This is a genomic window from Polynucleobacter parvulilacunae (genome assembly GCF_018881715.1).
Classification (GTDB): Bacteria; Pseudomonadota; Gammaproteobacteria; order Burkholderiales; family Burkholderiaceae; genus Polynucleobacter; species Polynucleobacter parvulilacunae.
In genome coordinates this window covers 346028-401835 of the sequence record NZ_JACVPW010000002.1, presented here as the reverse complement: position 1 = coordinate 401835, position 55808 = coordinate 346028, and the positions used below count along the sequence as shown (strand labels likewise).

Annotated in this window: 61 protein-coding genes, 1 other RNA gene and 1 pseudogene (2 of these 63 running past the window's edge); 44 read left to right on the top strand and 19 right to left on the bottom strand. The window is 46.0% G+C overall.

What is annotated here, in order from left to right:
* The 4 genes from ssrA to ompA all read right to left on the bottom strand — a co-directional run.
* Nucleotides 1–352, bottom strand: a transfer-messenger RNA (tmRNA) gene (ssrA, locus tag ICN18_RS07310) (it extends 7 nt beyond the left edge of the window).
* 62 nt (nt 353–414) lie between these two features.
* Nucleotides 415–1095: an HAD family hydrolase gene (locus ICN18_RS07305; protein ID WP_216189841.1), complete on the bottom strand. Its 681-nt coding sequence runs from the start codon at nt 1093–1095 to the stop codon at nt 415–417.
* A gap of 8 nt (nt 1096–1103) precedes the next feature.
* On the bottom strand, nt 1104–1793 hold the full coding sequence (ubiG, locus tag ICN18_RS07300) for a bifunctional 2-polyprenyl-6-hydroxyphenol methylase/3-demethylubiquinol 3-O-methyltransferase UbiG (protein WP_216189840.1): 690 nt from the start codon (nt 1791–1793) through the stop codon (nt 1104–1106).
* 101 nt (nt 1794–1894) lie between these two features.
* Entirely contained in the window at nt 1895–2461 is a 567-nt protein-coding gene (ompA, locus tag ICN18_RS07295) for an outer membrane protein OmpA (RefSeq protein WP_216189839.1), read from the bottom strand.
* A 159-nt stretch (nt 2462–2620) separates the two neighbouring features.
* On the opposite strand from ompA, the gene gyrA reads away from it, so the two are divergent.
* The 15 genes and pseudogenes from gyrA to cysM all read left to right on the top strand — a co-directional run bounded on the left by gyrA (nt 2621) and on the right by cysM (nt 19879).
* Nucleotides 2621–5329: a DNA gyrase subunit A gene (gene gyrA, locus ICN18_RS07290; protein WP_216189838.1), complete on the top strand. Its 2709-nt coding sequence runs from the start codon at nt 2621–2623 to the stop codon at nt 5327–5329.
* A 26-nt stretch (nt 5330–5355) separates the two neighbouring features.
* Nucleotides 5356–6453 carry a 3-phosphoserine/phosphohydroxythreonine transaminase gene (gene serC, locus ICN18_RS07285; protein ID WP_216189837.1) on the top strand — a complete coding sequence of 366 codons (1098 nt, stop codon included), beginning with the start codon at nt 5356–5358 and terminating at the stop codon, nt 6451–6453.
* Nucleotides 6453–7532, top strand: coding sequence for a prephenate dehydratase (gene pheA / locus ICN18_RS07280; RefSeq protein ID WP_216189836.1), 1080 nt, complete (start codon nt 6453–6455; stop codon nt 7530–7532). The genes serC and pheA overlap by 1 nt, the downstream gene beginning before the upstream one ends.
* Nucleotides 7533–7581: 49 nt before the next feature.
* Complete coding sequence (gene hisC, locus ICN18_RS07275; RefSeq protein ID WP_216189835.1) at nt 7582–8700, top strand: histidinol-phosphate transaminase; 1119 nt, start codon at nt 7582–7584, stop codon at nt 8698–8700.
* Nucleotides 8697–9578 (top strand): prephenate dehydrogenase, encoded by an 882-nt coding sequence (locus ICN18_RS07270; protein ID WP_216189834.1) that lies wholly within the window; start codon nt 8697–8699, stop codon nt 9576–9578. The genes hisC and ICN18_RS07270 overlap by 4 nt, the downstream gene beginning before the upstream one ends.
* 8 nt (nt 9579–9586) lie before the next feature.
* The gene (aroA, locus tag ICN18_RS07265) at nt 9587–10906 is read left to right on the top strand and encodes a 3-phosphoshikimate 1-carboxyvinyltransferase (protein WP_216189880.1); all 1320 of its coding nucleotides are present in this window, start codon (nt 9587–9589) and stop codon (nt 10904–10906) included.
* A gap of 16 nt (nt 10907–10922) precedes the next feature.
* Nucleotides 10923–11585, top strand: coding sequence for a (d)CMP kinase (cmk, locus tag ICN18_RS07260; protein ID WP_216189833.1), 663 nt, complete (start codon nt 10923–10925; stop codon nt 11583–11585).
* 143 nt (nt 11586–11728) lie between these two features.
* Nucleotides 11729–13402 carry a 30S ribosomal protein S1 gene (gene rpsA / locus ICN18_RS07255; protein WP_068324328.1) on the top strand — a complete coding sequence of 558 codons (1674 nt, stop codon included), beginning with the start codon at nt 11729–11731 and terminating at the stop codon, nt 13400–13402.
* Nucleotides 13403–13454: 52 nt separating this feature from the next.
* A pseudogene (locus ICN18_RS07250) lies at nt 13455–13793 on the top strand (integration host factor subunit beta); the annotation flags it as partial.
* Nucleotides 13794–13859: 66 nt separating this feature from the next.
* Nucleotides 13860–15071 (top strand): lipopolysaccharide assembly protein LapB, encoded by a 1212-nt coding sequence (lapB, locus tag ICN18_RS07245; protein ID WP_216189831.1) that lies wholly within the window; start codon nt 13860–13862, stop codon nt 15069–15071.
* 17 nt (nt 15072–15088) lie between these two features.
* Nucleotides 15089–16453, top strand: a complete 1365-nt coding sequence (locus tag ICN18_RS07240) for a UDP-glucose dehydrogenase family protein (protein ID WP_216189830.1) — start codon at nt 15089–15091, stop codon at nt 16451–16453.
* A gap of 11 nt (nt 16454–16464) precedes the next feature.
* Entirely contained in the window at nt 16465–17394 is a 930-nt protein-coding gene (rfaE1, locus tag ICN18_RS07235; RefSeq protein WP_216189829.1) for a D-glycero-beta-D-manno-heptose-7-phosphate kinase, read from the top strand.
* A complete protein-coding gene (rfaD, locus tag ICN18_RS07230) occupies nt 17391–18410 on the top strand; it encodes an ADP-glyceromanno-heptose 6-epimerase (protein WP_216189828.1) in 1020 nt (339 codons plus the stop codon). Before rfaE1 ends, rfaD begins: the two co-directional genes overlap by 4 nt.
* A gap of 87 nt (nt 18411–18497) precedes the next feature.
* Nucleotides 18498–18926: a ComEA family DNA-binding protein gene (locus ICN18_RS07225; protein WP_216189827.1), complete on the top strand. Its 429-nt coding sequence runs from the start codon at nt 18498–18500 to the stop codon at nt 18924–18926.
* 41 nt (nt 18927–18967) lie between these two features.
* A complete protein-coding gene (cysM, locus tag ICN18_RS07220; RefSeq protein WP_216189826.1) occupies nt 18968–19879 on the top strand; it encodes a cysteine synthase CysM in 912 nt (303 codons plus the stop codon).
* A gap of 13 nt (nt 19880–19892) precedes the next feature.
* On the opposite strand, the gene ICN18_RS07215 is transcribed toward cysM, so the two are convergent.
* Nucleotides 19893–21146 (bottom strand): lytic murein transglycosylase, encoded by a 1254-nt coding sequence (locus tag ICN18_RS07215; RefSeq protein WP_216189825.1) that lies wholly within the window; start codon nt 21144–21146, stop codon nt 19893–19895.
* A gap of 83 nt (nt 21147–21229) precedes the next feature.
* Here ICN18_RS07215 and ICN18_RS07210 point away from each other — a divergent pair, with 83 nt between their 5' ends.
* From ICN18_RS07210 to ICN18_RS07190, 5 genes are all read left to right on the top strand, one after another.
* Nucleotides 21230–22150 carry a histone deacetylase family protein gene (locus tag ICN18_RS07210; RefSeq protein ID WP_216189824.1) on the top strand — a complete coding sequence of 307 codons (921 nt, stop codon included), beginning with the start codon at nt 21230–21232 and terminating at the stop codon, nt 22148–22150.
* Between the two features lie 64 nt (nt 22151–22214).
* On the top strand, nt 22215–23867 hold the full coding sequence (locus ICN18_RS07205; RefSeq protein ID WP_216189823.1) for an acyl-CoA synthetase: 1653 nt from the start codon (nt 22215–22217) through the stop codon (nt 23865–23867).
* Nucleotides 23868–23954: 87 nt separating this feature from the next.
* Entirely contained in the window at nt 23955–24704 is a 750-nt protein-coding gene (locus tag ICN18_RS07200; RefSeq protein ID WP_216189822.1) for an electron transfer flavoprotein subunit beta/FixA family protein, read from the top strand.
* Complete coding sequence (locus ICN18_RS07195) at nt 24705–25640, top strand: electron transfer flavoprotein subunit alpha/FixB family protein (protein ID WP_216189821.1); 936 nt, start codon at nt 24705–24707, stop codon at nt 25638–25640.
* A 56-nt stretch (nt 25641–25696) separates the two neighbouring features.
* Complete coding sequence (locus tag ICN18_RS07190) at nt 25697–27484, top strand: acyl-CoA dehydrogenase (protein ID WP_216189820.1); 1788 nt, start codon at nt 25697–25699, stop codon at nt 27482–27484.
* Nucleotides 27485–27552: 68 nt separating this feature from the next.
* Here the strand turns inward: ICN18_RS07190 and ICN18_RS07185 are convergent, their stop codons facing one another.
* Together ICN18_RS07185 and ICN18_RS07180 are read right to left on the bottom strand one after the other, a co-directional pair.
* Entirely contained in the window at nt 27553–27999 is a 447-nt protein-coding gene (locus ICN18_RS07185) for a hypothetical protein (RefSeq protein WP_216189819.1), read from the bottom strand.
* Between the two features lie 46 nt (nt 28000–28045).
* Nucleotides 28046–28570: an META domain-containing protein gene (locus ICN18_RS07180; protein ID WP_216189818.1), complete on the bottom strand. Its 525-nt coding sequence runs from the start codon at nt 28568–28570 to the stop codon at nt 28046–28048.
* A 224-nt stretch (nt 28571–28794) separates the two neighbouring features.
* On the opposite strand from ICN18_RS07180, the gene rpsP reads away from it, so the two are divergent.
* The 6 genes from rpsP (at nt 28795) to ICN18_RS07150 (ending at nt 32778) form a co-directional block, all read left to right on the top strand.
* Nucleotides 28795–29040 (top strand): 30S ribosomal protein S16, encoded by a 246-nt coding sequence (rpsP, locus tag ICN18_RS07175; protein ID WP_011902362.1) that lies wholly within the window; start codon nt 28795–28797, stop codon nt 29038–29040.
* A gap of 92 nt (nt 29041–29132) precedes the next feature.
* Nucleotides 29133–29699: a ribosome maturation factor RimM gene (rimM, locus tag ICN18_RS07170; RefSeq protein ID WP_216189817.1), complete on the top strand. Its 567-nt coding sequence runs from the start codon at nt 29133–29135 to the stop codon at nt 29697–29699.
* Between the two features lie 44 nt (nt 29700–29743).
* A complete protein-coding gene (trmD, locus tag ICN18_RS07165) occupies nt 29744–30490 on the top strand; it encodes a tRNA (guanosine(37)-N1)-methyltransferase TrmD (protein ID WP_216189816.1) in 747 nt (248 codons plus the stop codon).
* 136 nt (nt 30491–30626) lie between these two features.
* Nucleotides 30627–31022, top strand: a complete 396-nt coding sequence (gene rplS / locus ICN18_RS07160) for a 50S ribosomal protein L19 (RefSeq protein ID WP_216189815.1) — start codon at nt 30627–30629, stop codon at nt 31020–31022.
* A 62-nt stretch (nt 31023–31084) separates the two neighbouring features.
* Nucleotides 31085–31822, top strand: a complete 738-nt coding sequence (locus ICN18_RS07155; RefSeq protein ID WP_216189814.1) for a CoA pyrophosphatase — start codon at nt 31085–31087, stop codon at nt 31820–31822.
* A complete protein-coding gene (locus tag ICN18_RS07150) occupies nt 31819–32778 on the top strand; it encodes a CobD/CbiB family protein (RefSeq protein ID WP_216189813.1) in 960 nt (319 codons plus the stop codon). Before ICN18_RS07155 ends, ICN18_RS07150 begins: the two co-directional genes overlap by 4 nt.
* On the opposite strand, the gene rsgA is transcribed toward ICN18_RS07150, so the two are convergent.
* Both rsgA and ICN18_RS07140 read right to left on the bottom strand, forming a co-directional pair.
* Nucleotides 32723–33736 carry a ribosome small subunit-dependent GTPase A gene (gene rsgA, locus ICN18_RS07145; protein WP_216189812.1) on the bottom strand — a complete coding sequence of 338 codons (1014 nt, stop codon included), beginning with the start codon at nt 33734–33736 and terminating at the stop codon, nt 32723–32725. The two genes, ICN18_RS07150 and rsgA, sit on opposite strands and share 56 nt — an antisense overlap.
* A gap of 2 nt (nt 33737–33738) precedes the next feature.
* A complete protein-coding gene (locus ICN18_RS07140) occupies nt 33739–34992 on the bottom strand; it encodes a M48 family metallopeptidase (RefSeq protein ID WP_216189811.1) in 1254 nt (417 codons plus the stop codon).
* Nucleotides 34993–35007: 15 nt separating this feature from the next.
* On the opposite strand from ICN18_RS07140, the gene orn reads away from it, so the two are divergent.
* Nucleotides 35008–35619 carry an oligoribonuclease gene (gene orn, locus ICN18_RS07135; RefSeq protein ID WP_216189810.1) on the top strand — a complete coding sequence of 204 codons (612 nt, stop codon included), beginning with the start codon at nt 35008–35010 and terminating at the stop codon, nt 35617–35619.
* Nucleotides 35620–35699: 80 nt separating this feature from the next.
* Here the strand turns inward: orn and mog are convergent, their stop codons facing one another.
* A complete protein-coding gene (gene mog, locus ICN18_RS07130) occupies nt 35700–36323 on the bottom strand; it encodes a molybdopterin adenylyltransferase (RefSeq protein ID WP_216189809.1) in 624 nt (207 codons plus the stop codon).
* Nucleotides 36324–36349: 26 nt separating this feature from the next.
* On the opposite strand from mog, the gene pmbA reads away from it, so the two are divergent.
* The 4 genes from pmbA (at nt 36350) to ICN18_RS07110 (ending at nt 40968) form a co-directional block, all read left to right on the top strand.
* Nucleotides 36350–37696: a metalloprotease PmbA gene (gene pmbA / locus ICN18_RS07125; protein WP_216189808.1), complete on the top strand. Its 1347-nt coding sequence runs from the start codon at nt 36350–36352 to the stop codon at nt 37694–37696.
* Between the two features lie 48 nt (nt 37697–37744).
* Nucleotides 37745–38827 carry a TRAP transporter substrate-binding protein gene (locus tag ICN18_RS07120; RefSeq protein ID WP_216189807.1) on the top strand — a complete coding sequence of 361 codons (1083 nt, stop codon included), beginning with the start codon at nt 37745–37747 and terminating at the stop codon, nt 38825–38827.
* 68 nt (nt 38828–38895) lie between these two features.
* Nucleotides 38896–40173 (top strand): NRAMP family divalent metal transporter, encoded by a 1278-nt coding sequence (locus tag ICN18_RS07115; RefSeq protein WP_216189806.1) that lies wholly within the window; start codon nt 38896–38898, stop codon nt 40171–40173.
* Nucleotides 40174–40182: 9 nt separating this feature from the next.
* On the top strand, nt 40183–40968 hold the full coding sequence (locus ICN18_RS07110; RefSeq protein ID WP_216189805.1) for a sulfite exporter TauE/SafE family protein: 786 nt from the start codon (nt 40183–40185) through the stop codon (nt 40966–40968).
* Here the strand turns inward: ICN18_RS07110 and ICN18_RS07105 are convergent.
* The gene (locus tag ICN18_RS07105; protein WP_216189879.1) at nt 40961–41626 is read right to left on the bottom strand and encodes an alpha/beta hydrolase; all 666 of its coding nucleotides are present in this window, start codon (nt 41624–41626) and stop codon (nt 40961–40963) included. The genes ICN18_RS07110 and ICN18_RS07105 overlap by 8 nt on opposite strands.
* Nucleotides 41627–41756: 130 nt before the next feature.
* Here ICN18_RS07105 and ICN18_RS07100 point away from each other — a divergent pair, with 130 nt between their 5' ends.
* The 3 genes from ICN18_RS07100 (at nt 41757) to ICN18_RS07090 (ending at nt 43688) form a co-directional block, all read left to right on the top strand.
* Nucleotides 41757–42986, top strand: a complete 1230-nt coding sequence (locus ICN18_RS07100; protein WP_216189804.1) for a dicarboxylate/amino acid:cation symporter — start codon at nt 41757–41759, stop codon at nt 42984–42986.
* Nucleotides 42987–43083: 97 nt separating this feature from the next.
* Nucleotides 43084–43311, top strand: coding sequence for a hypothetical protein (locus ICN18_RS07095; protein WP_216189803.1), 228 nt, complete (start codon nt 43084–43086; stop codon nt 43309–43311).
* Nucleotides 43311–43688: a hypothetical protein gene (locus ICN18_RS07090; protein WP_216189802.1), complete on the top strand. Its 378-nt coding sequence runs from the start codon at nt 43311–43313 to the stop codon at nt 43686–43688. Before ICN18_RS07095 ends, ICN18_RS07090 begins: the two co-directional genes overlap by 1 nt.
* Before the next feature lie 8 nt (nt 43689–43696).
* On the opposite strand, the gene ICN18_RS07085 is transcribed toward ICN18_RS07090, so the two are convergent.
* Together ICN18_RS07085 and ICN18_RS07080 are read right to left on the bottom strand one after the other, a co-directional pair.
* Nucleotides 43697–43915 carry a hypothetical protein gene (locus ICN18_RS07085; protein ID WP_216189801.1) on the bottom strand — a complete coding sequence of 73 codons (219 nt, stop codon included), beginning with the start codon at nt 43913–43915 and terminating at the stop codon, nt 43697–43699.
* Between the two features lie 94 nt (nt 43916–44009).
* The gene (locus ICN18_RS07080) at nt 44010–44351 is read right to left on the bottom strand and encodes an HNH endonuclease (RefSeq protein WP_216189800.1); all 342 of its coding nucleotides are present in this window, start codon (nt 44349–44351) and stop codon (nt 44010–44012) included.
* A 41-nt stretch (nt 44352–44392) separates the two neighbouring features.
* On the opposite strand from ICN18_RS07080, the gene ICN18_RS07075 reads away from it, so the two are divergent.
* The 4 genes from ICN18_RS07075 (at nt 44393) to ICN18_RS07060 (ending at nt 46799) form a co-directional block, all read left to right on the top strand.
* Nucleotides 44393–44662 (top strand): TIGR03643 family protein, encoded by a 270-nt coding sequence (locus tag ICN18_RS07075; RefSeq protein ID WP_216189799.1) that lies wholly within the window; start codon nt 44393–44395, stop codon nt 44660–44662.
* Nucleotides 44659–46218, top strand: a complete 1560-nt coding sequence (locus ICN18_RS07070) for a cryptochrome/photolyase family protein (RefSeq protein WP_216189798.1) — start codon at nt 44659–44661, stop codon at nt 46216–46218. The genes ICN18_RS07075 and ICN18_RS07070 overlap by 4 nt, the downstream gene beginning before the upstream one ends.
* A gap of 6 nt (nt 46219–46224) precedes the next feature.
* Entirely contained in the window at nt 46225–46380 is a 156-nt protein-coding gene (locus ICN18_RS07065) for a DUF2256 domain-containing protein (RefSeq protein ID WP_216189797.1), read from the top strand.
* 98 nt (nt 46381–46478) lie between these two features.
* Nucleotides 46479–46799: a hypothetical protein gene (locus ICN18_RS07060; RefSeq protein WP_216189796.1), complete on the top strand. Its 321-nt coding sequence runs from the start codon at nt 46479–46481 to the stop codon at nt 46797–46799.
* Between the two features lie 80 nt (nt 46800–46879).
* Here ICN18_RS07060 and ICN18_RS07055 read toward each other — a convergent pair whose 3' ends face one another.
* Both ICN18_RS07055 and ICN18_RS07050 read right to left on the bottom strand, forming a co-directional pair.
* A complete protein-coding gene (locus ICN18_RS07055; RefSeq protein WP_216189795.1) occupies nt 46880–47233 on the bottom strand; it encodes a Rap1a/Tai family immunity protein in 354 nt (117 codons plus the stop codon).
* A 48-nt stretch (nt 47234–47281) separates the two neighbouring features.
* Entirely contained in the window at nt 47282–48496 is a 1215-nt protein-coding gene (locus ICN18_RS07050) for a DUF3300 domain-containing protein (protein WP_216189794.1), read from the bottom strand.
* A gap of 137 nt (nt 48497–48633) precedes the next feature.
* Between ICN18_RS07050 and ICN18_RS07045 the strand changes: the two genes are divergently transcribed.
* A complete protein-coding gene (locus ICN18_RS07045; protein ID WP_216859997.1) occupies nt 48634–49236 on the top strand; it encodes a glutathione S-transferase in 603 nt (200 codons plus the stop codon).
* Nucleotides 49237–49240: 4 nt separating this feature from the next.
* Here the strand turns inward: ICN18_RS07045 and ICN18_RS07040 are convergent, their stop codons facing one another.
* The gene (locus ICN18_RS07040) at nt 49241–50209 is read right to left on the bottom strand and encodes a sodium-dependent bicarbonate transport family permease (protein WP_216189793.1); all 969 of its coding nucleotides are present in this window, start codon (nt 50207–50209) and stop codon (nt 49241–49243) included.
* Nucleotides 50210–50346: 137 nt separating this feature from the next.
* Between ICN18_RS07040 and ICN18_RS07035 the strand changes: the two genes are divergently transcribed.
* From ICN18_RS07035 to ICN18_RS07020, 4 genes are all read left to right on the top strand, one after another.
* Entirely contained in the window at nt 50347–51582 is a 1236-nt protein-coding gene (locus tag ICN18_RS07035; protein WP_255532136.1) for a CaiB/BaiF CoA transferase family protein, read from the top strand.
* A gap of 78 nt (nt 51583–51660) precedes the next feature.
* On the top strand, nt 51661–52596 hold the full coding sequence (locus ICN18_RS07030) for a hydroxymethylglutaryl-CoA lyase (protein WP_216189792.1): 936 nt from the start codon (nt 51661–51663) through the stop codon (nt 52594–52596).
* Between the two features lie 14 nt (nt 52597–52610).
* Nucleotides 52611–53003: a VOC family protein gene (locus tag ICN18_RS07025; RefSeq protein WP_216189791.1), complete on the top strand. Its 393-nt coding sequence runs from the start codon at nt 52611–52613 to the stop codon at nt 53001–53003.
* A gap of 28 nt (nt 53004–53031) precedes the next feature.
* Nucleotides 53032–53214: a hypothetical protein gene (locus ICN18_RS07020; RefSeq protein WP_216189790.1), complete on the top strand. Its 183-nt coding sequence runs from the start codon at nt 53032–53034 to the stop codon at nt 53212–53214.
* Nucleotides 53215–53292: 78 nt separating this feature from the next.
* Here the strand turns inward: ICN18_RS07020 and ICN18_RS07015 are convergent, their stop codons facing one another.
* Complete coding sequence (locus tag ICN18_RS07015) at nt 53293–53637, bottom strand: hypothetical protein (protein ID WP_216189789.1); 345 nt, start codon at nt 53635–53637, stop codon at nt 53293–53295.
* A 214-nt stretch (nt 53638–53851) separates the two neighbouring features.
* Here ICN18_RS07015 and ICN18_RS07010 point away from each other — a divergent pair, with 214 nt between their 5' ends.
* Complete coding sequence (locus tag ICN18_RS07010; RefSeq protein ID WP_216189788.1) at nt 53852–54013, top strand: hypothetical protein; 162 nt, start codon at nt 53852–53854, stop codon at nt 54011–54013.
* Nucleotides 54014–54177: 164 nt separating this feature from the next.
* On the opposite strand, the gene ICN18_RS07005 is transcribed toward ICN18_RS07010, so the two are convergent.
* Both ICN18_RS07005 and ICN18_RS07000 read right to left on the bottom strand, forming a co-directional pair.
* Nucleotides 54178–54885, bottom strand: a complete 708-nt coding sequence (locus ICN18_RS07005; protein WP_216189787.1) for an outer membrane protein — start codon at nt 54883–54885, stop codon at nt 54178–54180.
* A gap of 20 nt (nt 54886–54905) precedes the next feature.
* A protein-coding gene (locus ICN18_RS07000) for an ATP-binding protein (RefSeq protein ID WP_216189786.1) crosses the window boundary here: on the bottom strand, nt 54906–55808 show its 3' portion. It continues 855 nt past the right edge of the window; the window shows 903 of its 1758 coding nt (coding positions 856–1758); the start codon falls outside the window, past its right edge; the stop codon is at nt 54906–54908.

The window sequence follows — 55808 nt, the reverse complement described above, 5'->3', positions numbered from 1 at the left end:
GTCGGCGGGAATCGAACCCGCGTCCGCAAATCCTCCACAACAAGTTCTACATACTTAGTCATATCATTTGATTTAATCAGTTAAGCACGGACTGACACGTTCTTTGCTGACGATTCACTAAGTTTTCGAATCATTCCTCGTGACATGAAATGATCTTATCTCTTGTAAATGACCCTGATCTAGCTTGCGCTAGCTGACCCAAGAGAGAATCAGTTCAGGGGCAACCGCAATTAAGCGGCTAGTGCGAAACGTTCGTCGTTTGCAGTTAAAACATTCCCATTGATTTACGAGATAACGGGTCCTCGGTATGCCCTTGATGCTTTGTAATCCACGTCGAAACCATGTCGACCCCGGAGTTCATGCATAGGAAGTCTCTATTTTAAGGCTGCCGACCTTAAATTGCTGAATATCTTTTTAATCCCTTTTGGGAAAAATGATTTCCAAGAGGTCGATAGGATTGTGGATGATGTAATCCGCTCCCCAGGCCTCAGGAGGCTCTTTGCAGCCACAGTAGCCATAAGCAGCCGCCACGGTCTTCATTCCTGCTGCTTTACCCGCTAAAACGTCTCTAATGTCGTCCCCAACATAAATTGATTTTGTAGGATCGATATTAGTAGATCTGGCGGCATGCAAAATGGGCTCGGGATGTGGCTTTGAATAAGGGGTGGTATCGCCAGAAACTGTAGAAACAGCTCTCTGGCGCAGACCCATGAGCTCGGTTAATGGGTTGGTAAAGCGCTCACTTTTATTGGTAATGATCCCCCAGGGGAGTCTTGCTGCATCCATTTGATCGAGTAAATGATCAATTCCATCAAATAATTTGCTCTCAACAAGGAGTGCTTTTTCGTAATTGCTGAAAAATTCATCGCGTAATGGGATGAAATCGGCATGATCCGAGCTAATCCCAAAGGCGCCTTCTAGTAATCCACGAGCTCCGGCTGATGCATAGGGGCGTAGAAATTTATAAGGCTTAGGTGTGAGATTACGCGCAACCAGTAATTTATTGGTTGCTGCCACTAAATCTGGCGCGGTATCGGCTAATGTGCCATCTAAATCAAAAAAGATTCCGGCATAAGGACTGGAAAGATTGCTCATACCTTTCATTATTTACGTACGGCAATCATGTAATTCACATCAACATCATCACTCAAGCTATATACCTGAGTGAGTGGGTTGTAACTCAAACCTTTCATACCGAGCATTTCTAAGCCTGCGTGGCGAGTAAATGCAACGAGCTCGGATGGTTTAATGAATTTAGCGTACTCGTGAGTGCCCTTGGGGAGTAACTTGAGAATGTATTCAGCGCCAATGATGGCAAATAAGTAAGACTTTGGACTGCGATTGAGTGTGCTGAAAAATAAAGTGCCGCCCGGTTTACATAACTTGGCACAGGCGCGAACCACTGATGCGGGATCGGGAACGTGTTCCAGCATTTCCATGCAAGTCACTACATCGTATTGTTCTGGTTGTTCATCAGCCAGCGCTTCTGCGGAGACAGAGCGATAGGTGAGGTTTGCGCCCACCTCTAAGGCATGCAACTCGGCAACCTTGAGTGCCTTTTCAGATAAATCAATGCCGGTGGTATCCGCACCCGATTGAGAAATTGATTCAGCCAGGATGCCACCACCACAACCGATATCAACCACCTTTTTGCCATCCAAATTTACGAATGACTTGATCCAGCCTAGACGCAGAGGATTGATGGCATGCAAAGGCTTGAACTCGCTATTAGGATCCCACCAGCGATGGGCTAGGGCGCTAAATTTGGCGATTTCTGACTGGTCTACGTTCATATGAAGGAGGTGGTTGGATTGCTTAAAAGTAACAGGATAAGACGAATATAGCGGAAATAAAAAAGCCCGCTAGAAGCGGGCTTTTTTACAAGTAAAGTGAATTACTTAGCTGCTGTACCAACAACTTCGATGTCAGTACGGCGGTTCTTAGCGCGGCCTTCAGCAGTTGCGTTTGATGCAACTGGATTGCTCTTGCCTTTAGATTCTGTGTAGATACGGCTACCGTCAACACCCTTGCTTACCAAGTATGTCTTAACAGATTGCGCACGACGCTGACCGAGGGCCATGTTGTATGCATCTGTACCAACGCTGTCAGTGTTGCCTACAGCAATGATTACTTCTAACTTGATCTTGCTTAAGTCAGCAGCGATCTTGTCCAAAGTAGCTTTACCTTCTGGTTTCAAGTCAGACTTGTTGAAGTCATAAAGTGTGTCAGCTTGCAAAGTGATTTTGCTTTGGCTAACGCCAGCAGCAGCACCAGTCAACGCACCATCGCAACCTTTAGCTGCAGTAGCAGGTGTCCAGTTGCTATCGCGCCAGCACAATGTGCCATCGCCGTTTTTCCAGTTTAGGGCGCCATCGCCGTTTTGCCAGTTATCAGAAGCCATTGCTGCAGTAGCAGAAACAGTAATAACAGAAGCGAGCAACACTCTTAGGGTTTTGTTCATTTTTAGTCCTCAAAAATCTCTTTTTTAATTAAAGTCAAACTTAAATGTAATTCGCCCTACCTTGATGCAAAAACTGCAAAGCGACACATCTCAATTTCGTACAAACTGACAGAATCTTAGCATAGGGCCTACCTGTCATCAAAATGATATTATTTCTAGATGGAACAAGCCGCTAAAGAAACACTACCAATATCCCTCGAAGACGAAATGCGGCGGTCCTATTTGGACTACGCAATGAGCGTCATCGTCGGCAGAGCCCTGCCAGACGTACGTGATGGCCTTAAACCGGTTCACCGCCGTGTCTTATTCGCTATGTATGAATTAAACAACGATTGGAACCGAGCTTACAAAAAATCTGCCCGTATAGTTGGCGATGTAATCGGTAAATACCATCCGCACGGTGATTCTGCGGTGTATGACACGATCGTTCGGATGGCCCAGGACTTCTCCCTGCGCTATATGCTGGTTGACGGGCAGGGTAACTTTGGCTCCGTAGACGGCGATAACGCTGCTGCGATGCGGTATACCGAGATCCGCCTCCGCAAGATAGCTCATGAGCTTTTGGCCGATTTGGACAAAGAAACGGTCGATTTTGGGCCAAATTACGACGGTAGCGAGAAAGAACCCCTGATTCTGCCTGCCAAAGTGCCTAATTTGCTGATAAATGGCAGTTCTGGCATTGCTGTAGGTATGGCGACCAATATCCCTCCCCATAACCTGGATGAGGTGGTTACAGCCTGTTTACATGTACTTCACAACCCAGAATGCACGATTGATGAGCTGATTGAGATCATTCCAGCCCCTGATTTCCCGACTGCCGGCATTATTTACGGCGTTCAAGGCGTTCGTGAGGGTTATCGCACTGGTCGTGGCCGTGTAGTGATGCGTGCCAAGACTCACTTTGAAGATTTGGATAAGGGCGCACGTCAGGCGATCATCGTGGATGAGTTGCCATACCAAGTAAACAAAAAGAACTTGCTCGAGCGTATTGCTGAGTTGGTGAATGAGAAAAAAGTTGAAGGCATTTCTGATTTGCGTGATGAGTCAGATAAATCCGGTATGCGCGTTGTTATTGAATTGAAGCGCGGTGAAGTGCCTGAAGTTGTTCTCAATAATTTGTATAAGAGCACTCAGTTACAAGATAACTTCGGCATGAACATGGTGGCATTGGTGGATAACCAACCACGCTTGTTGAACTTGAAGCAAATGCTTGAGTACTTCTTGCAGCATCGTCGTGAAGTTGTCACACGTCGTACGATTTTTGAATTGCGTAAAGCGCGCGATCGTGGTCACGTCTTAGAAGGTTTGGCTGTTGCATTAGCAAATATTGATGAGTTCATTGCAATTATTAAAGCTGCAGCGAACCCAGTGATTGCTAAACAAGGGTTGATGGGCAAAGCTTGGGATTCATCGATGGTGCGTGAGATGTTGGCACGTGCTGAGACCGATACGCCAGGCGGCCGCAATGCTTATCGTCCAGAAGGATTGTTGCCCGAGTACGGCATGCAAACTACTGGCTTGTATCGTTTGTCAGACAGTCAAGCGCAAGAAATTTTGCAGATGCGTTTGCAACGCTTGACTGGTTTAGAGCAAGACAAGATCGTTAACGAATACAAAGAAGTAATGGCAGAGATTTCTGACTTACTGGATTTGTTGGCGAAGCCAGAGCGCGTGACTCAAGTGATCGAGTCTGAATTAAAAGAAGTGCAATCTGAATTTGGTGTTGCTGGTGGTGATACCGGTCGTCGTTCATTTATTGAAATGAATGCGACTGAACTGTTCACGGAAGACTTGATTACGCCGCAAGATTTAGTGGTGACACTTTCAAATACTGGTTATATGAAGAGTCAGCCGCTGAGCGAGTACCGCGCACAAAAACGCGGTGGTCGAGGAAAGCAAGCTGCCGCAACTAAGAATGAAGATTGGATTGAAACGCTCTTCGTAGCGAATACGCACGATACGATCTTGTGCTTCTCTGACCGAGGTCGTATGTATTGGCTCAAGGTCTGGGAAGTTCCGCAGGGAAGCCGTACTTCTCGCGGCAAGCCAATCGTTAATATGTTCCCGCTGATTGAAGGTGAGAAGATCACTGTGATTCTGCCAATCAAGGGCTACCAAGACGATCAGTATGTCTTTATGGCTACTAGCTTAGGTACCGTGAAGAAGACTCGTTTGTCTGACTTCTCTAATCCACGTAAGGCCGGCATTATTGCTGTCGACTTGAATGAAAACGACTTCTTGGTTGGCGCTGCTATTACTGATGGCCAGCATGATGTGATGTTGTTCTCCGATGCTGGCAAAGCAGTGCGCTTTGACGAGAATGATGTTCGTCCGATGGGTCGTACCGCACGTGGTGTGCGTGGCATGAACCTAGGCGAAGGGCATCACGTAATTGCGATGTTGGTTGCTCCAGCTGAGGCTGCAGAAGGCGTTGAAGCGGCTGTAATTGATACAAACGGCATTGCGATTCCAAGTAGCGTGTTGACTGCAACAGAAAATGGTTACGGTAAGCGTACGCCGATCGCTGAATACACACGTCATGGTCGTGGTACGAAGGGCATGATTGCAATTCAAACTTCAGAGCGTAACGGCAAAGTAGTCGCTGCCTCATTGGTATCGCCAGAAGATCAAATTATGTTGATTACTACTGGTGGCGTCTTGGTGCGTACTCGTGTATCTGAAATACGTGAGATGGGTCGTGCAACTCAGGGTGTGACTTTGATCAACGTTGATGAAGGTACACGTTTGTCTGGCTTGCAGCGTATTGCTGAAAGCGATTCAGATGACGAAGCTGATGACGCAGAAGAAGGTGACGTATCTGCAGATCCAGCAGCCGACTCTAATGACGATACGGTAGGTGACGCTTAAGCGTCACCTCTAGACTAGATCACATCATGACTTTTGACCGCCGCATTTTTAATTTCGCAGCGGGGCCTGCTACTTTGCCTGAAGAGGTGCTGAAGCAGGCTGCCGATGAAATGCTGAATTGGCGTGGACTCGGTACGAGCGTGATGGAAATTAGTCACCGCAGTAAAGAGTTCATGGAGGTGTATGAAGAGGTCATTCATGATCTTCGTACGCTGATGCATATTCCCGATGCTTATGAGATCTTACTTTTGCAGGGTGGCGGCCTTGGTCAAAATGCTGCTATCCCCATGAATCTCATGCCTTTGGCTAAGAATGGACCAAAGGCGGATTACATTGTTACTGGCGTATGGTCAGAAAAATCTTACAAAGAAGCGCAGAAGTACGGCACTGCAAATTTAGTTGCCTCTTCAGCCGCAGAAAAATTCAATACGATTCCCGCGAGATCTACTTGGAAGTTATCAAGTGACGCTGCTTATGTTCTTTACTGCGCTAATGAAACTATTGGTGGTGTTGAGTTTCCGGATGTGCCGGACGTTGGTGATATTCCCTTGGTTGCAGATATTTCTAGCAACATCCTTTCTAAAGAGATGGATGTCAATCAGTGCGCCGTATGGTTTGGTGGTGCACAAAAGAATATCGGCCCATCTGGTGTAACGATTGTGATCGTACGCAAGGATTTGTTAGGTAAGAGTATGTCTATCACCCCAACGATTTGGGATTGGTCTGTGCAAACCAATACGCAATCCATGATTAATACGCCGCCGACTTTCTCGATTTACATGGCTGGCTTAGGATTTAAGTGGTTACTCAAGCAAGGTGGCGTGAATGTTATTGAAAAGCGTAATCAAGAAAAAGCGGATTTGCTTTACAGCTTTTTGGATCAAAGCAGCTTGTATGAAAATCGCGTCACAAAAGAATATCGCTCACGTATGAACGTGACTTTCTTCTTAAAAGATGAGAACCTGAACGCAGAGTTTTTGGCGCAATCGAATGCGGCTGGTTTGGTTGCCTTGCGTGGCCATAAAGCTGCGGGCGGCATGCGTGCCAGCATTTATAACGCCATGCCCATTGAAGGCGTAAAAGCCTTAATTGAATTTATGCGTGATTTTGAAAGGCGGGCTTAATGAGTACTGAAGAACAGCGCTTAGCTCCCTTGCGGGAAAAAATTGACGCATTAGATGCGCAGATTTTGGATCTACTTACTCAGCGTGCAAAAGCTGCGCAGGAAGTGGGTCACGTTAAAGGTGGATTCGCTTCACCAGTCTTCCGTCCTGAGCGTGAGCGCCAAGTGGTAGCGCGTTTACAAGAAATCAATAAAGGTCCTTTGCTGCCAGATGGCATTGCTGCGATTTGGCGTGAAGTGATGTCTGCATGCAGAGCTCTTGAAGCTCGCCAAACGATTGCTTATCTTGGCCCAGTAGGAACATTTTCTGAGCAAGCAGCTCAAACGTATTTTGGCCACTCGATTGCTGGCTTACCTTGCGCAAGCCTAGATGAAGTATTTAAGTCGGTAGAGAAGGGCGCGGCTCAGTTTGGCGTTGTTCCTGTTGAAAACTCCAGCGAAGGTGCTATCTCGCGCACATTGGATTTATTGCTCGATTCATCGATGCGCATTAGTGGCGAAGTCGTGCTGCCTATTCGTCATCACCTGCTCACTAAGAGCGGTAACTTGGATGGCGTAACAACTGTCTGTGCTCATGCCCAAGCCCTGGCGCAATGTCAGCAATGGTTAAGCGTGCATGCACCGCAACTTAAGCGTCAAGCAGTCAGTAGCAATGCTGAAGCGGCGCGCATGGCAGCTGCCGATCCTACTTTGGCCGCAATTGCTGGTGATCCTGCTCAAGAGGCTTATGGCTTACAAGCAGTGGCTGCACAAATTCAAGATGATCCTCACAACCGTACCCGTTTCGTGGTGGTTGGAAACTATGCATGTTCATCTACCGGCAAAGATCAAACTTCTTTGGTGCTCTCGGTTGATAACCAGCCTGGTGCCGTCCATCGTTTGTTGGCACCTTTAGCTAAACACGGTGTGTCGATGAATCGCTTTGAATCACGTCCTGCTCGTAAAGGTACTTGGGAATATCACTTTTATATTGATATTGCTGGCCATACGGATGATGAAAAAGTGGTGAAGGCGCTTGAAGAGTTGAAGGGTGTTGCCGCTTTCTATAAAAATTTAGGCTCTTATCCACACTCAGCTTAATTGAGTTAAAGATTTATCTCAAAATTAGTAATTACATTAGTAAAAACAAATGACCTCTAAGATTGGTTTAAAACATATTCATGCGATTGCCCCTTATGTTGGTGGGCGTCCTATCAGTGAAGTTGCGCGCGAATATGGCTTGGATGAAAGCAAGATTGTGAAGCTGGCTTCCAATGAAAATCCATTGGGTATGCCTAAGTCTGCACAAGATGCCATGCTCCAGGCTGCCAGTGATTTGGGGCGCTACCCAGACTCGAATGGCTTTGAGTTAAAGAATGTGCTGGCTAGCCGCTTGGGTGTGCCAACCGATTGGATTACTTTAGGCAACGGTAGTAATGACATTTTGGAATTGGCTGCGCGTGCTGTTGCGCAAGCCGGTGATGAAGTCATCTTCTCTAAACATGCATTTGCTGTTTACCCATTGGCTACACAGGCTGTTGGTGCCAAAGCAATTGAAGTGGCTGCAACAGCAATCTATGGACATGATTTACCAGCGATGTTGGCGGCGATTAAAGTTTCTGGTGATAAGGCAAAGTTAGTCTTTGTAGCTAATCCCAATAATCCGACTGGCAGCTATTTGACAGCCCAGGAAATAGAAGATTTCTTGATGGCAGTTCCGTCAAATGTAGTGGTTGTGCTTGATGAGGCTTATAACGAATACCTCACGCCTGAGCAGCGCTACGATGCGATTGCCTGGGTGAGGCGTTTCCCCAATATGATTTTGTCCCGTAGCTTCTCAAAAGCCTATGGCCTGGCTGGCTTGCGCATTGGTTACGGCGTTGCACAACCGCACTTAACGGATTTGCTGAATCGAATTCGTCAGCCGTTTAATGTGAATAGTCTTGCGCAGGCTGCAGCGATTGCTGCATTCCAAGATAAAGCGTTTTTGCAGCAGGGTTTTGAACTCAATCGCGCGGGGTACGCGCAACTTACTAAGGCCTTTGATGAATTGGGCTTGCAATATTTACCTTCAGCCGGCAATTTTGTTTTAGTTAAGGTAGGTGATGACGACCAAGCCGGCGCACGAATTAATTTGGCCTTGCTCAAGCGCGGCATTATTGTTCGTCCAGTGGGCAATTATGGTTTGCCGCAGTGGTTACGCATTTCGATTGGTTTGACAGAAGAAAATGCGGCATTCATTACCGCCTTAAAAGATATTCTTAAATGACCATCATTAATCCCGCAAGTAATTACGGTACCGTCACCATCGTAGGCGTTGGTTTGATTGGCGCCTCATTAGGTTTGGCGCTTAAACAGGCTGGCGTTGCTACCAAGGTCTTTGGTGTTGGTCGCAGTAAAGAAAATTTAGACCAAGCACAAAAGATGGGTGCGATTGATGGCGTAGTTGATTTAGTTGAAGCCGCTAAACAATCTGATGTGATTGTGCTTTGTGTTCCGGTTGCGCAAATGCGTTCAGCATTTGAAACGATGGAGCCGCACCTTGAGCCGCGTACGATGATTACCGATGCTGGCAGTACAAAGGGCGATGTGATTTTGGCTGCCAAAGAAGTCTTGGGTAAAAAAGCATGCCAATTTGTGCCGGCGCATCCCATTGCTGGCGGCGCTCAGCATGGCGCAGCGGCTGCTAAGGCGGATTTATTTCAAGGTAAGCAAACCATTATTTGCCCTTTGCAAGAAAACTCTCCAGAAGATATCGCCTTAATTACTGGCTTCTGGGAGTCGGTTGGTTCTGAGGTGAAAAAGATTGGCGTCGTACAGCATGATGCGATTTACGCTGCTGTTTCACACCTGCCGCACCTCTTGTCCTATGCCTTAATGGCAAGCGTGGTGAACTCAGAAGATGCTGATCAAAAATTGAGTCATGTAGGCGCAGGTTTTAAGGATTTCACACGCATTGCAGCCTCCAGCCCGGAAATGTGGCGTGATATTTGCTTAGGCAATCGCACTGCAATTTTGAAGGAGCTCGATCAATACCTATTGATCGTGAATCACATGCGCAAACTCATTGCTGAAAACGATGGTGCTGGTTTGGAAAAGTTATTTAATAAGGCCAGTAAAGCGCGTCAAGATTTGGATGTGCTTTGATGAGTGGTTTGCCAGATATTACCGTCGGACCATTTAAACAAGCGCAGGGCTCGATTGTCTTGCCAGGCTCTAAAAGTATTTCTAATCGCGCATTGTTGCTAGCTGCTTTATCGACTGGCACGACTACTCTCAAGAACTTACTCGATGCTGATGACACTCAAGTGATGCGTAATGCCTTGCGTCAACTTGGTTTATCGGTAACTGATCAAGCGAACAACGTATGTGTGGTCGAAGGTTGTGGTGGTCAATTTCCGGTGCGTGAAGCAGATCTCTTCATGGGAAATGCAGGTACTGCGATTCGTCCCCTGACTGCCGCTCTAGCAATGCAAGGCGGTAGTTACCGTTTATCTGGCGTTGCTCGGATGCATGAAAGACCTATCCGTGATTTGGTTGATGGCTTGCGTCAAGTGGGTGCGAAGATTGAATACGAATTACAAGAAGGTTATCCGCCAATCAAGATCTTGGCGGCAGATATTCAGATTAAAGATGTTGTTAAAGTACGCGGCGATGTATCAAGTCAGTTCTTAACCGCGTTACTGATGGCTTTGCCTTTGATAGCAAATGAGCCCGTGCGTATTGAAGTGATTGGTGAGCTGATTTCACGTCCATACATCGATATCACCTTGAAGTTGATGGCTCGTTTTGGCGTCACAGTTACTTGCCCCGATGTGCAGTCCTTCGTCATTCCGGCTAAAACTGCAGATGCTGTATACAAGAGTCCCGGTCAGTTGTCGGTAGAGGGCGATGCTTCTTCTGCCTCTTACTTCCTGGCCTTGGGGGCTATTGGTGGCGGCCCAGTAAGAGTGTTGGGGGTCGGCAAAGACAGTATTCAAGGCGATGTGGCATTTGCTGATGCGCTTGCTTTGATGGGCGCCAAGATTAATGCTGGCGAAGATTGGATTGAAGTTGCTGGTGTGAAAAATGCTAATGGCAAACTCAATGGCATCACGATTGACTGCACAGAAATTCCAGATGCGGCAATGACGCTTGCTGTTGCTGCCTTATTCTCAGAAGGCCCAACACGTTTAAACAATATTGCTAGCTGGCGCGTGAAGGAAACGGATCGTATTGCGGCAATGGCAAAAGAATTAAAGAAGGTTGGCGCAATCGTTGAAGAGGGTGCGGATTACATCGTAGTTCAAGCTCCTGCTTCACAAAGTGACTGGAAATCACCAAGCGAAGGTATTGATACATATGATGACCATCGCATGGCGATGTGTTTCTCGCTTGCTGCATTTGGTCCAAACGCACTCAAGATCAATGATCCGAATTGCGTAGCAAAAACTTTCCCAGCCTACTTCGTAGATTTTGCAAAAGTAGTTTCTTAACCCTATTTATTTTCCAATGAGCTCTTTCCTGGTTATTGCGATTGATGGACCTACCGCTTCAGGCAAGGGCACGGTTGCTTCCTTGGTCGCAGAAAAGCTGGGCTTTCATTATTTGGATAGCGGGGCCCTCTATCGTTTGGTTGCCCTGGCTAGCGAAAAGCAGGGAATTGATGTTAAAAACGGCCCAGAATTAGGACTTTTAGTTCCTAAGTTGTTGATTTCATTCAAAAATGGTCAAATTTTTCTCAATGGCGAAGAGGTTACCGAGGCGATTCGCACAGAAACCATTGGCTTAAGGGCCTCAGCCTTAGCGGTTCACCCAGAGGTCAGATCTGCTTTGGTGGGCCTGCAGCGCAGTTTTTGCCAATCCCCAGGCCTGGTGGCCGATGGCAGGGATATGGCTAGTGTCATATTCCCAGATGCTGTTTTGAAGGTTTTTCTCACTGCAACGGCTGCTGCCAGAGCCGAGCGTCGCTATAAGCAATTGATAGCTAAGGGAATTTCTGCTAAACTTTCCGACTTACTGCAAGATTTGCAGGAGCGCGATGCCAGAGATAGTAGTCGAGGTACCGCACCCTTGTTGGTTGCAGATGGCGCAAAAGTGCTTGAAACATCAGATTTATCGATAGATCAAGCAGTTAAGACAGTTTTGGATTGGTATCAATCCGCAATTGCCTAGTTTGTAGTTGTTTTAGTAGTTAGCTGTAAGCAGTAGTTTTGGTGTCTTGAGAAGCTCCACAACGCGACTTTTCATTAGCGTGTTTCTTTGAGACTTTTATAACCTAACCCGTCAGGCCTTCTGGCGGCACAAAGTGAATACACATGTCTGAATCATTTGCAGAATTATTTGAAGAATCATTAACCCGATCGAATATGAAGACCGGCCAAGTTATTTCGGCTGAAGTTCTTCGCATCGACCATAACTTCGTCGTTGTTAACGCTGGCTTAAAGTCTGAAGCGTTTATTCCTGTTGAAGAATTCCATAACGACGCTGGCGAGATTGAAGTAGCTCCTGGCGATTTCGTTTCTGTTGCTATTGACGCTCTAGAGAACGGCTATGGCGACACAATCCTTTCCCGTGATAAAGCGAAACGCTTGGCATCATGGATGAACTTGGAAAAAGCTCTCGAGCAAGCTGAGATCGTTACCGGTACTGTTACTGGTAAGGTTAAAGGCGGCTTGACTGTGATGGTTAACGGTATCCGCGCATTCTTGCCTGGATCACTCGTTGATACACGCCCAATCAAAGACACCAGCCCTTACGAAGGTAAGACGATGGAGTTCAAGGTTATCAAGCTTGACCGTAAGCGTAACAACGTAGTGTTGTCACGTCGTGCTGTTGTTGAAGCTAGCCAAGGTGAAGAGCGTGCTAAGTTGATGTCTAACCTTAAAGAAGGCGCAGTGGTTACTGGCCTCGTTAAGAACATCACTGATTACGGCGCATTCGTTGACCTCGGTGGTATCGATGGCCTCTTGCACATCACTGACTTGGCATGGCGTCGTGTGCGTCACCCGAGCGAGATGTTGACTGTTGGTCAAGAAGTTACCGCTAAGATTTTGAAGTTCGATCAAGAGAAGAACCGTGTTTCACTGGGCGTGAAGCAATTAGGTGATGATCCATGGGTTGGTATCGCTCGTCGTTACCCACCGAACACCCGTTTATTCGGCAAAGTAACTAACTTGACTGATTACGGCGCATTCGTTGAAATCGAATCTGGTATCGAAGGATTGGTACACGTTTCTGAAATGGACTGGACTAACAAGAACGTTGCTCCAAGCAAAGCTACTGCATTAGGAACCGAAGTTGAAGTAATGGTTCTGGACATTGATGAAGACAAGCGTCGTATTAGCTTGGGCATCAAGCAGTGCAAAGCTAATCCATGGGAAGAGTTCTCACGTGCCCAACAAAAAGGCGACAAGTTAACTGGCGCAATCAAGTCTATTACTGACTTTGGTGTGTTCATTGGCTTGCCTGGCGGCATCGACGGTTTAGTTCACCTCTCAGACCTGTCATGGAATGAGCCAGGCGAAGAAGCTGTTAAGAAATACAAAAAAGGTGATGAAGTTGAAGCCACTGTATTGGCAATTGATGTTGAGAAAGAGCGTATCTCTCTCGGTATCAAGCAATTGTCTGGCGACCCATTCAATAACTACACATCTGTCAGCGACAAGGGTAGCCTCGTTACTGGTACTGTGAAAGCGGTTGATGCTAAGGGTGCAACTATTCACTTGGCTGATGAAGTTGAAGCTTACTTACGTGCTTCTGAGATCTCAACAGATCGCGTTGAAGATGCACGTAATGTATTGAAAGAAGGCGACAGCGTAACTGCAATGATCATTAATATTGATCGCAAATCACGCGTTATCAATCTTTCAATCAAAGCAAAAGATAGTTCTGATCAACAAGATGCAATGAGCAAGCTCCAAGGTGATGCGCAGTCTGGCACAACCAATTTGGGTGCTTTGTTAAAAGCAAAATTGGACAATCAAGGCTAAATCAAATTCGCCGCTTTCCATGAGGGAAGCGGCGTTTTTTTATTGATAGATCATGACCGATCAAGAGCAACAAGCCATTACCCGCTCCGAACTAGTGGAGAGCCTCGCGGAACAGTTTCCGCAGCTTTTGCCTAGAGACGTGGAGTTAGCGGTAAAAACTTTGCTGGACACAATGACTCATGCTTTGGCTGAGGGCAAGCGTATCGAGTTGCGCGGCGTGGGTAGCTTCGTGCTTCACCATCGTCCTGCACGTACTGGCCGCAATCCAAAGTCTGGTGAGAAAGTAATGATTCCAGAAAAACGCGTTCCGCACTTTAAGCCTGGCAAAGAGCTGCGTGAGCGAGTAGATTACAAGCCGTTGAAGCAGGCGGGCCCCAAAGAGGGTTCTGGTGCCTAAGATTCAGGCTAAACCTCAGTGGTCCATTCGGGCCATTTTTTTATTTAAATTCTGTACATCATGATTCAGATAGCTACCGCTTGGTTATTGCTGCTGCCAGTGATGTTCGGCATCGGTTGGTTGGCGGCGCGCTGGGATCTGCGCCTTGAAAACCGCATGGATGAGCGTGAGCGTATGCGTCAGCAGCGTTCTACTTTTAAAGGCTTAAGTCTTTTGCTGAACGAGCAGCCTGATCAAGCAATTGAAACCTTAGTCAAAATTGCTCAATTAGATCCAGAGACTGTTGAACTGCATTTTTCATTGGGTAATTTATTCCGTCGTCGTGGTGAGACTGAGCGTGCTATTCGCGTGCATCAACACTTAGCTAATCGCGATGATTTAAAACCACGTGATCGTGATCATGCTGCTTATGAGTTAGGCCGTGACTTTTTACGTGCGGGATTACTGGACCGAGCAGAAGCCTCATTAAATCGAGTTGGCAATGGCAAGTACGCGGAACCGGCGAAAGAAAGTTTGCTCGAGATGTATCAAATTGAGCATGATTGGAAAAAAGCCATCATTGCTGCAAGTGAACTTGAGGGTTTGCAAGGTAAATCACACCATACCGAGATTGCCCAATTTCATTGCGAGCTTGCTCAAGAGGCCTTGCGTCGTAAAGACGTAGTTGAGGCAGAGCAATCCATACAGCGTGCATTGCAGGCCGTGCCAAATCATGCTCGCGCTTTAATTTTGCAAGGTGATTATTTAATTGCAATGGACAGGCCTACGCAAGCTATTGAGGCTTGGAGTTTGATTGCTAGTTCTCATCCTGCTTATATGCACTTATTGGCAGATCGCTGGATGTTGGCTCATGCAGCCATTAACAAAGAAGATGAAGGCTTGGATCGCCTCTGTGCATTGCTTAAAACGCAAGCTAGTGGTGAGTTATTGGATATCGTTCATAAACATTTGATGAAAATTCGAGGTCCCCAAGCTGCAAATGCCATGTTGTCTGATGTGATGCAACATTCACCAACGCTCATTGCTTTGTCGAAGATGGCCGAAACCCGTCTTGCATTGGAAGAGGGTAGTGCTAGCCCGGAAAGACTCTTAGAGCTTCAGTCCATATTAAATCTTCTGCGCCAACGCACCACAAGCTTAGCTCGCTACACTTGTGGCAATTGTGGCTTTAGGGCAAGAAGATTTTATTGGCAATGTCCAGGATGTAATCATTGGGAGGCTTACTCCCCAAGACGTAGTGAGGGCGCCGCTCCTAGCGGTCCCTCGATGTAAGAAATTTAGGAGAGATATTGAAAGTCACCATCATCGGCAGCGGTTACGTAGGTTTAGTTACAGGCGCATGCTTAGCTGAGCAGGGTAATAACGTTTTTTGCGTAGACGTCGACCCTAAAAAGATTGAGATTCTCAACTCCGGTGGCGTTCCTATCTATGAGCCTGGTCTTAAAGAAATGATTGAGCGCAATCGTGCTGCTGGCCGCCTGCAGTTCTCTACTGACATTGCTGCTTCTGTTGCTCATGGTGATATTCAGTTCATCGCAGTCGGCACTCCGCCTGATGAAGATGGCTCAGCAGACTTGCAATATGTAGTCGCTGCTGCACGGAATATCGGTCGTCATATGACAAGCCCTAAAGTAATCGTGGATAAATCCACCGTGCCTGTGGGTACTGCCGATAAAGTGCAAGCGGCGATTACCGAAGAGCTTGAAAAACGTCATTTGCCTGCAGACTTATGTGCCGTAGTCTCTAACCCAGAGTTCCTTAAGGAAGGCGCTGCGGTAGAAGACTTTATGCGCCCTGACCGCATCGTGATTGGTACTGAAAATACACCAGCAGGCTTGCGCGCTAAAGAGCAAATGCGCAAACTCTATGCGCCATTTAATCGCAACCATGAGCGTACTTATTACATGGATGTGAAAAGTGCTGAGCTGACTAAATACGCTGCTAATGCCATGTTAGCGACCCGCATCTCCTTTATGAACGAGTTGGCTAACCTTGCTGACTTGGTTGGCGCCGATATTGAACATGTCCGCCAAGGAATTGGTTCTGACTCCCGGATTGGCTTTGGCTTTTTGTATCCAGGTACTGGTTACGGTGGTTCATGCTTTCCAAAGGATGTATCAGCACTATCCAAGACAGCTAAAGAACACGGCAGAGAGCTCAAGATTCTCGATGCTGTAGAGGCTGTGAATGAGTTGCAAAAGTACACTTTAGTTGGGAAGATTGAAAAGCGCTTTGGCAAAGATCTCAAAGGCATGAAGTTTGCCTTATGGGGTTTGGCGTTTAAGCCGAATACTGACGACATGCGCGAAGCGCCTAGCCGTGTCATCATTGCCGAATTGGTTAAACGTGGTGCTCAAGTAGTCGCCTATGATCCAGTCGCTATGCGTGAAGCGGGCCATGCCCTGGAGCTTGACTTTAGCGGTAATCCAGCAGGTCTTGCCCAAGTATCAATGACTGCTGATCCGATGTCAGCATTAACGGATGCTGACGCCTTAGTGATTGTGACGGAATGGAAGGCGTTCCATACTCCAGATTTTGATCAAGTCATGCAAAAACTCAAGCGTGCCGTCATATTTGATGGTCGCAACCTCTATGAGCCAGCTTCTATGCAAGAATTAGGTATTGAGTACCATGGTATTGGCAGACATAATTAAAGTAGATGCAAATGGAAAAAGCTAACCGAGAACAGTTTTCTAAAGCCCGCCTATTGGTGGTGGGCGATGTCATGCTCGATCGCTATTGGTTCGGTGATACCAATCGAATTTCTCCAGAGGCCCCTGTGCCCGTAGTTCAGGTTGGCAAGATTGATGAGCGTCTTGGCGGCGCTGCTAACGTAGCTCGAAACGTAGCTGCACTCGATGCTAAAGCAACTATTTTGGGTATTGTTGGTAATGACGAGCCTGGTAAGCGTGTAGTGGAGTTGTTAAAAGCGGGTGGTGTTGATAGTCAGTTGGAGATTGATGCTGATGTACCAACGATTGTGAAGCTGCGCGTGATCGCTCGCCAGCAACAACTGATTCGTCTTGATTTTGAAGAGACCCCAAGTGCAAAAGCGCTCGCACATAAATTAGAGCGTTTTGAAAAATTGGTTGGCGATGCTGACGTAGTGATCTTGTCTGATTACGGCAAAGGTGCTTTAGGTCAGGTAGCTCATATGATTGAGCAAGCTAGAGCGCAAAACAAAATGATCTTGGTTGACCCCAAGGGTGAAGATTATGAGAAGTATCGTGGCGCTACTGTATTAACGCCTAACCGCAGCGAATTACGTCAAGTGGTTGGCAAGTGGACTAGTGAGGAAGATTTAACTCAGAAAGCGCAAGAACTCAGAAAGTCACTGGACTTGCAGGCCTTGCTATTAACGCGCTCTGAAGAAGGTATGAGTTTGTATACCGATGCAGGCGTGAGTCATGTCAAAGCGCAGGCACGTGAAGTGTTTGATGTTTCTGGTGCTGGCGATACTGTGATTGCCACATTAGCTGTTGCCTTGGCTGCCAAGTGGCCTTTAGAAAAAGCCATGGCTCTTGCCAATCGTGCTGGCGGCATTGTTGTTGGTAAGCTGGGAACTGCAACCGTTACTTCAGAGGAATTACAGTGACTATTATCGTAACCGGCGCAGCTGGATTTATTGGTGCCAATATTGTGCAGGCGCTCAATGCGCGTGGCGAGAAAAATGTTATTGCAGTCGATGACCTTCGTCCGGCTGATAAATATCGTAATCTTGCTGATTTAGACATTATTGATTACCTCGATAAAGACGAATTTCTAGAGGCATTTAGAAGTGGTCGCTTTGGCAAGGTTAAAGCAGTGTTCCATGAGGGTGCTTGCTCCGATACGATGGAAACTGACGGTATTTTCATGATGGCGAATAACTACCGCTACACCATGGATCTATTGGATATTTGCACTGAGCAAAAAGTACAGCTGCTATACGCTTCTTCTGCGGCAACCTATGGTGGCTCAGACGTATTTGTAGAAAGTCGTGAACACGAGAAGCCGCTCAATATCTATGGCTACTCTAAGTTCTTATTTGATCAAGTGATGCGTAAGCGTTTTGCTGAGAAAGCAAATACAGCGCAAGTAGTTGGCTTTCGTTATTTCAATGTGTACGGTCCTCGCGAATCGCATAAAGGCCGTATGGCATCAGTTGCCTTTCATCAATACCACCAATACAAAGCCAACGGCCATGTAAAGCTTTTTGGTGAGTACGGTGGTTATGGTCCTGGTGAGCAAAGTCGTGATTTTGTATCTGTTGAAGATGTGGTGAAAGTAAATCTCTTCTTTATGGATCATCCAGAAATCAGCGGCATCTTCAATTTAGGTAGCGGTCGCGCACAGCCATTTAATGACGTTGCGCATGCAGTGGCTAATGCAATGCGTAAGTTAGATAAAGCTCAACCAGCAAGTCTTGCTGAGTTAGTCAAAGAAAAAGCCATTGAGTACATTCCATTTCCAGATGCGCTCAGGGGTAAGTATCAGTGCTTTACTCAGGCTGACTTAACCAAGCTCAGGGCTGCAGGCTATACGGAACCCTTCCTTAACGTGGAGCAAGGCGTAGGAAGATATATCGAGTGGTTGGAGGCAAATTCTGGTTTCTTGGCAAACCCTTTGTAAGTCGTCAACCTAAATTACTCCTGTTCGTTGTAAACGATCCACGCGCACTGAGTGCCCGTGGATTTTTTATTTACCACAGGAGAAAAGATGACAACAAATTTCAATTTAGCAAGCTTGGGGAGTTTGGTCAGGGCAGGTGCAATAGCTTTGACCTTTTTTGTTTCTGGTTTTGGGGTGGCCAATGCTTCACCTATAAATGTGAATACTGCCACTCAAACTGAGCTAGAGAGCATTAAGGGCATAGGCCCAGCTAAAGCAAAAACCATTATTGCAGAGCGCTTAGACGGCGGACACTTTCAGGATGCTAATGACTTACAAAAACGAGTGCGTGGGATTGGCATGAAATCGGTTGAAAAAATGGTGGATAACGGTTTAACGATCGAGGCCCCAAGCTCCTTTCGAGAGCCCAATGGCCGGACCAAGAAAGAGGGCGGCGCCTCTGGTCGACGCAGTTCTCGTAATCAAGCTAATCCTCGCAATCAGCCGGAGCGTTCGGGAGCGGGTCGCCGAAATTAAACCCTTTCGTGTGTAGGCTTGCTTATGGCTAAAATGGCTTTATGAGCAAACCTTCTTACCTCACCATTTCACAGACAGTGGGCAATACGCCCTTAGTTCGCTTGCAGCGCATCCCTGGTCTGGAAAATGAGAATCGCAATAATGTGATCTTAGGTAAGCTGGAGGGAAATAATCCAGCCGGGTCGGTAAAGGACCGACCTGCGCTGTCGATGATCTCGCGCGCACAAGAGCGCGGAGAAATTAAACCTGGTGATACTTTAATTGAGGCAACTAGCGGCAATACTGGCATTGCTTTAGCAATGACTGCAGCAATGCTCGGTTACAAGATGATTTTGGTGATGCCTGAAAATCAAAGTATCGAGCGTCGTCAAAGTATGGCGGCATATGGCGCTGAATTAATTCTGACGGCAGCATCTGGCGGCATGGAGTTTGCTAGAGACTATGCTTTGCAATTGCAAAGAGAGGGACGCGGTAGATTGCTTGATCAATTTGCCAATCCCGATAATCCAAGAGCACATATTGAAACTACCGGCCCAGAAATCTGGCGTGATACCGATGGGCAGATTACGCATTTTGTTTCTGCGATGGGTACTACCGGAACCATTACCGGAGTCTCTACTTATCTCAAGTCCATGAATCCTGAGATTCAAATTATTGGGGCGCAGCCAGAAGATGGCTCGCAAATACCGGGTATTCGTAAATGGGCGCCAGAATATTTGCCAAAGATTTATCAGGGCGACAAAGTAGATCGTATTGAGTACGTTTCGCAAGCGGATGCTGAAGAGATGGCTCGGCGCTTAGCTGCAGAAGAGGGTATCTTCTGCGGTATCTCTGCTGGAGGCGCTTTGGTGGTGGCTCTGCGGATTGCACGCCAAGTTGAAAATGCCACAATCGTCTTTATTGTCTGCGACCGTGGTGACCGCTACCTGTCTACCGGGGTCTTTCCAGCCTGAACTAGTAGCCTTACTAGTTGGATTTAGATTTCTTCTTGGGTCCCGATTTCTTAGGCTTTGATTTTTCGGCGGCACTCTTGCTAGCACTGTTCTTGGCTGGGATTTCGACTGGAATAACGCTTTGGTTTTTATAACCTAAAGCCTCTGCAAACTCAGCAACACTTTGCGCATAGAAGTAACTGCGGTTGTACTGAACAATCGTCAGAAAATTATTTAGACCTACAAAGTATTGCGCTTGGTCTGAGCCGTCTTTATCGGGGTAGGGTAGATCTACGATGAAGGCTTTGCTTTGCGGTTCTACACCACCACTTTGCAAGTCACCTTGTTGCTTAGTCAAAATACCTTTATCAATGAGTTCTTGAACGGTAAATTTCAATTGCGGTTCACCGTCGGCCAGTTCTTTGGCGGCATTGATGCCACTTGCTTGGACTGGAAAAGAAATCGGCATGCCGGTTTGCCAGCCATGCTTTTTCATGAAATTGCCAACGCTGGCAATCGCATCTTTAGGGCTTTGTTTTAGGTCGATTTGACCATCTCCATCCCCATCCACTGCAAAGCTACGAATACTGCTCGGCATGAACTGCGGCAGGCCAATGGCCCCCGCGTAAGAGCTGTTCTGATTGAGGCAGGAGCTAAAGCGTGCGCTATTGACCCCTTGACTGCTATTTTTGGCAGGTAACTTTCCACCCGCTTCAGTCCAGCACATCAGGATGAGTTCTTTGAGTTGATCCTTGAAAAGCTGTTCTCGAGCGGGCTTATTGGGGGTATCCGGGTAACTAAAGGCTAATGTAGATAAGACATCTTTAACCCTGAAATTGCCAGTTTGACGACCGTAAATGGTTTCGATACCAATGATGGCCACAATAATCTCAGCTGGCACCCCTGATTCTTGCTCAACTTGGTTCAAAAAGACTTGGTTTTGCTCCCAAAAGGCTTTGCCAGCCTTGAGGCGAACGGGTTCAATAAAGCGTTTGCGGTAAGCCAGCCAATTTTTCTTAAAAGTGCCCGATGGGGGTAATACCAATTTGCGTATTGAAGGAATCGTTTTAGCATCTAAGAAGCCCATTTCTAAGGCTGGGAGCGGTATTTCTTGGGTTTGGGAGACTTGCCCCAGTAGTTCGTTGAGGTTTTGGCTAAAACGCGCCTCTGTGACCGCATCATCAGTCTGGTTTACGATGGACTGCTGTGATTGGGTTGGCTGTGTGGGGGTGCTAGAGCATCCCGCTAGCGCAAGAGCAAAGAGTAAGCAGGAGATGCGAAAGTTCATACAGATAGTCTTGGATTTTTGAATATTGAGCACGTTTAATTAGATTATAAAAATTACAAATTTGCTATTGAGGATTTTGAGTAATGACAACAGGATACATAACTCATCCGGACTTTCTGAAACACGAGATGGGAAGCCATCATCCAGAGTGTCCAGAACGAATTCAGGCGATCAACGATCAGATGATTCGTAGTGGTATTGACCGCCTCGTGCATCATTTAGATGCGCCTTTGGCAACTGAGGATCAGTTGGAATTAGTCCATAGTCCAGATCATGTTTCCTTTGTGCGAGATCGTGCTCCTGAGAGTGGATATTTCATGCTCGATGGCGACACCATCATGAATCCCCATACCTACAGAGTAGCGCTTAGGGCAGCTGGTGCAGCCATTGCTGGCGTGGATGCTGTGATGAAGGGCGAGGTGGAGAATGTTTTTTGTGCAGTAAGACCACCAGGACATCATGCGGAGCCAACTCGCTCTATGGGGTTTTGTTTATTTGACAACGTAGCCATTGCAGCGCGTTACGCAATGGAGACTTATGGCATTGAGCGTGTCGCCATTATTGATTTTGACGTTCATCATGGCAACGGCACAGAAGCCGCTTTTTTCAATGACCCGAACGTTTTAATGTGCAGCTTCTTCCAGCACCCTTTCTACCCCTACAGCGGCTTAGATCATGCGAATAATATGGTCAATGTGCCTTTGCCAGCAGCCACGCGCGGTGATGTAGTGCGCTCGATCGTGGAAGAAAGATGGTTACCTGCTCTGCGAAACTTTGAGCCTGAGCTCATCATTATTTCAGCGGGCTTTGATGCGCATCGCGAAGATGATCTAGGCCAAATGGGCTTAGTGGAAGATGACTACGCTTGGATTACCAAGCGTTTAAAAGAAATTGCTAATGATTACGCGCAAGGAAGAATTGTGAGTTGCTTGGAAGGGGGTTATAACCTCTCAGCCTTAGGTCGCAGTGTGGTGGCTCATGTAAAGGCATTAGCAGACATTTAATTTAGTAAATCAGAAATCAGAAATCAGAAATCAGAAATCGAAAATCGGAAATCGAAAGTTGAAGATGGCAAATATTTATGAACAAGGCTTGGATCGTAATCCAGCCAACTACACCCCCATTACCCCGCTATTATTTTTAGAGCGCTCGGCGCAAATTTATCCCAATAAGACTGCCGTCATTCATGGGAAGTTACGCCAAACCTGGAAACAAACCTATGAGCGCTGCCGCCGTCTGGCTAGCGCCTTGCAGAAACACGGCATTGGCTTGGGTGATACGGTAGCGGTGATGTTGCCAAATACACCTCCAATGGTAGAGGCCCACTTTGGCATCCCAATGTCAGGTGCGGTATTAAACGCCCTGAACACCCGCTTAGATGCTGAGTCAATCGCATTTATGCTCAATCACGGTGAGGCCAAAGTAGTCATCATTGATCCAGAGTTTTCAGCGGTAATGAAAAAAGCGCTTGAGATTGCCAAGAAAGAATCTGGCCGTGATTTCTTGGTGGTGGATGTTGAGGAAAAAGAGTTTGAGGTGCCTGGTGAAAAGTTGGGCAAGTTAACTTATGAGAAGTTGCTTTCCGAAGGCGATCCTAATTTTGCATGGCAAGTACCCGCAGATGAATGGCAAGCGATTTGCTTGAACTACACCTCTGGTACCACTGGTAATCCAAAAGGAGTTGTATATCACCACCGTGGTGCTGCAATTAATGCGGTTTCAAATGTGTTGGACTGGGATATTAATAAGCATCCGGTATATCTTTGGACTCTGCCAATGTTCCATTGCAATGGCTGGTGCTTCCCATGGACGATTGCTGCCCGTGCTGGCGTGAATGTGTGCTTGCGTCGAGTTGATGCACAGCATATTTTTGCGGCAATTAAAGAGCACGGCGTTACCCACTATTGTGCTGCTCCAATCGTCCATAACCTTTTAGTCAATGCATCAGGCGAATTAAAGGCTGGTGTTCCTGCGGGCGTGAAAGGCTTGATTGCTGGTGCTGCGCCACCTGCATCCATTATTGAAGGCATGGAAAAGTTGGGCTTTGACTTAACGCACGTTTATGGATTGACTGAGGTGTATGGTCCAGCGTCTGTATGCGTCAAGCAAGATGAATGGAATGATTTAGATATTGGTGAGCGTGCTAGATTGAATGCTCGTCAAGGTGTGCGTTATCACATGCAACAAGCAATCGCGGTTCTGGATCCAGAAACAATGAAGCCAGTTCCAGCGGATGGCGAAACCATGGGCGAAATTATGTTCAAGGGCAATATCGCCATGAAGGGTTACCTGAAGAATGAAAAAGCAACGCAAGAGGCTTTTGAGGGTGGCTGGTTCCATTCAGGGGACTTGGCTGTAATGAACCCTGATGGCTATGTAAAGATGAAAGACCGTAGTAAAGACATCATTATTTCTGGCGGCGAGAATATCTCCTCAGTAGAAGTGGAGGATGTGCTTTATCGTCACCCAGCGGTGAACGCTGCCGCAGTTGTTGCTAAGCCAGATCCAAAATGGGGCGAAACCCCTTGTGCCTTCCTGGAAATTAAGCCAGGCTCAGAGGTAACTCCTGAGGAAATCATTGCCCATTGCAAACAGCATTTAGCCGGCTTTAAGGTTCCTAGGGCGATTGTGTTCTGTGAGCTACCTAAGACCTCCACTGGCAAGATTCAGAAGTTTGAGCTGCGCAAGCAGGCTGGATCCGCTACCGCTATTGATGTCTAATTTAGCAAATATTCAGGTAAAATAAAACGATCGTGCTTTTTATTGAGGGTTTATCCTTGATATATACATATTAGAGAGGTTTTTAGGATGAAAATCTTAGTAGCTGTAAAACGCGTTGTTGATTACAACGTCAAAATTCGGGTGAAATCAGATAACTCTGGTGTGGATTTAGCCAACGTCAAAATGAGTATGAATCCCTTTGACGAAATCGCTGTTGAAGAAGCGGTGCGTTTAAAAGAAGCAGGTGTTGCAACTGAGGTGGTAGTGGTTACTGCCGGCGCTACCCAGTGTCAAGAAACACTCCGCACTGCATTAGCGATTGGCGCTGATCGCGCAATCCTGGTTGAGACCGATACTGAGCTGCAACCTCTAGCAGTTGCTAAGATTCTCAAAGCACTGTCTGATAAAGAGCAGGCCCAAATCATCATTCTGGGTAAGCAAGCCATTGACGACGATAGCAATCAAACTGGTCAAATGTTGGCCAGCCTCTTGGATATCCCGCAAGCAACCTTTGCCTCTAAAGTAGTGGTTGCAGATGGCAAGGCTACTGTGACCCGCGAAGTGGATGGCGGTTTAGAAACCATTGCCCTCACATTGCCTGCAGTCATTACTACAGATTTGCGTTTAAATGAACCGCGTTATGTGACTTTGCCCAACATCATGAAGGCTAAGAAAAAGACGATTGATATCGTGAAGCCCGAAGACTTGGGTGTGGATATTGCTCCACGTCTCAAAACACTCAAAGTAGAAGAGCCGCCTAAGCGTTCTGCTGGCGTAATGGTTGCTGATATAGCAGCCCTTGTAGATAAACTCAAAAATGAAGCGAAGGTGATCTAAATGGCCGCACTAGTTATTGCTGAACACGATAATCAATCATTAAAGGCCGCAACCCTTAATGCGGTAGCGGCTGCTTTGCAGTGCTCCCCTGAGGTGGATGTACTCGTTGCTGGTAGCGGTGCTGATGCTGCTGTAGCTGCCGCAGCTCAAATTGCTGGTGTACGCAAAGTGATTCAAATAGATGCAGCTAATTTGGCTGATCAATTGGCTGAGCCTTTGGCTGCGCAAATTCTCTCTATTGCAAACAATTACAGTCATATCCTCGCTCCTGCAACTGCCAATGGCAAGAATGTATTACCACGCGTTGCTGCCAAGTTGGATGTAGCGCAGTTATCTGACATTACTAAAGTAGTTAGTGCAGATACTTTTGAGCGTCCAATCTATGCAGGTAATGCCATTGCCACTGTGCAAAGTGCTGATCCAATCAAAGTCATCACTGTACGTACCACTGGTTTTGATCCTGTGGCTGCTACTGGTGGTTCAGCTGCTGTTGAAAAGGCAGCTGCTGCAGATAGTAAGGCCCAATCTTCTTTTGTTGGTCGTGAACTGACTAAGTCTGATCGCCCAGAGTTAACTGCTGCCAAGATCATTGTTTCTGGTGGCCGTGGTTTGGGCTCAGGCGAGAAGTATCAAGAACTCATTACACCTTTGGCTGATAAGCTCGGTGCTGCTTTGGGTGCATCCCGTGCTGCTGTTGATGCGGGTTATGTACCGAATGACTACCAGGTTGGTCAGACCGGTAAGATTGTGGCTCCACAGCTTTATATCGCTGTTGGTATCTCAGGCGCCATCCAGCATTTGGCTGGCATGAAGGATTCCAAGGTCATCGTGGCAATCAATAAAGATCCAGAGGCGCCAATCTTTGGTGTGGCTGACTATGGTCTAGTAGCAGATTTAAATACTGCTGTGCCGGAGTTAACAAAGGCACTTGGTTGAGCTGACATTGAAGTTAAAGATTAATTAAGCATCAAACTGTATAAAGAGGAGTTGTAATGCCATACGTAGCCCCAGTGAAAGATATGTTGTTTGTGATGAATGAGCTGGCTGGGCTATCGGATGTTGTTGCCTATCCTTCTTATGCAGAGGCCGGTGCAGATGTTGATCTAGCGCCAGCGATTTTGGAAGAGTCTGCCAAATTTAATCAAGATGTTGTTGCCCCACTTAATTGGGTTGGTGATCAAAATCCAAGCTCCTTAAAAGATGGTGTAGTGACAACCACTCCGGGTTTCAAGAATGCATTTGAACAATACGCTGCTGCAGGATGGCAGGGTGTAATTCATCCGGCGGAGTTTGGTGGTCAAGGTCTACCAAAGTTAATATCCACTGCCTGTTTAGAGATGGTGAATGCAGCAAATCTTTCTTTTGCGCTTTGCCCATTGCTTACTGATGGCGCGATTGAGGCCTTATTGACTGCTGCTAGTCCAGAACTTCAAGAACAATATGTTCCGAAGATGATTTCTGGTGAGTGGACGGGCACCATGAACCTGACAGAGCCACAAGCAGGTTCTGATTTATCGATGGTTCGCTCACGCGCCGTGCCGCAGGGTGATGGCACCTACAAGATTTTCGGAACCAAAATTTACATCACCTATGGTGAGCACGATATGGCTAAGAATATTATCCATTTAGTGTTGGCAAGAACACCTGATGCGCCAGAGGGCGTGAAGGGTATTTCATTATTTGTTGTGCCGAAGTTCATGGTGAACAAAGATGGTTCATTGGGCGAACGTAACGATGTACATTGCGTTTCGATCGAACATAAGCTCGGTATTAAAGCGAGTCCAACAGCGGTTCTGCAGTTTGGCGATCATGGCGGCGCAGTCGGCTACCTAGTTGGCGAAGAAAATCGCGGACTTGAATACATGTTCGTGATGATGAATGCGGCGCGCTTTGCGGTGGGTATGCAAGGTGTAGCTGTAGCAGAGCGTGCTTATCAAAAGGCGGTTCAATACGCTAAAGATCGCGTGCAAAGCCGTGACTTAGCTGGGTCTCCTGGCCCCGTGGCGATTATTCATCAGCCGGATGTGAAGCGCATGTTGATGACGATGCGTTCCTACACAGAAGCTTCACGTGCGCTGGCTTACTATGCCGCCTCTGCCTATGATGCGCAGCACGCCGCACCTGATGAAGCAGTGCGCAAAGCCAATCAAGCGATTTATGAGTTTTTGGTACCAATCGTCAAAGGCTTCTCTACAGAGATGTCGATTGAAGTTGCTAGCTTGGGTGTTCAAGTGCACGGCGGCATGGGCTTTATTGAAGAGACTGGCGCTGCTCAGCATTACCGTGATGCACGTATCTTGACGATTTATGAAGGTACTACTGCGATTCAGGCGAATGACTTGGTTGGAAGAAAAACAGTTCGTGATGGTGGCGCTATTGCAAAGGAGCTTTCACAACGCATAGCTGCTACCGAAAAAGATTTGGCTGCAAGTGGTAGTAATGATGCTAAAGCGGTACTCAAGCAACTCACATTGGCACGTGCTGCATTTGAGCAAGCGGTTGCTTATGTGGTGGCAAATGCGAAGACCGATATCAAAGCAGTCTACGCAGGCAGTTTTGCTTATCTGCGTTTGTCAGGTCTCGTATTGGGTGGTTGGCAAATGGCGAGGGCGCTTTTAGCGGCAGAACGCTTGCGCGATGCTGATCCAAAGTTCTATGATGCCAAGATTGCTACAGCGCGTTTCTTTGCGGAGAATCTCATGCCTCAAGCACAAGCCTTGGCTACATCGATTGTTGAAAGTGGCCACTCTACAAATGCTTTACAAGTAGAGCAGTTCTAAAGAGACTTAAAAAAAGAATAAAAAAACCGCTCCAAAGAGCGGCTCTTGTAATAAAAAGCTATCTGCAATTACTGAGATAGCTTTTTTGCTTCATGAATTTGAGAAATAAAGAATTGCTCAAATGAGACTGCTAAAAAAGTCATCATCACGCCAGCGCCAAAGACTAAAGAGAAAATTACTGTCAAGATCACTGGCCAGCCAGAGCGGCTGCGGCGGTGTTCTTCGATGCCAGGATTAAATTGGGCATCCCACTTTTCATCAAGGCGCAGGCCAAAGGCGATAGTAGTCAACCAGCTTGCTTCAATTGCAATAAAGCCAAATGTAACCAGCACCCATCCTGGTGCTGAATGAAAGTGAGCGTCTTTCAGAATGAGCCAACCTGCTACTCCACCAATCAAGGCAAACAACTGAACCCATGCCCAAAAAGATTTGAGACCTTGGAGGTAAAAGCAATTGAGTCCGCTGCCAGGGAAAATGAACCCGAGTGCGCAAAAAAGAAATTTGGATTTTTTCATAAGAATTTCTGTAGAGTTGCCGATGCTTATTTAATCTTAACGATATTTATTTATTTTGTTTTTGGGTAAAGCTGAGCACTTCGCGATCGGTGCCAATCATGAGCAATTGATCGCCGTTACGTACGATGCTGCGATAGTCGTTTAACTCATAGAGAAAATCATTCTCCAATTCCATGCGCTGTGGGCTGCAAGCCATTTTGGTGCTGGCGATTTGCTTGAGTGAAAAACCGCGAGCATCCTCATCCAGCGTTGCAGTAAAGCGATTGCATCCAGTTGAGCCGCTGATACGTTGCCCATTGGCATCAAAAATGATTTGGATAGGGTTGCTCGCGTCGCCTTGGGGAATCTGGCGAGTGCGCACCTCACCATTGGTATTAGGGGGTAGGTTCCAGCGGGTGAGCTCCCATTTGGTATTTTTGAGTTCACTGCTTGGTGGGCTGATTTTGGCTCCACACGGAGGAATTACACTAGCGCAGCCGACTAAAAGTCCAAGACTCAGGCAAGAAAGCGTCAGAAAAAGTCTATTTAAGGGGCTTCTAGTGTGGCCTGAAAGACTGGATTTAGCGGTCATATTTGTCTAAGTTATTGTTTTTAATGTATTTTTTACTATAGCTTGTGATCTATTCTACTGTCTTGTCTGCTTAAATAGGTGGAAGAAGTAGGGGTTTTCGTCTAGAATATGAGGTTTTCCGCTCTACCGTATCTTTATTTGGTGAGCTGGAGCCCAAGGTTTTTTGTAGAAATTTCATTGGGTTGTAATCAACCTGTTTTCATTTTAGATTTTAAGGAATAAGTATGGTCGTCATTCGACTGGCACGCGGCGGTTCTAAGAAGCGCCCTTTTTACAGCATCGTTGCTACTGATAAACGCAACCGTCGTGACTCGAACTTTATCGAGCGTATTGGTTACTTCAATCCACAAGCAGCCGCGACTGAGCAAGCAATGCGTATTGCTCAAGATCGTTTGACTTACTGGACTGGTGTTGGCGCGCAAATCTCCCCAACAGTAGTTCGTTTGATCAAAAACAATCCAGCTGTTTAATATTCGACTGCTAAATACTTCATCGATCGGATGAGGTATTTAGTGACAGAATTTTTAGTAGTTCTATCTTGGGAAAATAAGGTGTCTTACAAATGAGTACGCCTTCCCTAGATGAATTAATTGAACTTGGCGCCATCTCTGAGGCGCAAGGTTTGCAGGGGCAAGTGAAGGTTAGACCTCACTCACCCGAACCTGTAGCACTTCTCTCTTCTAAGTCTGTTTGGTTATCTCTGATCCCGCGTAGGGATGCAGGCGTTTCTGCATCTGCAGAGCAAGCTTCTCTGGCTCAGTACAAAGTTAAAAGCGCCAAGATGCATAGCGGTAATGTCGTGATGGCGTTAGAGGGCGTGAGTGATCGTGATCAAGCGCTGGCTTTAAAAGGGTCGCGTATCTTAGTGGCGCGTGATGCTTTTCCTAAAGCGGAAAGTGATTCGTACTACTGGGTAGATCTTATCGGATGCAATGCAATCAATTTGCAAGGTGAAGTGCTTGGCGAAGTAATTGAGGTTACTGAGAACGGTGCTCATGGTGTTATCGCGATTGGTGATGCGACAACAAAGACAAGTCAATATTTGGTGCCGTTTGTTAAAGAGGTGGTGCAAAACGTCGACTTACCAAATAAAACGATTACGCTTGATTGGCAGTCTGACTGGCAATAAGAGCGAATGCGATCGTTAGACCAAGTTTAAAAATTACTACTGATATGCGCTTTGATGTTGTGACCTTGTTTCCGGAAATGTTCTCTGCTTTAACAAAGTGGGGCGTTACTGGACGGGCATGTGAACAATCCCTAGCTAGCGTCCATCTTTGGAATCCCCGAGACTTTTGCTTGGATCCTCGTAAAACGGTAGATGACCGTGCTTACGGCGGCGGCCCCGGAATGGTCATGATGGCCAAACCATTGGAGGACGCAGTTGCTGGAATTAAGGCGTCTCACCAAGCTGCAGGCGTTAAAAGTGGTCCAATTTGCCTATTGGCACCCCAAGGTGAGCGTTTTTCTCAGAAGATAGCGACAGATATCCTCAGTTACGGTAATTTAAGTTTTATATGTGGTCGATATGAGGCTATAGACCAGCGTTTTGTTGACCGAAACGTGGATTTGCAGCTCTCTATTGGGGATTTTGTGCTTTCTGGAGGTGAAATCCCTGCCATGGCAATGATGGATGCGGTAATTAGGCTCATTCCAGGGGCTCTTGGGGATGGCGAATCCGCTGCCCAGGATAGCTTTATGAACGGTCTTTTGGACTACCCACACTACACTCGCCCTGAAATATATGAAAATTTATCTGTCCCAGACGTGCTTTTAGGCGGACATCACGCTAAAATAGCGGATTGGCGTCGGCAGAAGTCTTTAGAGCTGACGTTCAGGTTAAGGTCGGACTTAATTGAATCGGCCAGAGCCAAAGGGTTACTAACCCGAGAAGATGAACAATTTCTTCGCTCTCTGTAAGTACTTTCAGTAGTGTGCAGTAGTGAATAGGTGGTTTGGTTTTTGGTTTAGTGAAATTGTTTTAACTGCATCCTCTATTAGGTCCGTTGATTTATATCTCGGGATTAAACGCTAATACGATGTTTAAGGATTAAAAATGAATTTAATTGAAAAAATTGAGCAAGAAGAAATTGCTCGCTTAAGTGCTAACAAAGTATTGCCAAGCTTTGCTCCTGGCGACACAGTCGTTGTTGGTGTAAACGTTGTTGAAGGTGCGCGTAAGCGTACTCAGGCGTTTGAAGGTGTTGTGATTGCAAAGCGTAATCGCGGACTCAATTCCAGCTTTATCGTTCGCAAGATTTCATCTGGCGAAGGTGTAGAGCGTACATTCCAAACTTACTCACCATTGATCGCTAGCGTTGAAGTGAAGCGTCGCGGTGATGTACGTCGTGCTAAGTTGTACTACTTGCGCGATCGTTCAGGTAAGTCTGCACGTATTAAAGAGAAGCTTCCTGCGCGTAAAGTAGCAGTGGCAACTCCAGCCGCAGAGTAAATTCCGGCTTGAAGTAAAAAAGGCGGCCTCGGTCGCCTTTTTTGTTGCCTTAGAATATGAATATGCCTAAGAACTCCACTCCTGAAGACAACGCAATTAATGTTGCTGCGCCTCCGGGGTTTGATGCGCAAGCGATTCCGATCCATCAGGTTTGTGCGGGTGAAAAGAAAGTTGCAGCAGAATTTTTAGAGCCTGCTGGCTTGAAGGCTCGCCTTCAGTCGCCACCACAATGGCAACCTGAAATTACCGATGAAAATCGTCACGTGATTGCGGCAGATATTATTGCCAAACGCGAGGCTGTAGGAAAAGTCACCAAAGCAGCAGTGCTGATCCCGCTTGTATTGAAAGAGGACGGCTTATCAGTGCTATTGACGCAAAGAACTAATCATTTACGGGATCATGCAGGGCAAATTAGTTTTCCAGGGGGTCGCATGGATCCTGAAGACCAAAGTCCCAATGACACCGCTTTACGCGAAAGCCAAGAAGAAATCGGACTAGATCCTAGGCGGGTGGAGATTATTGGTCATCTACCTCAGTACTTAACAGTTTCTGGCTATAGCGTCACTCCAGTAGTAGGATTGGTTCAAGCTCAGGCAGAATATGTCCTAGATGAGTTTGAGGTTGCTGATGTATTTGAAGTGCCTCTCAGTTTTTTGCTGGATCCCGCTAACCATCAGGTCAGATTGTGGCAAAGTGAGCAGGGTGGTCGTCGTTTTTATTCAATGCCTTATGAGAACCGCTTTATTTGGGGTGCTACTGCGGGAATGTTGCGTAACCTTTATCATTTATTAAAAGTATGACTTTCTTTTCTATTCTCTTCGCCCTTATTGCTGAGCAATACCGCCCAGTCACTTCAAGCCATTGGATTGCGCGTGTATGCGCTCGCTGGTTAGATTGGGTCGCTGCTGAATTCGGCGGTAAGACTGAGAATGGGGCAAGTCCAGTAGGTGCTCGTATGGCCTGCTTAGTGGCTTTCATACTGCCAACTTTTTTAGTCTTCATTGTGTATGTCACTTGTATGGTGACTTACCCAATCTTAGGTTTTCTTTGGAACATCGTTATTGCTTACTTGTTCTTTGGTTTCCGTCAATTTAGCCATTCTTTTACTGCAGTTCATGAAGCGATTGAAGCGCACGACTTGTCGGCAGCTCGTATAGCTTTAGGCGAGTGGTACGGACCAGAATTAGACACTACGAGTTTGACTGAGACCGAAGTAATTTCTTTGGCGTTAGAGCGCGCCATCATCGGCTCGCATCACCATGTCTTTGGCGTGCTGTTCTGGTTCATGATGCCGATGGGCCCTGCGGGCGTTGTGCTGTATCGCTTGGCTGATATTGCTGCACAACGTTGGTCAGAGCGTGGCGACTTCAACTTAAGTGAGTCTGCCCGCCATTTCTTTTACGTGTTGGATTGGGTTCCTGCGCGCATTACTGCAATGGGCTTTGCGATTGTTGGTAACTTCGAAGGCGCTGTATATGGCTGGCGTTATCTCACGCAAAAATGGTCAGACTCTTTGTCTGCAGTGATTCTCGCTGCTGGTAGTGGTGCACTTGGTGTTCGTCTAGGTGAGCCTATGAGTGAGCCTGATAGTGATGAAGCCTTGCGTATGGCTGAAGCTGGTGAGCCAGTTGTTTATGAAGTAGGTCTTGAGCCTACTGAGCGCACGATGCGCTCTGCAGTGGGATTGGTGTGGCGCTTGGTTATCGCTTGGATGGCTTTGTTGCTAATGCTGACCATCGCTCTTTGGCTTGGCTAATTCCTTGAATTTGCACATCAGCTGTTTTCGAATCTGAGTGCAGCTGTCTGAATAGCGCCAGTCTTTCTGGCGCTATTTCATTTTTGTCTACCGCTTCACGCACTGCGCAATCAGGTTCCGAGAGATGTGCGCAATTATGAAAGCGACACTTACCTAGCAAGTCTTTGAATTCTCTAAAGGCGTGCTGCAATTCACTGACTGACATATGCGCTAAGCCAAATTCTTGGAAGCCTGGTGAGTCAATAAGCGCTCCAAGTTTGCCAGTCTCATCTCTTCCCCATGTCTCAGGTAATTCGAAGTAACGACAGGCAGTAGTAGTGTGTTTACCGGTATCTAAGCGCACAGAATATTCTTGGGTCAACGCGGCAGCATTGGGTATCCAGGCATTGAGTAGGCTAGATTTACCCATACCTGACTGTCCCACAAAGACCGAGACCTTACCTTGTAAGGCAGCGCGCAAAGCATCGATGGATGCTGGATCAAATTTGGCGGAGACTTCGCTCACTTGATAGCCCATGCGTGCATAGGGCGCGATGATTTTGCGCGCATGCTCCAAATTATCTTTGAGATCGCACTTGTTTAGCAAAATATGCAAGCCAATTTGATTGGCCTCTGCAGCTACTACTGCTCTACCCAATAGATCTGGCGAGAAAGCCGGTTGCGTTGCGAGCACTACTAGAATTTGATCGACGTTGGATGCAATCAACTTACTCTTAAAAGCATCAGAGCGATAGAGAAGATTTTCTCGAGGTTCAATTTGAATAATGCGCGCTTGATCGGCTGAAGTCATCTCCAACAACATACGATCACCCACGGCACCGATGTGTTGCTTGGCTGGCGTACTGACTTGAATCAGTGGGCCATCAGGTGATTCTTGACCACTAGCATCGGCAATCAAACGCTGCGCTAAATAATGTCTCCCATAAGAGGCAATCAGTAGCGCATGAAACTGTTCCATTGTTATGAGCTAAAGCGTTGCAAGTTGGCAATGCGCAATGGTGCAGGCGGATGCGAGCTATAGAAAGCGGTGTAGATCGGATCTGGCGTTAGGGTCGATGCATTGTCTTGATACAACTTTACTAAGGCAGTAATCAAATCTTTTGCAGAAGATTTTTCAGCAGCAAAGCCATCTGCTTCATATTCATGTTTGCGAGAAGCAAGGCTAGATAGTGGCGTGAAGAAGAAGCTAAAGACAGGCGATACCAGCATAAAGAGCGCCAGGGCTAAGCCACCGTTGTAACCATTGAGATTAGGCATTACACCTAAGTCTGTATAGAACCACACCTTGGTGCTAATCCAGCCCAGGAGGGCGAACATACCAAAGCTCAGGGCGAAGGAAACCAAGAGACGTTTGCGAATATGTTTGCATTTAAAGTGGCCAAGCTCATGAGCAAGAACAGCCTCTACTTCGCCTGGGTTGAGTTTCTCAATTAAGGTATCAAAAAATACAATTCGCTTTGCTTTGCCCATTCCGGCAAAGAATGCATTGCCGTGAGCACTACGTTTACTGCCATCCATCACAAATAAACCTTGGCTGGCAAAATCACAGCGTTTGAGTAGTGCTTCAATCTGTGTTTTTAAAGGACCATCTTCTAAAGCTTGAAACTTATTAAAGAGTGGGGCAATAAAGGTTGGGAAGATCCACTGCATCAACAAGCTAAACGCAGTCAAAACTGCCCATGCCCACAGCCACCATAAATCCCCCGCTTTTGCCATCAAAGTCAGAATGACCCAGAGCAATGGAATGCCAATCGCCCCGCCTACTGCCATGCCTTTAAATATGTCTGAGAAGAATAATTTCTTGCCCATGCGATTAAAGCCAAAGCGCTCTTCAAGATGGAACTGTTTGTACCAAGAGAAGGGGATATCGAGTATTCCGGAAATAATCACAATGGAGACTAGCAAAGCAATTTGCTGAGCAACGCCTTCGCCTAAGAATTGGAGTAAAGCCATATTCAAAATCTGCAGTCCACCTAGTAAGGTGAAGCCAATTAAAATAATGGCGCTGACCCCGTTCTCTAAAATGCCCAGACGTAATTTGGCGATGGTGTAGTCGGCAGCCTTTTGATGTTCGGCTAAAGTCACTTTTTCAGCGAAATCTGCAGGGACGGCATTGCGATGCTGTGCTACATAGCGAATTTGACGTTGGGATAGCCAGTGGCGAAGGCCAAAGCTGGCGATAAAGGCGATTAGGAAAACAATTGTGAATGTCATGAGATCATTATAGATATGAGCGAGCAAATCAACACTACAGCCACAGTAGCAGCCGTGGCAACAACTAAGGCGGCACCAGCCAATGAGCATCTCATTTGGGTGGATATGGAGATGTCAGGACTAAATCCAGAAAACGAACGAATTCTGGAAATTGCCATCATTGTTACGGATGCCCACCTCAACACCATCGCCACCGCCCCTGTCTGGGTAGTGCATCAAGAAGACACAGTCTTAGATGCAATGGATGCCTGGAATAAGGGTACTCATGGCCGCTCTGGTTTGATCGATAAGGTAAAGGCATCCACTTTGGATGAGGCGACCGTTGAAGCAGAATGCATTGCTTTTTTGAAAAAATACATCAAGGCTGGTATTGCGCCAATGTGTGGCAATACGATTGGCCAAGACAGACGCTTTATGGCGAAGTACATGCCTAAGTTAGAGGCTTACTTTCATTATCGAAATATCGATGTATCTACATTAAAAGAATTGTGCAAGCGCTGGCATCCAGAATTGGTTAAAGGCTTTACTAAGAACCAGGCACATACTGCTTTAGCTGATATCGAAGAGTCGATTGAAGAGCTTAAGTACTATCGCGAGAAATTTATTATTCCCTTGCCTCAGCAGTAAATAAGGACGGCGAAAAAAGAAAAAGAGAGAAGAAAAAGGTCCGCACTGCGGACCTTTTGTTTATCTGCTAAGGCGGTCAATCATTTTTTGATGGCGCTCTTTGGTCTGAAGACCTTGATGACTGTTTCATCGGTTTCGATGTATGGGCCACCAATCAAGTCAATGCAATAAGGCACTGCGGCAAAAATGCCGGGCACGATGGATTTGCCATTTTCATCCTTGAGGCCTTCCAGCGTTTCTGCAATCGCCTTAGGCTGTCCAGGCAAGTTAATGACTAGAGCGGCATGGCCGTCAATTTCTCTGAGGACTGCAGTTTGTCTGGAGAGAATTGCAGTTGGTACAAAGTGCAGGCTAATTTGACGCATCTGCTCGCCAAATCCGGGCATCTCACGGGTTCCAGCCTCACGAGTAGCCTCTGGGGTGACATCTCTTCTGGAGGGGCCTGTGCCGCCTGTGGTGAGGACTAAATCGCACCCTAGTTCATCAACCAATTCAACAATAGTCTCGGTAATCGCTTCAGATTCATCGGCAATCAGGCGTTCATGAAAAACGCAGGGATTACTAATTGCCTTCGTGAGCCAGGTTTGCAGGGCGGGAATGCCCTCATCCTGATAAACGCCCTTACTGGCGCGATCCGAGATGGAAATCAGGCCAATTTTGACCTCATTTGGGCTATTTCGTTTTAGGGCTTCTGTATGCTTCATATTTCTATTCTAGCTATTATTAGGGCATGTTTACATACACATCCAACCAGTTTCAAGAAATCATCGATTTCATGCTTAAAGAGGCCAAAAGAAGGGGTGCCTCAGATGCCATTGCCGAAGTTTCTGAGGGTCAGGGTCTTTCGGTAACCGTCCGCAAAGGTGAGGTTGAAACTATCGAGCAAAGTTTGGATAAGCAAGTTGGGGTTACGGTATTTTTGGGTCATCATCGCGGTAATGCCAGTACAAGCGATTTTTCTAAAGAGTCTCTAAAGGCCACAGTGGATGCTGCGTATCATATTGCGCAGCATACCGCTGAAGATTTATGTGCGGGTCCTGCTGAAGCTGAGCTCTTGGAAAAAAATCCGCTGGATCTTGATTTATTTCATCCATGGAATTTAGATGCAGTACGCGCTGTAGAAATTGCGCGTACTGCTGAAGGTGCAGCATTTTCAGTAAGTAAGCAAATCCAAAATAGTGATGGCGCTTCTGTATCAGCGCATCATGCGCATTTTATGATGGGTACCTCGCATGGGTTTATGGGAGGCTATCCATTTTCTCGTCACTACATTTCTTGTGCGCCCATTGCAAATGAGGGTGGTAAGAAAGGGCATATGCAGCGCGATGATTGGTATTCAAGCTCTCGCATTCCGGAAGAGTTGGCAGATCCTGCTGCAATTGGAATCTATGCTGCTCAGCGGGCACTTTCAAGGTTAAAAGCACGCTCGTTAACTACGAGGCGTTGCCCAGTAATCTTTGAAGCGCCCTTAGCTGCTGGCTTATTGGGAGGCTTGGTGCAGGCGGTCTCAGGTGGTGCTTTATACCGCCGCTCCAGCTTTCTGCTCGATAGTTTGGGTAAGCAAGTGTTGCCAAAGCACGTCAGCCTATTCGAAGATCCGCATTTGAAAGCTATGACGGGTAGTGCGCCATTTGACGAAGAAGGTGTAAAAACTTCCGCCCGTACAGTCGTTGATAAAGGAATTCTAGAAGGGTATTTTTTATCAACCTATTCGGCACGTAAGTTAGGTATGCAAACTACTGGTAATGCTGGTGGCTCTCATCACCTTACACTGAAGAGTAAAAAAACTCCCAAAGGTGGTTTGCCTGCTTTGCTAAAAGAGATGGGTACTGGTTTATTGGTTACCGAGCTCATGGGGCAGGGCGTGAATTACGTCACAGGCGATTACTCTCGTGGTGCCTTTGGTTATTGGGTGGAGAATGGCGAGATTCAGTATCCGGTTGAAGAGGTCACCATTGCAGGTAACTTGCGCGATATGCTGTTAGATATTCAATTGATTGGTAGCGATACTCTTATACGCGGCACCAAGGAAACGGGATCTATCTTATTGGGATCGATGACGGTTGGTGGAAAATAAACGCAGTAACCGAAGACAAACTCACTATTTCTTAAAGGGGTAAGGACAATGCAAAGACGTTCATTTTTAAAGAAAGCCACTATTGGCGCTGGCGCTGCAGCCCTTGCTGCGCCATCTATTGCGCAAAGCCTGCCAACCCTCAATTGGCGTTTGGTATCGAGCTTTCCTAAATCATTGGATACATTGTTTGGCACTCCTGAGGTGTTTGCTAAGGCTTTAAGCAAAGCAACTGATGGCAAATTTAATGTCAAAGTATTTGCGGCTGGAGAGGTGGTGCCTGCACTGCAAGTGTTGGATGCAGTACAGAATGGCACGGTAGAGTGCGGACATACTGCTAGCTACTACTATCTCGGTAAGAACAGCGCATTTATTTTCGATACTGCCGCTCCATTTGGTATGACTGCCCGTCAACAATCCGCCTGGATGCTGCACGGCAATGGTATGAAGCTCATGCGCGAGCTCTATGCCAGTTACAACATTGTGAATTTTCTGGGCGGGCAGACTGGCACACAAATGGGTGGTTGGTTTCGTAAGGAAATTAAATCGCCAGAAGATCTTAAGGGTCTGAAATTCCGTATCGCAGGCTTTGCTGGGCAAGTACTCGCAAAGCTCGGTGTTGTGCCACAACAGTTGCCTGCAGGCGAGATTTACTCTGCACTAGAAAAAGGCACGATTGATGCTGCAGAATTTGTTGGTCCATACGATGATGAAAAATTAGGCTTAGCAAAGGTTGCCAAGAACTATTACTATCCTGCCTTCTGGGAAGGCGCTGCTGGACTTTCTTTCTTGGTGAATAAGAAGCAGTGGGATTCCTTGCCGCCTGCATACCAGGCAGCTTGGGAAGCTGCTTGTTTCGAGGCGCATACCGATATGTGCGCTAAATACGACGCACTCAATCCGCCAGCACTACAACGCTTGCTTCAGAATGGCGCTGTCCTGCGTAAGTTCAACTCTTCAATCTTAGATGCGTGCTTTAAAGCAAGTCAGGACACTTATACAGAAGAGTCTGCCAAGAACCCGCAATTCAAAAAGATCTTTGATGACTATCGCGCCTTCAGAAACATGGAAGCACAGTGGTTTAATGTGGCTGAACAGGCATTTGCACAATACAGTTTTAGTAAAAAGCTTTGAAGACTTCACCCCCGAACTAAAGGGCTCTATATGAGTCCTTTTTCTTGATTAGAGGCTACACTGAAAGCATGAATCTATCGGCAATATGGTCCCGCATTAAGCAGCATCCATTATCAAGAGTGGGTCCAGGATTGGTGACGGGTGTGGCGGACGATGATCCCAGTGGGATAGTGACTTATTCTCAAGCGGGTGCGCAATTTGGTCTCAACATGCTATGGACTATGCCGTTTGCCTACCCATTGATGTCGACCATTCAGGTCTTATGTGCTCGTATTGGCAGGGTAACGGGGCGCGGCTTATCTGCGAATATGAAGCTTGCCTTTCCGCCTGCAGTATTAATCATTCTTGTGTTGTTACTCTTAATTGCCAATGTCCTCAATATTGCTGCTGATATTGCCGCAATGGGCGAGGTAGCACAGTTAGTTACGGGCATCAATTGGCACATCATGACAGGTATCTTTGTGTTGCTGACTTTGGCATTGCAAATATTGATTCCGTATCGCCATTATGTTTTCTTTCTGAAATGGTTATCTTTATCCCTATTGGCATACGGTGCGGTTCTCTTTACTGTTCATATTCCTTGGGGTGATGTGATCTGGAGTACATTCTTTCCTACGCTGACATGGAGTGCAGAGTCGGCTGCGGTCGTTGTTGGTATTTTTGGCACCACTATCAGCCCCTACTTATTCTTTTGGCAATCCTCTCAAGAGGTAGAGGATATGAATCTCCGAGGGCAGACCAGTCTGCTTGAGAATCAAAATGATGAAGAAGTAAAAACAGAGCTGAGAAGAATTCATTGGGATACCTGGAGCGGGATGTTGTACTCTAATGTCGCCGCTTACTGCATTATTCTCGCTACGGCAGTGACGCTACATGCTGCCGGTATAAAGGACATTAATACTGCTGCACAAGCAGCGTCCGCACTAAGACCTCTTGCTGGTGAATTTACTTTCTTGTTATTTGCCCTTGGGATTCTCGGTGTAGGACTCATGGGTGTTCCTGTGCTCGCTGGCTCAGCTGCTTATGCTTTATCTGAAGTGTTTGGTTGGCGCTCAAGCCTCGAAGATTCTGCCGCCCAAGCAAGTAAGTTCTACGCCATCATTGCATTCAGTGTTTTAGTGGCTCTGGCAATTCAGTATTCACCCATCAGCCCTATGAAGGCTTTATTTTGGAGTGCGGTGATTAATGGGGTTGTTGCTGTTCCTTTAATGGTGGCGATTATGATCTTGTCATCCAAGCAATCCGTGATGGGGATTCATGTTGCTTCATTGACAATGCGATTTTTTGGATGGTTAGCTACAGGCTTTATGGCTGCGGCGGCTGTCTATCTATTCATTGCTTGGTAAGATCTGCTGATGTTTGATTTAATTGCCGCCTCACTGGCTCAGTCCTTCCATGCGCACTCATTTGCATTTTTTGTCTGCGCTGTGATGAGTGTCATCATTGTTGGGATCTCCAAGAGTGGCTTTGGTGCCGGCCTAGGGATTCTTTCTTTGCCGCTAATGGCAAGTCAGTCCAGTATTAATGAGGCATTGGCAATTTTGCTGCCACTGTTGATCGCTATCGATTTGGTGGGTTTGCGTCGTTTCATTCGTAATGCTGATTGGCGTATTCTGAAGATTATTATTCCGCCATCAATAGCGGGACTTCTTTTGGGAATGATTTTCTTTACCGCTATAACGCCGCAGGTTTTAACACTCTCAATTGGTATTTTTACCCTCCTCTTTTTAATTCAAAATCTGGCTATGTCGCGTATGGATATGGCGGAGACAAAGTCCTATCCATGGCTTGGACGTGCAATGGGACTGACATCTGGATTTACATCATTCGTTGCACATATTGGTGGGCCACCAATTACGGTATATATGCTCAGAGAAAAGCTTCTGCCGATGGTTTATACCTCGACGCTAGGCGTCTTTTTCACGATTATTAATTTTGGGAAGTTAGGCCCTTATGCCTATTTGGATTTACTGAACTATAAGCAGCTGGCAACTTCTATTATCTTGTTGCCTTGTGTACCAGTCGGCGTTTACTTTGGTTTCTACTTAGCAAAAAGAATCTCTATGAAGTGGTACTACCGTACCGTGAGATTCTTCTTGCTGATAGCTAGCATCAAACTCATTGCCGATGGACTTATTTAGTCACTAATACCTGTTGCAAGAAGCGCGAGATATCCATGAGCTCTTCATGATTGACTGAGTGCTCCATAGGGTATTCATTCCAATCTACTGCATAGCCCATTTTTTCAAGTGCCGCATATGACGCCTCTGCGCGATCCAGCGCTACTACTGGGTCATAGGTGCCATGTGCCATAAAGATAGGTGTACTAGAGTTAGCGGAATGCCTTTCTAGATTGGCAGTCATTGCCAGCGGTAGGTAACCCGATAGCGCGATGATCCCAGCAAGCTTATGTGGAAAGCGCAGACCAATATGTAGGGCCATTGCACAGCCTTGTGAAAATCCTGCCAAGACAATCTTGTCGTATGTAATGCCACGACTAGCTTCTTTTTCAATTAACTCAACAATAGCTGCTGCGGATCTTTGAATGCCGGCAGCATCTTCTTGGTCCATGAGGTTTCTACCAATGATGTCATACCATGCTGGCATCACGTATCCGCCATTGACAGTGACCGGCATGCTTGGAGCGCTCGGAAATATAAAGCGAATGCCAGGACATCCGGAGAGTTTTAATTCTGGGATGATGGGAACAAAGTCATTACCGTCGGCGCCAAGGCCATGGAGCCAGATTACGGCAGCTGTTGGATTCGGGGTGGTTTCTAGTTCGATACAAGGGAGCATATTCATCTTCTCTTCGGTGTGTCAGCCAAACATTATCGACTCAAATAGGCCTCTTGATTGCAAGCTAGCGTCTCAGTGGGTTTAAAGATAGGTAGAATCTTAGGATACCCCTCATTTATATAGGTCATCCATGAACTCTAAAAAGCTAACCAACTTCATTCTGGGGGCCATGGTCTTAGGTATCCTAGTTGGTTATCTTGTAAATCTATATGGTGCAGGTTCCACCTTCCCAGATCAGTATGTGATTTACATCTCTATCTTGACGGATGTGTTTCTGCGTTTGATCAAAATGATCATTGCTCCACTAGTATTTGCTACCTTAGTGGTTGGTATAGCCAAAATGGGTGATGCTTCCACAATAGGGCGGGTGGGCTTAAAAACCTTTTCCTGGTTTATCTCCATGTCTCTGGTGTCGCTGTTGCTGGGTTTAGTCATGGTGAATATTTTGCAGCCAGGTATTGGGGTCGAATTGACGCTCCCTGAAATCACAGCAAATACGGGTCTGAATAAAGCCAGCTTGAATCTTCCGGAATTTGTAAGACATATATTCCCGGTCAGCATCTTTGATGCAATGGCAAAGAATGAAATCTTGCAGATTGTTGTCTTTGCTGTTTTCTTCGGTGTTGGTGCGGCAGGTATGGGCGCACGGGCTGATGAGTTCATTCGCAATCTAGACATGCTCTCCCACATCATGTTGAAGATTACGACAGCAGTGATGAAGCTAGCTCCTGTCGCCGTATTCTCAGCAGTCTCTTCAGTCATTGCTGAGAATGGCATCAGCATATTGATGACGTATGGAAAATTCATGCTCAGTTTCTATGCGGCAATCGCAATGCTGTGGCTAGTTATTATTTTAATTAGCTCGCTCGTTCTTAAAAAGCGTACTTGGCAGTTAGTGAAAATGCTACGTGAACCCGCCTTACTTGCTTTTACTACCGCGAGTTCTGAAGCGGCCTATCCAATGACTTTAGAAAGAGTTGAGCGTTTTGGCTGTAAAAATAAAATTGCCTCTTTCGTTTTACCGGTTGGATATTCATTTAATTTAGACGGCTCAATGATGTACTGCACCTTTGCGGCGATCTTTATTGCGCAGGTGTACGGTATTGAGATGGAGCTCAGTCAACAGTTGCTAATGCTTCTGGTGTTGATGATTACTTCCAAAGGGATTGCGGGTGTACCGCGGGCCTCATTGGTAGTGATTGCTGCAACCCTATCGCAATTTAATCTTCCCGAGGCTGGAGTTCTCTTAATTCTGGGCGTGGATCACTTCTTGGATATGGCGCGCTCAGCAACCAATGTATTGGGCAACGGCTTGGCGACAGCTGTTATCTCTAAATGGGAAGGCGAGCTGGAGGGCTAGCTAGTGAGATAGCTAATTACCCTTAAATGGTAGCCACTTCAGCTAGGCTCAGGTGTAAGATGTTTTTACATACTTGGTCTGGAAGGAGTGGGTTGTAATGAAGCCGTTTTATATCGATTACCCCCAAGAGAAGATTGAAGAGCATCAGCATGCTTATCGATGCCTTCATTGCAAAATTCCTACTACCATTATTTTTGGCCTGCTAGAGAATCATGCTGAAAATTGCGACTACAGAATCCATCAAAGTAAATGGACTCAATTAGCAGCAAAGAGCAGACCTCATAAAGAACACTTTGATGAACCCCATGTTGACGAGGTAGATTAATGAATGCATACCCAATTGCTCTAGAGTTGACTGTTTGGGAGGATCTCGGTCTTAATCAATATGAAGTGACCATTGATGAGATGGCGAAGATTTCGATTAAGCGCACGGATGATGTGCTGCGCACACGCGAGTTAACCGGTAATGAAGTGAGTACATTAATTGCCGCCATTGAATCACTGCGAGTGCCGGTCAGCGAAGAGCCTAAGGCAGGCGAAGGTAATAAACCTTTAACCAGCTATGAGTTGATAGTGGAGTCCGCCCACTTTTCTCTTGAATTTAATTGGGAGGATGTGGATGCAAATGGGTCGCAATCCAAAGCATTCGAATCCGTTTCGGCTTTGACTGCTGTAGTTGTAAGTCTAGATTTGGCACACTGACATCCTCACTAAGCCTCCATCACAATAAATTCTCCAAGTGAGACCCTTTCTCTAAATTGAGAGAAAGAAAACAGTGCTTTAATTGTTCGGGTATTAATAACCTCAATCTTTCCATCAGGCGTCAGGTTGGCAAGATAGTCGCCCTCAGGAAATAGGGCTCCAGGAATACTTTCAGTCTCGAGTATTTGGGCTGGTAACACCAGGCTCTTTGTAATTTTGATGCGCATGATCTATCTTAAGTTTTAAGAATTAGAACGATATTTTGATGTGCACAAAATCAAAATAGTTTGCACCTAAAGAGTGCAGTTGGATCCAATAAGGTTACTTTAGTCTTGCGCTTTTCCGAGTCTTCTCATAAAAAGCATCGGGCTTTGAGGATACCCACTGAATAAATTTCTGCATTTCTGGATGCTCTTTCAGGATCTGGGCATGATGGTATTGCTGCGCCAATTCTGTTTCAGTAAATAAGGCATGAATTTGCTTATGGCAGATACGATGGAGGTATTCAGTTGTTTTCCCACCCTTGGACTTGGGGATGAGATGGTGGGCATCCTTTTGTGAATCCGGGATGAATCGCTCACAGATTGGGCAAATGATTGCCTCAACCGGTTTTGAAGCGGGCTGATCCAATGCAATCAGTTTTTGACGTATTTTTCCAATCATGGGCTCAAGCTAGTTTATTGAATAAGTCTTAAACTTGCAGGGTGCCAAAACTAGCTCTCAAGACCCTCGCAGAACCCGATCTATCTCGCCTGATTGAAATGGCCTGGGAAGATCGCACGCCATTTGATGCGATTGAGAAAACCTTTGGTCTGGGAGAGCCGCAAGTCATTGCCATTATGCGTAGAGAACTCAAGCGTAGCTCTTTTGAACTCTGGCGAAAAAGGGTTACCGGAAGAGCAACAAAACATAGCGCCTTGCGCAGCGAAGAAGTTACCAGGGCTTACTGCCCAACACAATACAAGAGCAAATGAAGCAGCAATCAGGTCGCCTATCAGATCATCCTAAGCGCCTCATTCTGATTCTGGGTGATCAGTTGGATTTGCAGAGCTCCGCTTTGCGAGGCTTTAATCCCAAGACAGATGAAATCATCATGATGGAGTCGGCAAATGAGGCGCAATATGTTTGGTCTCATAAAGCTAAGATCGCTTTATTTCTTTCCGCAATGCGCCACTTTGCATTGGCGCTGGAAAAGCTAAATTACCCGCTGACTTATATTAAAAATTCTCCGTTATCACTTGTGGAGACTTTTAAAGCGCAAATTCAGCAAAAGAATGTAAAGCACTTAGTTTGTATCGAGCCAGGGGAGTGGCGCCTAAAGCAAGCTCTGGAGTCTTTGGCTGCTGAGCTCAATATTGAACTAGAAATGCGTGACGACGATCATTTTTATTGCACCCGCCAAGAGTTTGCGGAATGGACTGCCAATAAAAAAGAACTCCGACTTGAGTATTTTTATCGCCTGATGCGTAAGCGGCACAATATCTTGGTGGACCGCGAAGGCAATCCCGAGGGCGGTCAGTGGAATTTCGATCAAGATAATCGTAAGCCCTACCCAAAAAAGGGGCCCGGCATTATTGATGCGCCTGCTTCATTTGAAGTGGATGCCATTACACAAGAAGTAATGGACTTTGTTCAGAAGACCTATTCAGATCACCCTGGATCCCTTGAGTCATTTAATTGGCCGGTTACAAGAGATCAGGCAGTTAAAGCTTTGGAATATTTTGTTGAATACCGCTTAAGAAACTTCGGCGTTTACCAAGATGCAATGTGGACGGATACGCCATTTGGATGGCACTCCATTTTGTCGAGCGCACTGAATCTTAAATTGCTCAACCCCCGCGAGGTTGTCAATGCAGTAATTGCTGCTTGGAAAAAGTATTCTTTAGATCTTTCCACAATCGAGGGATTTATTCGGCAAGTATTGGGATGGCGTGAATTTGTACGAGGCATGTATTACCTCGACATGCCACAGATGGCGCTCGATAACTATTACGAACATCAAAATGCATTGCCTAAATGGTATTGGACTGGCAAGACCCAGATGGCCTGCATGAAGGATGCCATTGGTCAAACACTGCAATACGGCTATGCCCATCATATTCAGCGCTTAATGGTGACAGGTAACTTTGCGCTCTTAGCGGAAATTCTGCCGCAGGAAGTCTGTGAGTGGTATTTAGCGATTTATGTGGATGCAATTGAGTGGGTTGAGCTTCCAAATACTGCCGGGATGGCGTTATTTGCGAATGGTGGTAGGTTTACTAGTAAGCCTTATATCGCTAGCGGCGCCTATATCAAGCGCATGAGTAACTATTGTGGAGCTTGCAAATATAAGCCTGAGGTTCGTTATGGGGAGGAGGCTTGCCCAATGACGACTTTGTACTGGAATTTCTTGATCAAGCATCGAGACCAATTTGAGGCTAGCCCTCGAACCAGATTAATGACGGCAAACCTCAAAAGAATTAGTGATGATGATCAAAAAGAAATCACACTTCATGCTAAACATATTTTGAGTCACCTCGATGATCTATAGGTAAGCATGACCAAGACAATATTCAAGGGAAATAAAAGCTTTTTACCAAGCAAGATCTGCGTCGTTTGTAAAAAAGAAATGACTTGGAGAAAGTCCTGGGCAAAAAACTGGGAGTCCATTAAATACTGTTCGGATGCCTGTAGAGCTAAAAAGACCCCCTAGAGGGGATAAAAAGTATTTGATTTAAAAGTGTCAACCTGCCTTAAACCTAATCCGTTGTGTAGGAAAGGATGTCATTCCTTGATGACTGGGAGGTCTGCATGAAAAAGATATGGGTTTGCCTGCTTACAGGAATGCTGCTTGCAGGTCTGGCTACATCAGCTAGTGCGCATGGTGGCAGAGGTGGCTACTATTACGGTGGTCATGGCGGTGGCTGGTATGGCGGTTGGGCCCCATTTGCAGTTGGTGCCGTTGCAGGAGTCGCTGTTGCTAATGCCTATTACAGGCCAGCACCCGTTTATTACGCGCCGCATTATGTTTACCCACCACAGCCGCAGACAGCCGCTTTTTGTCCTGAAAATGGACTTTACTATCCACAAACTCAAGCTTGCCCAAGCGGCTGGCAAAGGGTCAATTACTAAATTCTAGATAGAGCTGCAAAAAATAAAGGCCACTTGCGAGTGGCCTTTATTGCTGTATTGCTCTTATTGCTTAATGAAGCTTATTTTCCACAGGGGAATTTGCCTGCTAAGAAACGCAGAATAGTATCGGCAGCAGGATCGGTGGCATATTTAGAATTTGCCTCAGCCCATTTAACGTAATCCTGGATTACTTCTTTACGAGTTGGTGCAGGTTGCTTCACGCAAATAAATTCTGGGGCTGTTTTTGAGTTTCGAGTTACTAAATAAGTGTCGTAGACGGCCTGGCCATAAATCTCACAGGTAATAAAAGTGCCGTTAGTGCCCTTACAGTCTTGCAAGAGCTCTTGTGTGCTGATCATGTTAGCCGCTTGAGTTCCTGTGGAGAACCACAAAGCTGCGCTAGTGCATGCCATTAATAGAATCTGCTTTTTCATATTGTTTCTTTCGTATTAGTCTTAAATTAAATTTGGAATCTTGTTTGCTTAGCGTCGGCCTCTAAAGCCACCGCCGCCGCCAAAGTGTTCATTGCTCATACGAGCCCCACCACCTCCAAAGTGATCGCCACCGCCATTAAATTTGGCGCCACGGGCATCACCAAAGCCGCTAGAGTCGTTTCTAAAATTACTTGGTGAACTATCGCGATTCATTGGAGCGCGATCGCTTGAGCGATCGTTTTGTCCCATATTGCGGTCACCATCATTACGGTTGCCATCACGATTTCCTGAATTACCTGGGTTGCCACGGTTATCACTGCTGATGCCATTTTTTTGAAGGTTCTGACGTAGCTGGTCACGTTCAGCATCTCGGTTTGCGCCACCGCCACTGATATTGGCATTACGGCGTTGCTGATCTGGTTTCCAGTCGCTAGTGCCATTTTTGTTACCAGACCAATTGCTATTGGTATTGCGGTTGAAGTTATTAAAGTTGTTGTTATTTACGGTGAGAGAATTGCCGCCGCCATAACCGCCACCCCAGTGGCATCCACCCCAAAGCGCTGCGCCAACGGCCATGCCCACTCCAAAAGAGAGAAGGGCAGTGCTCGCTACATAGCCAGGCGGGTAGTAAGCAACCGGCGGATAGGCTGGATAAGGCCAAGCTCCATAAACTACTGTTGGGTTGTATGAAGGAACGTAAACCACCTGGGGATTGGCAGGCTGAATAATGATGGTTTCAGAAGAACCGCTGCCTTGAGTCGTAACCGTTTGTTGAGAATTGGATTGCAGTGAGCCAGTTTTCTTGGCCTTAGCACGCAATGCTTGAATCGCTGCCATCGTGTCGGATTGTTGAGCCAGTACTGCATTACCCAGGTTTTGAGTCCAGCTCAGTTGTGAGCCCATCATTTCTAAAATGGGTGGGAAAGAAACCAAGGACTTTACGCTAGCGTCCCAGTTCTGTTGTTGCAAGGCGTTATTTAATGCATCCCCTTTGAGGTTGCTGTTGTTGCGTAACCAATTGGTCGCCTCGGAAACTTCCAGGGGATAGGTAGAAGCCATTAATATTTGCGAGACTAAAGGATCTGGATATAAAGCAATCGGAGCAACTAGCGCTTCTAATTGCGCTTGGGATTGCTTGCTTGCTTGGGCTTGGCCGCTGCCCTGTGCATAACTCAATGGAACTACTGCAGGTAGGCTGAGCGCAGTAACTAATAATCCTGCTAGTAATTGAGAGGGGATCCCCCGTTTTTTTGGTGCCAACATTAGCGCATCCTTCTTTGTAAATAGTAAAAATATTCTACTCAATCCCAGGGGTGTTTAATGAAATTCCGGGAAAACCGGCTCCAACCGATTAAAGATGATTTAAAGTGGGCAAATTCTGTTTATAAAGCGCCATTTCAATGATCTTGTATTCCTATCGCCGCTGCCCTTATGCAATGCGGGCGCGTATGGCCCTGAAATACGCCGGCATAGATGTTGAGCACCGTGAGATTGAGCTACGCAATAAGCCTCGATCGATGTTACTGGCTTCGCCCAAGGGAACTGTCCCTGTTCTTTGTATGGGTGATGTCGTTCTAGATCAAAGCGTGGACATTATGCAATGGGCGATCAAGCAATCGGACCCTGCTAGATGGGGAGACGTCGACGATGCGATTGCTCAACATTGGATTGGGAAAAATGATGGCCCATTCAAGGCCTTATTGGATCAATATAAATACCCCAATCGCTTTCCGGAGTTAGATTCGGAGGAAGTTCTAAACGAAGCATTGCAACTCATGTTGCTACCGATGGAGCAAGCTTTGCAAAAGTCTCCATACTTGTTGGGCGAAAAAATGACATGGGTGGATGTGGCTATCTTTCCATTTATCAGACAGTTTTCAATGGTAGATGCAAAAAAGTTTGAGCAACTATCGATACCTGCAGTTAAAGCTTGGCTAACTCAACATCTAGATTCTGATTTATTTAAATCAGTAATGCATAAGCATCCAGTGTGGTTGGATTAGCGCTCTATAGAAATTGCTTGGCAATGATGGTGTACAGCGGAATGCCCAAAATAATATTGAATGGGAAGGTAACCCCCAAAGACATCCCCATGTATAAAGCGGGGTTCACTTCTGGTAGAGCATGACGTAGTACTGCCGGCACTGCAATATACGATGCGCTAGACGCAAGAACCATCAGCAATATGGTGTTACCTAGAGGAAGTCCAATGAGCATGCATAGCGCTAAGGCTAAAAGCGCGTGTGATAGTGGTGAGCCAATTGCATAGAGCAGGGTAATGGGTGGTTTACCTTTTAAACCTTTAAAGTTTCTGGCAGCCATGAGCCCCATATCGAGCAAGAAGAAGGACAGCATTCCTTTAAAGAGGTCAATAGAGAAGGGTGCCATTAATTTTTGACCAGAGTCACCACTCACTAAAGCTACTGCCATTGATCCCAACAATAGTAGTTGCGCACCATCTGTAAATGACTCATGCAGAATTTTAGAAATTCCAGCGGGTTCTTGCTTCACAGCAGAACTTGCTGACATAGATGCGCGGGCTTTATTTGCCAAGACAATTGCCAGAATAATAGCAGGCGATTCCATCAGCGCCATCGCTGCTGCCATGTGGCCGCCATAGACAATATTGAATTGATCTAAGTATTGTGTGGCGGTAATGAAGGTAACCGCACTAACTGAACCATAAGTAGCTGCAATTGCTGCAGCATCAAAAGCGCCCAACTTTCTTCTGAGTATCCAGTAGCCAATAATGGGAATGATGATGGCAAGAAATACTGCCAATCCTAGGGAGTAAGCAATCTCGCTAGTGAATCCAGACTTATGAAGAGCGAAGCCTCCTTTCAGTCCCAAAGCCATTAATAAATAGAGAGACAGAAACCGAGAAATTTGCGGAGGAATTTCTAAGTTGGATTTGACCGATCCGGCAAATACCCCAAATATGAAAAACAAAATGGCGGGGTCTAGAAAATTGGTCATAAATTCATTCTATATCTTGTCGGGATTTCATTCTTACCCCCAGGGTTTATGGGTATATAGACTCTCAATTGCTTTGAAATGGATGTCTATGAAAGTTCAGCGGGATAGGTCTTAAAATGACAATATAAGTCTTAAAAATGCAGGATAGCACTGCACTAACGCGTATTTCAGGGGATGTAATGGAGCCGTTATCTAAGTTAAAAGTCGTGGAGATGGGGCAACTCATTGCCGGACCCTTTGCTGCTAAAACATTAGCCGATTTCGGAGCTGATGTTATTAAGATTGAGCCGCCTAAAGTTGGCGATGCCTTGCGTAAGTGGCGACTATTAAAAGATGACACATCCATTTGGTGGCAAGTACAGTCACGCAATAAACGTTCACTCTCATTGGATTTAAAAGAAGTCGAAGCTCAAGATATCGTCAGAACTTTAGTCAAAGAGGCGGACGTATTAATTGAAAACTTTCGCCCTGGCACATTAGAGGGCTGGGGTCTTGATCCAGAAAAATTACTCGAGCTCAACCCAAAGTTAGTTGTGCTTCGCATTAGTGGTTATGGCCAAACTGGTCCTTACAGAGATAAGCCCGGATTTGGTGTGGTTGCTGAAGCGATGGGTGGCTTACGTCACCTCACTGCGGAACCAGGCAGAGTGCCAGTACGCGTGGGTATCAGTATCGGTGATACCTTGGCATCCTTGCATGGTGTGATTGGTATTTTGTTGGCATTACAAGAGCGTCATAACAGCGGCAAAGGTCAGATCATTGATATTGCTCTATATGAAGCGGTATTCAATTGCATGGAAAGCCTGCTCCCTGAGTACAGCGCATTTGGTGAAGTGCGCCAAGCGGCAGGTAGCGCCTTGCCTGGTATTGCCCCAACTAATGCTTATCAGTGCGCTGATGGCGGCTATGTATTAGTTGCTGGTAACGGCGATAGCATCTTCAAGCGCTTGATGACTGTCATCGGGCGCGATGATTTAGGTAATGATCCGCAGTTAGAAAATAACGATGGACGTGTAAAGCGAGTAGCTGAACTTGATCAAGCAATTGGTGAGTGGACTAAAACAGTCAGCACCACTAAAGCCTTGGATGCGCTGGATTCGGTTGCGGTACCTGCGGGACGTATCTATACCGTTGCTGATATTGCCAATGATCCACACTACAAGGCAAGAGAAAACATTCAGACCATTCAGATGAAAGATGGCAGCAAGGTCGACGTACCTGGTGTAATTCCGAAGCTGTCGCGTACGCCAGGGTCCATTAAGACGCTTGCCCCAGATATCGGGCAGAACACTGATGAGATCTTGAAGAGCATTGGCTTAAGTGATCACCAAGTCGCATCCTTAAAAGAGCGCGGTATTGCATTTACTAAGTGAAAATAGAAGAAAATAAAAAAATAAAAAAATAAAAAAATAAAAAAGATAAATAAGTAAAGAGACTAAGAAGAAAATAATATGACCAGAATTTATTTCAATGATGTAGTAACCAGAGATGGCTTTCAGATTGAGGCCAATTTTGTGCCAACTGATGACAAGGTAAAGCTGGTTGATGCTTTGAGTGAATGCGGCTATGCCAAAATCGAGGTGACCTCCTTTACATCACCTAAGGCTATTCCAATGCTGCGCGATGCCGAAGAGGTGATGGGTCGCATTAAGCGCGTTCCCGGAGTGGAATACACCGTACTGGTACCTAATTTAAGAGGTGCAGAGCGCGCTTTTGAATCCAAAGCGGATGAGTTCAACCTCGTGATGTCCACATCAGAGACCCATAACTTAGCAAATCTGCGCATGGGTAGAGAAAAGAGCTTCTCTGGATTGGCCGAAGTGATCAAATATGTTGATGGCAGAACGCCGATTAATATTTCACTCTCCACCTGCTTTGGCTGCCCTATGGAAGGTGAAGTTTCTCAAGCAGTAGTGGAAGGCTTTGCGCAACGCTTTGCTGATCTAGGTGTGCGAGGCCTCACCATTTGCGACACAACAGGTATGGCTAATCCAGATCAAGTTAAAAGAATGAGCGAGTCATTGCAAAAAAGCTTTCCCAATATACAACTCACTATGCACTTTCATAACACCAGAGGTATGGGCTTAGCTAATGTCCTGGCCGCCGTGCAATCGGGCATCGTTCGCTTTGATGGCTCACTAGGCGGATTAGGCGGCTGTCCATACGCGCCTGGCGCAAGCGGCAATATCTCAAGTGAAGATGCTATTCATATGCTCGATGCTATGGGTTACGAGACCGGGATGAACATTCCCAAGTTATTGCACCTTGCTAAAGAATTGCCACAGATCGTAGGTCACGAGGTCCCTGGTCAAGTCGCTAAGGCTGGTAGTACTTGCACATTGCACCCTGAGCCAAGTTACGTAGATGAATTGCGCCGCGCTCAATAAGTCCGAAGTTAATCATGATTGACCATTTAGATCACTTAGTACTCACCACCTCAAAAGAAGTGGAATGCGAGGACTTTTATACCCGCGTGATGGGCATGAAACTAGAGTCTTTTATTGGCGGTACCCCACCAGTCGAGCGCAAAGCTTTTAAGTTCGGCAATCAAAAGATCAATCTGCACATTACAGGTAAAGAGTTTGAGCCTAAGGCAGATATACCGACTCCAGGATCATTGGATCTTTGCTTTATCGCTGATCGCCCACTTGAGCAAGTAATTGAAAAGCTGAAAGCGGAAGATTGGCCAATTATTGAAGGCCCAGTCATTCGTACTGGAGCTACAAAAAAGATTAACTCAGTATATGTTCGTGATCCAGATCAGAACCTAATTGAAATCTCTGAGTTAATTTGAAAACTCCTGCAATATTGCACCAACTCAGATGACCAATCACTCCAATGCAGAGCCTGACAACAAAGAAGGGCTTCAAGACACGGAAAAAGAAGCCCCTTCTGATCGTGAGATTGAAAGCAAGTGGGACTCTGGTTATCCCAGGAGACCTGGTCACAGTAAGCGAGAAATCATGGAAGATTTATCCCGCGCTCGATTTCCTTGGGATGAGTAGTAATAACTTCCTCAAAGATTAAAAGCCACCTGCGGGTGGCTTTTCTACTAATGTACTAATTCAGAAGGTGATAACGAGTTATGAGTTGCAACGACCCTCTTTTACGCTATTTGATGCAACAGTGAAATCTTCTGGATCAAGGAGAGGACTTCCCAATGACTTGATGGATTGCTTGTGCAAGAAGAAATACTTCCATTGATCACCTGTTTTTGTATTGGTTACAACAATACAGCGATTTTCCTTTAGTTGACTCTTAACCTCAATGTAGTTCATCCCAAATATATTGCAAGTACGCGTCATGATGTCCGGAGAATTTTTTATGGATTTTTTCCAGATCGACATACCGTCGCATTCACTCGGTTCATAGGCCTGCGCTTGATTCATTAGAGCAAATAGGGTGATCACTAAAAAGATTTTCTTCATTAACTAAGTCTGCCAAATGGGTTTTAAGTGATATGAAGAATAAATTTAGAGGTGACTTATGTATATAAAACTTTAGCTCTATTGCGTTGATGAATTGAGCTAATACTTTAGCTCTACCAAGTATAAATTTCACAAATCTTTTCTGTTTTATGAATTACTATTCTCCCGGCTAAAGAGATTAGCTTTTATTTTTTAATTTATATGGGGAAGAAAAGTGGGAAAACTCAGTACAAATTTAATCGTAGCGATATGTGCATTCTTGATGGGTTTGGCAAGTGCAATGGCATTCAATAAATTTAACGCAGAAGAGCAAGCTCATGCAGCGCAAAGTATTCACTCAGATGCAATGGGTAATGCTGGGATTGCTCAGGACTAATACTTTAGCTCTAGACGTCAGATAATCTTGATTAAAATTTACCACTTCTAGATTTGGTAGGTTATAAAGGAGGTTCCTAACTATTCAAATTTCCTTGACAGATTTTTGAATATTAATACCACCCCTAGGGGTGGTTTTTTTTGATTCATTTTTGGGCGTAGCTTTTAGAAGTGATAGCCAACACCAAAGACAAAGTCGTAACCAGTTGCATCTGCAGTGGATTTTACGGTTGCACCACTATCTGTTAGAACGGTGACCGCCTTTGCTCTATTCACGGCGTAGTTCCCCTCGCCAAAGGCGTAGATAGAGCCAGATATAAATTGCTTGTAGCCAATGCCATAGACAGTTCCATTGACCCTATTGGATTGCTGAGGGTAATTTCCTGAAGAATTGGCGTTGATTGTTGACCCAGCGTACCCTACCTTTGCATATACTAAGTGTGTCTCATTAATCATATAGCCTGGAAGTAGGGAAAAGCTGAAGATGTTAGATGCATCATATGTGCCAGTTTTCACGGATGCCCCAGCGGGCGTAGTTGTAACAAGTGTAGAGCTTGCAGATCTAGAGTGACCTAGGTACAAAGCTGCGCCGATACCTAATAAATAGCTACTGCCAAGATCAAAGTTGTAGCCGATTCCGATATTGGCTGCAGGTCCATTGGCATGATTTGCGGTTGAGGAATTCGGAAACGTAATCCCACTTGCGGTTGTGGTTGTCCCACTCGCACCTTTGGGTATGTAGCTCTCGTAGCCAATTAAGCCCACTTGCCCGTATGCGCCAGACCACGGATTTGCTTTGGTCTCTGCATAAGCATATGTAGAAACTGTAATTGTAATAATGCTTGCAATGCAAATGTATTTAAATGCGCTCATTTGTGTTCCTGTAAATGATGTTATTTTTGTAGTAGTAATTTAATTGCATCAACGATATCGCTATAGCCGATCGGCTTATACAACACCTCAATATTCAGACCTTTGAATAACTGGATATGCTGGGGAGAGGTGTCTGCAGTAATGATGATGGATGGAATGTCTATGCCAAAACTATCACGTAGCTGTTGAATGATGAGATCTCCAGTAGTAGTTTCTAGGCGATAGTCACTGAGGATGCAATCAATATGATTAATATTGGCTAATTGATTTGCCAAGTCCCGGCTATCCTCTGAGAGCGAAAGGACGTTGAACCCATTTTGTGTCAACGCTTGCTTATAAGCTTCAAAAATAGTGTGGTCATCCTCAAAGACTGCAATATTTTTGGCCTCCAAAAGAAAGTCTTGTGATCCTAGCTTGTGTTCGGGTGAGTGGGTTGCTGGTGTTTCTACCTCATCTGGTAATGCAGTTGTGGAGTATTTGGTTTGCAACTTGAAAGTAGTTCCGGATCCCAAAATAGATTCAACAGCGAGGTCTGTATTAGACGTTTTGCAAAGCCTCTTGACAATCGAGAGACCCAACCCAAGCCCATCATGCATGTTTCGGGTGCTGTCCACCCTAAAGAATTCATCAAAAATCTTATCCAGCAGGGCTGAATCAATTCCATAGCCCGTATCTTTTATAGATATATGCAAGCAACCATTATGAGAGTTAAGTTTGACTTCCACCGTTCCTGATGCAGTGTATTGAATTGCATTAGATATCAAGTTCCCAAGCAGCTGCTGCAGTAGAAACTTATCGCCATTAATTCCCATATTCAAGAATTCAAACTGGAGCACTAGGTTTTTATTTGTTGCGATTGGGGTGAATGTATTGGATAGGAAGCCAATTAGTTCTATGAGCTCAAAAGGCTTTGCTAACTTATC

Bases quoted from the DNA above. Each gene is read 5' to 3' on its own strand.
- ICN18_RS07305 (WP_216189841.1), bottom strand. From the start codon at position 1,095: ATGAGCAATCTTTCCAGTCCTTATGCCGGAATCTTTTTTGATTTAGAT.
- ubiG (WP_216189840.1), bottom strand. From the start codon at position 1,793: ATGAACGTAGACCAGTCAGAAATCGCCAAATTTAGCGCCCTAGCCCAT.
- ompA (WP_216189839.1), bottom strand. From the start codon at position 2,461: ATGAACAAAACCCTAAGAGTGTTGCTCGCTTCTGTTATTACTGTTTCT.
- gyrA (WP_216189838.1), top strand. From the start codon at position 2,621: ATGGAACAAGCCGCTAAAGAAACACTACCAATATCCCTCGAAGACGAA.
- serC (WP_216189837.1), top strand. From the start codon at position 5,356: ATGACTTTTGACCGCCGCATTTTTAATTTCGCAGCGGGGCCTGCTACT.
- pheA (WP_216189836.1), top strand. From the start codon at position 6,453: ATGAGTACTGAAGAACAGCGCTTAGCTCCCTTGCGGGAAAAAATTGAC.
- hisC (WP_216189835.1), top strand. From the start codon at position 7,582: ATGACCTCTAAGATTGGTTTAAAACATATTCATGCGATTGCCCCTTAT.
- ICN18_RS07270 (WP_216189834.1), top strand. From the start codon at position 8,697: ATGACCATCATTAATCCCGCAAGTAATTACGGTACCGTCACCATCGTA.
- cmk (WP_216189833.1), top strand. From the start codon at position 10,923: ATGAGCTCTTTCCTGGTTATTGCGATTGATGGACCTACCGCTTCAGGC.
- rpsA (WP_068324328.1), top strand. From the start codon at position 11,729: ATGTCTGAATCATTTGCAGAATTATTTGAAGAATCATTAACCCGATCG.
- lapB (WP_216189831.1), top strand. From the start codon at position 13,860: ATGATTCAGATAGCTACCGCTTGGTTATTGCTGCTGCCAGTGATGTTC.
- rfaE1 (WP_216189829.1), top strand. From the start codon at position 16,465: ATGGAAAAAGCTAACCGAGAACAGTTTTCTAAAGCCCGCCTATTGGTG.
- ICN18_RS07225 (WP_216189827.1), top strand. From the start codon at position 18,498: ATGACAACAAATTTCAATTTAGCAAGCTTGGGGAGTTTGGTCAGGGCA.
- cysM (WP_216189826.1), top strand. From the start codon at position 18,968: ATGAGCAAACCTTCTTACCTCACCATTTCACAGACAGTGGGCAATACG.
- ICN18_RS07215 (WP_216189825.1), bottom strand. From the start codon at position 21,146: ATGAACTTTCGCATCTCCTGCTTACTCTTTGCTCTTGCGCTAGCGGGA.
- ICN18_RS07210 (WP_216189824.1), top strand. From the start codon at position 21,230: ATGACAACAGGATACATAACTCATCCGGACTTTCTGAAACACGAGATG.
- ICN18_RS07205 (WP_216189823.1), top strand. From the start codon at position 22,215: ATGGCAAATATTTATGAACAAGGCTTGGATCGTAATCCAGCCAACTAC.
- ICN18_RS07200 (WP_216189822.1), top strand. From the start codon at position 23,955: ATGAAAATCTTAGTAGCTGTAAAACGCGTTGTTGATTACAACGTCAAA.
- ICN18_RS07195 (WP_216189821.1), top strand. From the start codon at position 24,705: ATGGCCGCACTAGTTATTGCTGAACACGATAATCAATCATTAAAGGCC.
- ICN18_RS07190 (WP_216189820.1), top strand. From the start codon at position 25,697: ATGCCATACGTAGCCCCAGTGAAAGATATGTTGTTTGTGATGAATGAG.
- ICN18_RS07185 (WP_216189819.1), bottom strand. From the start codon at position 27,999: ATGAAAAAATCCAAATTTCTTTTTTGCGCACTCGGGTTCATTTTCCCT.
- ICN18_RS07180 (WP_216189818.1), bottom strand. From the start codon at position 28,570: ATGACCGCTAAATCCAGTCTTTCAGGCCACACTAGAAGCCCCTTAAAT.
- rpsP (WP_011902362.1), top strand. From the start codon at position 28,795: ATGGTCGTCATTCGACTGGCACGCGGCGGTTCTAAGAAGCGCCCTTTT.
- rimM (WP_216189817.1), top strand. From the start codon at position 29,133: ATGAGTACGCCTTCCCTAGATGAATTAATTGAACTTGGCGCCATCTCT.
- trmD (WP_216189816.1), top strand. From the start codon at position 29,744: ATGCGCTTTGATGTTGTGACCTTGTTTCCGGAAATGTTCTCTGCTTTA.
- rplS (WP_216189815.1), top strand. From the start codon at position 30,627: ATGAATTTAATTGAAAAAATTGAGCAAGAAGAAATTGCTCGCTTAAGT.
- ICN18_RS07155 (WP_216189814.1), top strand. From the start codon at position 31,085: ATGCCTAAGAACTCCACTCCTGAAGACAACGCAATTAATGTTGCTGCG.
- ICN18_RS07150 (WP_216189813.1), top strand. From the start codon at position 31,819: ATGACTTTCTTTTCTATTCTCTTCGCCCTTATTGCTGAGCAATACCGC.
- rsgA (WP_216189812.1), bottom strand. From the start codon at position 33,736: ATGGAACAGTTTCATGCGCTACTGATTGCCTCTTATGGGAGACATTAT.
- ICN18_RS07140 (WP_216189811.1), bottom strand. From the start codon at position 34,992: ATGACATTCACAATTGTTTTCCTAATCGCCTTTATCGCCAGCTTTGGC.
- orn (WP_216189810.1), top strand. From the start codon at position 35,008: ATGAGCGAGCAAATCAACACTACAGCCACAGTAGCAGCCGTGGCAACA.
- mog (WP_216189809.1), bottom strand. From the start codon at position 36,323: ATGAAGCATACAGAAGCCCTAAAACGAAATAGCCCAAATGAGGTCAAA.
- pmbA (WP_216189808.1), top strand. From the start codon at position 36,350: ATGTTTACATACACATCCAACCAGTTTCAAGAAATCATCGATTTCATG.
- ICN18_RS07120 (WP_216189807.1), top strand. From the start codon at position 37,745: ATGCAAAGACGTTCATTTTTAAAGAAAGCCACTATTGGCGCTGGCGCT.
- ICN18_RS07115 (WP_216189806.1), top strand. From the start codon at position 38,896: ATGAATCTATCGGCAATATGGTCCCGCATTAAGCAGCATCCATTATCA.
- ICN18_RS07110 (WP_216189805.1), top strand. From the start codon at position 40,183: ATGTTTGATTTAATTGCCGCCTCACTGGCTCAGTCCTTCCATGCGCAC.
- ICN18_RS07105 (WP_216189879.1), bottom strand. From the start codon at position 41,626: ATGCTCCCTTGTATCGAACTAGAAACCACCCCGAATCCAACAGCTGCC.
- ICN18_RS07100 (WP_216189804.1), top strand. From the start codon at position 41,757: ATGAACTCTAAAAAGCTAACCAACTTCATTCTGGGGGCCATGGTCTTA.
- ICN18_RS07095 (WP_216189803.1), top strand. From the start codon at position 43,084: ATGAAGCCGTTTTATATCGATTACCCCCAAGAGAAGATTGAAGAGCAT.
- ICN18_RS07090 (WP_216189802.1), top strand. From the start codon at position 43,311: ATGAATGCATACCCAATTGCTCTAGAGTTGACTGTTTGGGAGGATCTC.
- ICN18_RS07085 (WP_216189801.1), bottom strand. From the start codon at position 43,915: ATGCGCATCAAAATTACAAAGAGCCTGGTGTTACCAGCCCAAATACTC.
- ICN18_RS07080 (WP_216189800.1), bottom strand. From the start codon at position 44,351: ATGATTGGAAAAATACGTCAAAAACTGATTGCATTGGATCAGCCCGCT.
- ICN18_RS07070 (WP_216189798.1), top strand. From the start codon at position 44,659: ATGAAGCAGCAATCAGGTCGCCTATCAGATCATCCTAAGCGCCTCATT.
- ICN18_RS07065 (WP_216189797.1), top strand. From the start codon at position 46,225: ATGACCAAGACAATATTCAAGGGAAATAAAAGCTTTTTACCAAGCAAG.
- ICN18_RS07060 (WP_216189796.1), top strand. From the start codon at position 46,479: ATGAAAAAGATATGGGTTTGCCTGCTTACAGGAATGCTGCTTGCAGGT.
- ICN18_RS07055 (WP_216189795.1), bottom strand. From the start codon at position 47,233: ATGAAAAAGCAGATTCTATTAATGGCATGCACTAGCGCAGCTTTGTGG.
- ICN18_RS07050 (WP_216189794.1), bottom strand. From the start codon at position 48,496: ATGTTGGCACCAAAAAAACGGGGGATCCCCTCTCAATTACTAGCAGGA.
- ICN18_RS07045 (WP_216859997.1), top strand. From the start codon at position 48,634: ATGATCTTGTATTCCTATCGCCGCTGCCCTTATGCAATGCGGGCGCGT.
- ICN18_RS07040 (WP_216189793.1), bottom strand. From the start codon at position 50,209: ATGACCAATTTTCTAGACCCCGCCATTTTGTTTTTCATATTTGGGGTA.
- ICN18_RS07035 (WP_255532136.1), top strand. From the start codon at position 50,347: ATGCAGGATAGCACTGCACTAACGCGTATTTCAGGGGATGTAATGGAG.
- ICN18_RS07030 (WP_216189792.1), top strand. From the start codon at position 51,661: ATGACCAGAATTTATTTCAATGATGTAGTAACCAGAGATGGCTTTCAG.
- ICN18_RS07025 (WP_216189791.1), top strand. From the start codon at position 52,611: ATGATTGACCATTTAGATCACTTAGTACTCACCACCTCAAAAGAAGTG.
- ICN18_RS07020 (WP_216189790.1), top strand. From the start codon at position 53,032: ATGACCAATCACTCCAATGCAGAGCCTGACAACAAAGAAGGGCTTCAA.
- ICN18_RS07015 (WP_216189789.1), bottom strand. From the start codon at position 53,637: ATGAAGAAAATCTTTTTAGTGATCACCCTATTTGCTCTAATGAATCAA.
- ICN18_RS07005 (WP_216189787.1), bottom strand. From the start codon at position 54,885: ATGAGCGCATTTAAATACATTTGCATTGCAAGCATTATTACAATTACA.